The sequence below is a fragment of the Xenorhabdus sp. KK7.4 genome (genome assembly GCF_963876465.1).
In the GTDB taxonomy this organism is placed as follows: Bacteria; Pseudomonadota; Gammaproteobacteria; order Enterobacterales; family Enterobacteriaceae; genus Xenorhabdus; species Xenorhabdus stockiae.
The window spans coordinates 69,409-118,806 of sequence record NZ_CAWNQF010000063.1; the positions used below are offsets into that span (position 1 = coordinate 69,409).

The following is a 49,398-nucleotide window of genomic DNA, read 5'->3' on the forward strand; positions in this document are numbered from 1 at the left end:
CATAACCTGAAATATAGGATTATAATTTAAGCTCCGTTCCGGGCTGAGTTTTTCAACCACTAACTCAAAAGGTAGATCCTGATGTTCATAAGCATCCAGAATAGTGCGGCTATTTTGTTTTAACAACTCACTAAAAGTAGGATGACCGGATAAATCTGTCCGGATAGCCAGCGAATTGACGAAAAAACCGATTAACGGCTCAATATCATAATGTCTTCTTCCGGCAAGTCCTGTTCCAATAACGATATCTTTCTCATTACTGTAACGACTAAGTAATACCGCAAAAGCCGTTTCCAGAAACATAAATAACGTCACGTTATGCTTAGCACATAATCCCCTGATTGCTTGGGTCAGATGTGAGGAAATGCGCTGTGTATGAAAACGTCCTCCGATATTTTGTTTCCCTGTTCGTGGGTTATCCAGCGGTATACTATGAACAGGTGAGATTCCAGCCAATTGATTCTGCCAATATGTTAATTGTTTTTCTAACACATTGCCTTGCAACCAGCTCTGTTGCCATTGGACATAATCGGTGTACTGAATTTTTAGTGGTAATAACGGATTTGCCTTTCCCTGACAATAAGCTCTATATAACGTAAAAAACTCACTGAGAAATATTGAAGCGGACCAACCATCAAAGGCAATATGATGTACCGTATAAATAATAAGATAATCATCTTCTGCCAATTTTATTAACCGAAGGCGCAACATCAGGTCTGTGCTAAGGTCAAAGAGTTGATTTTCTTCTTCCTTACTAAACTGCTTTATCTGGTCGTTTTTCTCGGCCTCAGACAACGCAGATAAGTCATAATATGTAATCGGTATATCGTAATCAGCGGCAATAAATTGCCGCGGTTCGTTATTAATAATCTCAAAATAGGTGCGCAACACTTCATGGCGTTCAAGCAACGACTTAACTGTGTCTTCAAACGCCTTTATGTTAATGGCTTCCCGCATCCTGAAATCGAATATACAGTTATACTGAAGACTGCCACCAGCCAGTTGATCGATAAACCACAAACGTTGCTGAGAAAATGAAAGCGGATAATGCTCCGCTTTTTCAGTACGCTGAATATCCTGCAAAAAATGACTCGTCTGAGTCTGTTCTTCTGAATTCAGCTGGTTCAGAAAATCAATCAACTCTTGTTTATGTTGTTTCCACTTATTGAGCAATTCAGTGGGAATGCTGTCACAACTGGTTTCGTATTGTAACCGATTGTTAACAACAAATAGAGCAATCCCCTGCTCTAACGCTTCATCCACAATCTGCGCTGCATCTATCATATTTCACCTCTTAAATATTCCTGAGATGAATTTTGCTCTGCCTGAAAATGTTTTCTTTTTTCTTTGAGTAGATGAATGGTGATAATTTGCGATAATTGTTCAAGAGTCGGATGTTCAAACACACTTCTTAATGGTACTTCTATTCCTAAATCATTGCGTATCGAACTAATAAAACGAGTTGCCTGAAGTGAGTGCCCTCCTAGAGTGAAGAAATTGTCATAAATGCCGACCTGATTAACGTTAAGTAATTTTCTCCACAACTGACTGATTTTAATTTCCATTTCACTTCTTGGAGCGACATAGGTTTGCCGACGTAAATCATCTTCATTTGGGACTGGCAACGCTTTTTTATCCACTTTGTTATTTAACGAAAGTGGCATTCGTTCCAGAGGAATATAGAGACTGGGAACCATATACTCTGGCAATTGCTGTTTCAGGGTTGATTCCAGTAATTCTGAAAGTTCGCCATTAATGGCCGAGATTTGCGGATAATTCGCCAAATGTACCTGATTGTAGTCAGTACGCGCCAGCACAGGAGGTAATTCGCCACGGCTGAAAATAATATCCAGCAAATCAGGTTGCTGTTGTGACCATGTAACGCCACACTGATAACCGCATTGTTCAGCATATTGCAGTAAGGATTCGAGTTCCTGAATCTGTTTTAATGCTTGTGGAGAAAAGCCGCTGGCATTTTCCGGAGGTGTGATTACCTGATTGGCTGGCCAGTGGCGTAACCCTTCTGCCAACACAAACTCATCTTTAACTCTGGCATTAGGAATACCTGAAATACCAAATGTCTCTTCTGTTCCTGCCTGTAGTCTGTTTTTCAGGTTTTCCAAAGAATCAAAATTGTGCCAATTTATCGAACGTTCACAGAGAGATCCTGTATTTTCATCTCTTTTATGTAATATGACGTCATAGCGATAACGCATCATTTCATTGTTACCCACACCCCGCTTCACCAGAATATCAACCCGGCTGATTTCTGGGTGACGTTCCGGCAATTGGGCAAAATAAGTTGGGCTGAGTAAAAATTCTGGTTCCTGCTGTAAACGCCGCTGGATACGGTTTGCCAGCGAACCCACCTGAATACGTTGTCCATTGAGACGACTTTGTTCTATTGCTGTAGCGTGGGCGGTTAAGAGATCTAAGTTACGGATATCACCCAGCAGAATTCTTCCTCCTGTCGTCAATGCAGGTATTATTTGCTCAAACATTTTTTCCAGATACTGAACATTAGGGAAATACTGGACAACGGAGTTAATGACGACAGAATCAAATTCGCCGGCATGTAGTGTTCCTGAATTGAGTGCATCCCCTCTTCTGAGCTCCACATGTGACCAGCCACGCTGTTGCAGCATATGTTGGTGACGGTTTAAAACCTCAGACGATATATCGGTAGCGACTACTGATTCACACTGTTCAGCATAGCGGTACAACAATAATCCACTACCACAGCCAATTTCCAGTAAACGGTGAGGATTCAGGGAGTCAATCCGCTTCATTATGTCAGCTAACCATTCTTCCATTTGTGCAACGGCAATTGGCTGTTCAGTGTAACTGTTCATCCAGCCACCGAAATCACTTTCTGCTGTCACTCCCTCACTGATATCTTCTTTCTGGGTAGTCTCCATTGTGGGTTGACGGTATTGCTCATCAAAAATTTCTGTCCAGTTATTAACACTGTGTGCATTAAATTCAATGGCTTTTTCACCTAACCACTCTGTGCTTGGGCAAACATATGCAATGAGTTTTTTATCTTCATCCTGACCATAAGCGATCACAGCAGCACTACTTAAGGCGTTATGCTTACTCAAAACAGATTCTATTTCACCTAACTCTATACGATGGCTACGAATTTTAACCTGAGAGTCAATGCGACCGATAAAGTCCAATTGACCATCGTGTGTCCAGCGAACTAAATCGCCAGTACGATACAGTCTGTTTTCCTGCTCATTAGTTGAAGGCGAGCTGAATGGATCACGAATAAATTGTTTTTCTGTGATTTCCGGTGAGTTACGATAACCCCGTGCCAATTGAACACCACCGATATGCAACTCTCCGATAACTCCCATAGGAACCAGATTACCTTCTGGATCAAGAACCCGCATGACTACGTTAGGTAAAGGTTTTCCAATAGTAATACGTTCGTCAGTTAATAAAGCCGTAGTGACGATAGAGGTACATTCTGTCGGGCCATACACATTGAACAATTGTCTGTTCTGCGACCACTGAACAGCGATTTGCGGTAGCACGGCTTCACCGGCCAGAAGTAATGTTGAAACAGAATGCCATTTATCAAAATTAAGATGAGGAAGCAACGCAGGTGGCAAGACTGCATGAGTTATCTGATGTTTTTCAACAAGTTCATCCATCAATTCAGGGGAACGCCGCTGAGTTTCAGAAATAAGATACAGTGTTGAGCCATAGGCTAATGTCATAGACATTTCCAAAATCATGGCGTCAAAACTCCAGGAGGCAAACTGCAATACATGAATATTTGAGTTAACGTCAAATAAAACATCCTGTGAGAGAGCCAGATTCACCCACCCTTTATGCTCCAGCATAACGCCTTTCGGTTTGCCGGTTGAGCCAGAAGTATAAATGACATAAGCCAGATTATTTTCTGTCAGTGGATATGGACGCTCATTCTCGGTGATATTAACCCCAGGCATTTGTTGTAACTGCAATTGTATCGTATCAGTATCTAAACAAATGACTTTCTGCTGCGTGATAGGCAGTTTTTCTACCTCTTGCGTTTCAGTCAGGATAAATTCAACTTCACTGTGCTCTAGCATGTATTGGAGACGGGCTTTCGGATAGCCAGGGTCTAAAGGTACATAAGCCCCACCCGCTTTAAGAATCCCCAGCAGCGCTACAACCGCCTGTAATGATCTTGGTACACAAAGCGCAACCAGCGTATCCGGTTTAATACCCTGCTGAATCAAGTAATGTGCTAATTGATTGGACTGCTCATTTAACGACTGATAACTCAGGGAATCAGTACCAAAGATCAATGCATTCTTTTCAGGGTGTATTAATACCTGATCTTCGAAGAGTTCGTGGAAACATTTCCCGGTTGGATAAGGAACCTGTGGTTCACCCCACTCATGAAGTAAGGTGTTTCGTTCAGAGTCTGCCAGTAATGGAATATCATGGACTGATGGTTCGCTGTTACCGGTATGATGCTTCATCACATTAACAATGTTAGTCAGCAGCGTTTCGTAATTGACCAGTAGTCTGTCGAGAGTAGCGTGATTGAATAGGCTTGAATCGGCAATCCACTGTATGAATAGCTCACCTTCATATTTCTCTTCATATATGTGGACTTCCAAATCAAATCGGGTCGTCAACAATGAGTGTTCTTCTGTTTCAACGAGAATATCCTGTTCGAGCGTTGCATCTCGCTGGTTATTCTGTACTGCAAATATGATCTGGAAGATAGGATTATGGTTTAATTGTCTCTCTGGGCTGAGTTTTTCCACTACCATCTCAAAGGGCAGATCCTGATGTGCATAAGCGTCCAGAATAGTTCGGCTGTTCTGCTTTAAGAGTTCACTGAATGTAGGCTGGCCCGATAAATCTGTTCGGATCACCAGTGAATTGACAAAAAACCCAATTAACGACTCAACATCACGATGTCTTCTTCCTGCAACCGGCATCCCAACCAAAATATCTTTTTCGCTGCTGTAACGACTTAGCAACACAGCAAAAGCGGTTTCCAGAAACATAAATAACGTGACTTTATGTTTGGCACATAGAGTTCTTATTTCCTGAGTCAACGTCTTTGAAATTCGTTGTGGGTAAACGTTTCCTTCAAGATTTTGTTTTTCCGGACGTGGATTATCCAAAGGAAAACGATGAAGTGGAGAGATACCTGATAACTGGTTTTGCCAGTAATCTAATTGTTTATCGAGAATATCACCCTGTAACCACTCTCGCTGCCACTGGGCATAATCGGTATATTGAGCTTTTAATGGAGGAAGAGGATTACTTTCTCCCCGGCAATATGCCCGATATAAGGTAAGCAGTTCACTAAAGAATATCGCGATTGACCAACCATCACAGGCAATATGGTGGATTGTATAAAGAATGATATAGTCATCTTCTGCCAGTTTCAGTAACTGAATACGAAGCATCAGGTCAGTGCTGAGATTGACAGACTGTTTCCACTCTTCTTCACCCCGTTGTTTAACCTGACGTTCCTTCTCAGATTCTGAAAGTGAGGATAGATCATGCATTGTAATAGGCAAATCATAGGAAGTGGCGATAATCTGCCGTGGTTCGTCATTAATGACTTTGAAATAAGTACGTAATGACTCATGACGTTCAAGCAATGTAGCGATTGCAGCTTCAAAAGCATTGAAGTTAATCGATTCCCTCAATCGAAAATCACCTGAGCAATTATATTGCGGGCTGCCATTAGTGAATTGATCTATTAACCACAACCGTTGCTGAGCAAATGAGAGTGGATAGTGTTCAGCACGCTCATAACGCGGAATATCTGGCAGTCGGTGAGTATCCATATCGTCTTCTGAATCTATCTGATTCAGAAAATCAATCAATTCTTGTTTGTACTGTTTCCATTCTTCAAGTAATTCAGGAGGAATACTGTCACGATTCGTTTTATATTTTAGTTTGTTATCAATAACAAACAGAGTGATCCCTTGATTTAACGCTTCATTGATAATTTGTACTGCATTCTTCATATATCACCTTCCAATAGTTTCTCTGTTATTTCTTGTTCAGTGTGAAAATGCTTTCTCTTTTCTTTGAGGAGATGAATTGCAACTATCTGTGATAACTGCTCAAGTGTCGGATGTTCAAAGACACTGCTTAGTGGTATTTCAATATCAAGTTCATTGCGTATTGAACTGATAAGACGAGTTGCCTGAAGGGAATGGCCGCCCAGAATAAAAAAGTTGTCATGAATACCGAGCTGACTAATACCCAGCAGCTCTTCCCATAACTGGCCGATTTTTTTCTCTATTTCATTTCTTGGTGCAACATAATCTTGTTGGTGAAAATCACTGCTATTCGGCGCTGGCAACGCTTTTTTATCCACTTTGTTATTGAGTGTCAGTGGCATTTGTTCTAGAGGAATATAAAGGCTGGGAACCATATATTCGGGTAATTGTTTTTTTAGTGCAGATTCGAGTAATTTTGAAAGTTCAGCTTTAATCACTGAGTATTGGGAGATATCTTCGGTATCAAATTGCAAGCCTCTTTCTTCCAGCCAGCTGATAGTCGGGCAAACATAGGCAACCAGCCTTTTATCTTTACCTTCTCCACATGTAATAACTACAGCACTGCTTAAAGCTTCATGTCCACTCAGTGCGGTTTCAATTTCTCCTAACTCAATCCTGAATCCTCTTAGCTTGACCTGAGAGTCAATCCGACCGATAAATTCGATATTGCCATCAGATAACCAGCGGACTAAATCTCCCGTTCGGTATAAACGTTGAGGCTGGGATTCATCCGTTTGTTCATTGCAATATTTAATAAATTTGATTGCGTCCATTTCAGGTGCGTTCAAATAGCCCCGCGCCAGTTGAGCACCACCAATACATAATTCTCCCGCAACACCAATAGGCACCTGATTACCTGATGGATCAAGGATACGCATAAGAATATTCGGCAACGGTTTCCCGATTGTAATTTTCTCATCGGTTAATAAGCTTGAAATTACGATGGCTGTACACTCTGTCGGGCCATATACGTTAAACAGCCTCCTATTCTGTGACCAGTAAACAGAAAGTTGTGGAGGTACAGCTTCTCCCCCTAAAAGCAAGGTTGAAACAGAACACCATTTGTTAAAGTTCAGGTAAGGCAGTAAAGCAGGAGGTAATACAGCATGGGTGATTTGGTGTGTTTCAACGATTTCGTCCAGACATTCAGGAGAATGTTGCTGGGCTTCTGAGATTAAGTAAAGTGTTGCGCCATACGCCAGTGTCATAGATATTTCTAAGATCATGGCATCAAAGCTCCATGACGCGAACTGTAATCCCCGGCTATGCGTATCAACACCAAATAATTCCGCTTGTGACAGTGCCAGATTGACCCATCCTTTATGCTCCAACATAACGCCTTTCGGTTTTCCGGTAGAGCCGGATGTATAAATAACGTAAGCCAGATTATTTTCCGTCAGCGGGAATGGGCGTTCAGTAATATTGTCGATAGGCATTTGCTGCAATTGTGACTGTATTGCCTCGGTATCCAAACAGACAACTTTCTGCTGACTAATCGGGAGTTTTTCTATCAGACTCGTTTCTGTCAGAATGAATTCTGCTTCGCTGTGTTCCAGCATATATTGGAGACGGGATACCGGATAATCAGGATCTAACGGCACATATGCACCACCCGCTTTAATGACACCCAGTAGTGCAACTAATGCGCGTATTGAACGGGGAATACAGAGTGCAACTAATGTTTCTGGTTTAATCTTTTGTGCTATCAGATAGTGTGCCAGCTGGTTAGCCTGTTGGTTCAGTTCCTGATAACTCAATGAATCACTGCCAAAAACAATGGCGGTTTTTTCAGGATATCGGGCAGCTTGTTTCTCAAATAACTCATGAAAACAGCCACTATTCTGATTATATTCCTGTCTCCCATTCCATTGGGATAAAGTATGTATTTCAGCTTCAGCTAGCAGTGGAATATCATGAACGGAAGGTTCTTTATATATCAGATCTGAGCCGGTACGTGGTTTCACCACGCTGACAATATTAGTAAGCAGCGTTTCATAACTGGCAATCAATCTTTCAAGAGTAATATCGTTAAATAGACTACTGTCATAAACCCATAAAAGGGATAACCCGCCACCCTCTTCTTCATAAATATGAATTTCTAAATCAAACCGGGTTTTCAAAAGTAGACGTTCTTCGGTCTCAATATTATTATCCCGCACTAATGTCCCATCCCGCTGGGTATTTTCCAGCGTAAACGCAATTTGGAACACAGGGTTATAATTTAGATTCCTTCCCGGACTGATTTTCTCTACCAACATTTGAAATGGCAGATCCTGATGTTCATAAGCATCGATAATAGTGCGGCTATTTCGCTTTAATAATTCACTGAATGTAGGCTGGCCAGATAAATCGGTTCTGATCACCAGTGAGTTAACAAAAAAACCAATCAGAGGTTCAATGTCATGATGAGTTCTTCCTGCAAGTGGCGTTCCGACCAGAATATCTTTTTCATTACTGTAACGGCTCAATAAGACAGCAAAAGCAGTCTCCAGAAACATAAATAATGTGACTTCATGTTGGTGACATAACGCTTTGATCTCCTGTGCCAGAGCTTTTGAGATATGTTGTTCTTTAAGAAGCCCTTTGAAACCCTGTTGTGCTGGCCGTGGATTATCCAGTGGAAAACGGTGCAACGGAGGAATACCTGATAACTGGTTATTCCAGTAATCCAGTTGTTTTTCCAGAATATCCCCTTGCAGCCAGTTTCGTTGCCACTGAGCATAATCACTATATTGGATTTTTAGTTCTGGTAACGGGTTGGTCATTCCCTGAGAGTAAGCCTTATATAATGTGATAAGTTCATAGATAAAGATTTCTATTGACCAGCTATCACAAGCAATATGGTGAATGGTATAGAGAACGACATAATCATTTTCAGCTCGTTTTATTAGCCGAATACGTAACATTAGATCAGCACTAAGATTAAAAACCTGGTTATCCTCTTCTTTGCTGAATTGTTGAATATGGTGTTCTTTCTCATTTTCAGAGAGCATCGTCAAATCATGCTGAGTGATAGGTAAATCATAGGAAGTCACCAGAACCTGCCGTGGTTCGTTATCTATAACCTTAAAGCAGGTGCGTAATGCTTCATGACGTTCGAGTAATGTTTTTACCGCCGTCTTAAAGGCATTTACATTGAGTTTTTCCCGTAATCTCAGATAGCCGGGGCAGTTGTATTGAGGACTGCCATCAGTAAGTTGATCGATAAACCACAAGCGTTGCTGAGCAAATGAAAGTGGATAATGCTCAGCATTGCGATTTCGCTGAATATCCTGCAATTGATATGTTTGTGTTTCTTCTTTTGCATCGAGTTGTTGCAGGAAATCGATCAAATCTTGCCTATAGTATTTCCACTCATTTAATAATTCCTCCGGAATATTATCTCGGCTGGTTTCATATTGTAATCGGTTATCAGCCACAAACAGAGTAATTCCTTGATTTAAAGCCTCATCCACAATTTGAGCGGCATTCTTCATATGTCACCTTTTATATGAAATAATTTAAAACATATTTTATTAATCTTTTTATATAAAAGATTAATCCATCAAATGAGTTTGTTTTAATTATTTTTCTTCAGAAGGATAAATGACCTTATATTTTTAATATGATCTTTAACAAATATTATAAGGCTATTTTTCTTGCGGCTTTAAATGGAGCGAGGTTGTTACTTTTATGTTTTTAAGATTTGGATTGTTTTTTTGTATTTTTTTCATAGCACTCAATTAATAATAAGGATCGATTGATGTTCATCTTAACATACCATCATTAAAATCCATCAAATTTATTGTTTGACTTGGTTATCAAAAACAAAATGAAAGCATAATATTTTTTAATAGACAAACAATTATAAAACCTATATCAAATTTGATAATTAAAAATGGAAAACAAACCTCATCCATGAGGATTTTTATATATTCACTCTTTATTCACCCTAATATTAATCTTAATTTTCACCTTAATATTTTAGTGATAAAAATTACTGATTTGCTCTTTTTCCCGGCCTGACACAATAACATTCATGAACTTTTCATAATATCGAAGTAAGCTATCAATCGTTTTTTCGGAGTATAATTCCGTATTATAGGTAAATTCACATACGGTATTTTGAGATTTTTTGAAAAAAATCATTCCAAGTGACTTGAAAGGCGTTGGGGTAAATTGTACGGGTTCTATGCCTAGATTAGTGAATAATTTGTCATCATGATCATCTATGTTCATGTAATTAAATACCACATTAAACAGTGCATCTCTCATTTTTTCACCAATTGAATCAATGAGTAAGGTCACATGAACATCTGAGTTTTTCATTGCCTCGTAAACAAATTGCCTGACCTGCTGAATAATATCATCTAAGCTCATCTCTTTATTGATAGAGGACTTCACTAATAGCCCATTTAAAAATAAGCCTATAGCTTGCTGGCTTTCATGAGTGGTACGATCAAATATCGGTGAAGTTGTCACCGTTTGTGATACGCCTGAATGCATAAATATACATGCATGGAACAGAGCCATAAATAACATATAAGGTGTGGTATTGTTCAACTCACAATACTTTGCTACTGCTTGAGTGACAGAATCAGTAATATTGATATAGCGAATGTTAAAGAGGCCTTTTGAGGTTGCATTATGACTAAAGTCAGGGAAAAAACCATGTTTCTCGCTAATACTCGAAAATTGCTGATTCCAGAAATCAAGTTGTCTTTGATACTCAGCTGATTTATTACGTCTTTGTAAATCATAGATATAATCTGAATATTGAGTTCCAGCAGGTGGAAGTGTGATTTTTCCTCCCTGTAAATAAGCTGTATATAATTGAAAAAGTTCTTTCACAAAAACATTTATTGACCATCCATCAAAAATCATATGGTTAATATCAAATAGTAAACCTGTATTTTTTTCTGAAATAGGTAATAAGAATGCTCTAATTAATGGTTTATTAAAAATATCAAAAGGTAATTTATGTTCTTCTTGCCAAAAACGGCTAATTTCCTTGAGTATCTGTTCTTTTTCTATCCCATCTGGTCGCAATTTGACAACCTGTAAATTAACCGTCATATCGTTATCCGGTTTTACGAATATTTGTTCATTTTCCTGATAAAATTTTAATTGCAAAATCTCATGCCGTTTTACAAGTATATTCAGACATTTTTCCAGAGCATAGTGATCAGGTACTCCATTGATAAGTAAGACAATAGGAATATGAAAACACGTTTCTAATCTTCCTACCTGCCTTAAAGGGAAAAGCATTTTTTGGCCATAAGAGAGCGGTATTTTTCCATCTGGAAATTTTTGTATCGATTCAGAAACAGGTATTTCAGGCTTTTCAGTCTTTTTAATTACATCAGCAACCTGCGCGACGGTTGGATTTGTGAATAATTGATACAGACTGAAATGACTATTCAGCCTACTTTTAATAGATGCAATAATCTTAGTCGCTAAAAGTGAGTGCCCTCCCAGCGCAAAAAAATTATCATAAATACCTATCTGATTAATTTCAAATTGGTTTTGCCATAATAAGCATAGTTCCCTTTCAACTTCATTTCTTGGTGCAACATAATTTTTCTGGCGCAATGTACGGTTATCTGGCTCTGGCAGAGATTTTTTATCTACTTTGTTATTTGGCGTGAGTGGCATTTGCTCCAGCAAGATATAAATATGGGGAACCATATAATCAGGCAGATGCTGGCTCAGAAAAGATTCAAGTAACCCTGAAAGTTCACTACCAACCGCATCAAATTCAGTACCTCTTTCAGCAATCCATTTACTATTTGGACAAACGTATGCAATCAGCCTCTTATCTTCATTGTCCGCACCGTAAGCGATGACAGCAGCACTGCTTAAGGCGTCATGTCTACTCAATATATTTTCAATTTCACCTAATTCGATGCGATAACCACGAATTTTCACCAGTGAATCAATACGCCCGATAAACTCCAATTGCCCGTCTGATGTCCAACGGACTAAATCACCGGTCCGATAAAGTCTATTTTCTGTATCCGAATTTGCGCATGATGAACTGAATGGATCGCGGATAAATTGCTTTTCTGTCATTTCCGGTGAATTCCGGTAACCTCTTGCCAGTTGAACGCCGCCGATATGTAGCTCCCCAATAGCGCTAATTGGCAGCAGATTACCTTCTGGATCAAGAATGCGGACAATTACGTTAGGTAATGGCTTTCCAATCGTCACTTTGTCATCGTGCAATAATCCTGCGGTTATCATGGAGGAAGTTTCTGTAGCCCCATACGCATTAAACAGTTTTCTACCCGGTTTCCAGCGGATAGCAATTTGTGGAGGAACAGCTTCTCCCCCCAATAGCAAATTGGTGGCAGACTTCCATTTATTGAAATTCAAATGAGGTAATAGCGCCTGTGGTAACATCGCGTGGGTAATCTGATATCTTTCAGCCTCCTCATCCAACAATTCAGGGTTACACTGCTGTGTTTCTGAGAGCAAACACAACGCTGCGCCACAAGAAAAAGCCATTGCCATTTCTGTGGTCATCGCAACAAAACTACAGGAAGCAAACTGCAATACCCGACTGTTTGTATCAATCCCAAATAAGGCCGCCTGCGAGAGTGCCAGATTCACCCAGCCTTTATGTTTTACCATCACACCTTTCGGCTTGCCGGTAGAGCCTGAAGTATAAATCACATAGGCCAGATGATCTTCTGTCAAAGGGGCTGTGTACTCGGTGATATTTTCGGTTGATTGGTTTTTCAGATGTCCTTGTATGTCCTGCCTATCCAGATAAATCACTTTTTGCTGGCTGACAGGTAATTTTTCTACCAGATGGGTTTCCGTCAGGATGAATGCAACTTTGCTATGTTCCAACATGTACTGAAGGCGGGCTTGCGGATAAGCGGGATCTAACGGTACATACGCGCCGCCCGCTTTAAGAATACCTAAGAGTGCAACTATCCCCTGCAATGATCTTGATACACAAAGCGCAACCAATGTATCGGGTTTAATACCCAGCTCTGTCAAATAGTGCGCCAGTTGGTTAGCTTGTTCATTGACAGCCCGGTAACTGAGAGAATTCTTACCAAAAATCAGTGCGGTACTTTCAGGCGTTCTGGCAGCTTGTTCTTCAAACAATTGGTGGAAACAGCACTTTGCTTGATAATGCTTCTGTGGCCCATTCCATTCATGCAGCAAAGTGTGTTTTTCCACCTCCGATAAAAATGGAATATTAAAAACAGACGGTTCCTGATTTGTCAGGCTAGTATTATCATTCTTTATCAATACGTTAACGATATTAGTAAGTAGAGTTTCGTAATTGGCGATTAATCTTCTGATTGTGACATTTTCAAATAAATCAGTGTTATAACTCCATAAAAGAGAGAGTTCTTTCTTATCTTTTTCATAAAACTGAATGTCTAAATCAAGCCGGGTTTTCAGTTGAAGATACTTTCCGCTCTTAATGTGATGACTCTGTTCCTGTGTGAGATTTTGTTGATGAGTATTGACTGACGTGAAAGCAATTTGAAAAGCTGAGTGGTAATTAATATCCTGATGAGCATATGCATCCAAAATAGTATGGTTATTTTGTTTTAACAATTCACTGAAGGTAGGATTAGTAGATAAATCTGTCCTGATAATCAGTGAATTAACGAAATAACCAATTAAAGAATCAATATCATAAAGCTTTTTTCTTGTGGTAAGTGTTCCAATAAGAATGTCTTTTTCATTACTGTAATGACTGAGTAATACTGCAAAAGCAGTTTCCAAAAATGTAAATAAAGTGACTTCATGCCGAGTGCATAATTTTTTTATTTTATATGTAAGATTATTTGAAACATGTTGGTGATATGTATTTTTTTCGAATTGTTGTTTTTCTGAACGCGGATTACCCAATGAAACCGGAAGTAAAGAGGCAGATTTAATTAATTGATTTATAGGTGAATTATAATTATCAGGAAGGGTGGTTTCTGGTGATTCCTTTCCATTTGAATAAAGTCCGGACAGTAAATCAATCAATTGTTTCTTGTTATTTTTCCACTCGCTCAATAATTCTGATGAAATATTGTCACGGCTGGTTTCATATTGTAATTTACCATTCACAACAAACAGCTTAATACCATTTTCTAAAGCTTCATTGACGATTTCAATTGCAGTTTTCATAGTTCACCTATAACCATTTTTAGTATTCCCGATTAGAAATGGAAAATTTTCACTACAAGATATAATTAAATCACACCTCCTAAATAGAAAAGGATCTCACCTTCACATGATCAATTAAAAGTCAGAGTATAATTAGAGAGTCATTTTAAGAATTAAAAAAAGAGCCTTGAATGTTCGTTCAAGGCTCTTTTTTTAATTTATGGGTATTTATGTTTATAGTGCGCGTAATATTGCATCAACACTTGCTTTTGCGTCACCAAATAACATTTGTGTATTCTCTTTAAAGAACAGTGGATTTTGTACGCCGGCATAGCCGGTATTCATCGAGCGCTTGAAAACAATCGCATTTTGCGCTTTCCAGACTTCCAATACAGGCATTCCCGCAATCGGGCTGTTTGGATCTTCCTGTGCAGCCGGATTAACTGTGTCATTGGCCCCAATAACCAGAACGGTATCTGTTTCAGCAAAATCATCATTGATTTCGTCCATTTCTAAAACGATATCATAAGGTACTTTGGCTTCTGCCAGTAATACATTCATATGACCCGGCAAACGCCCCGCCACTGGATGAATACCAAAACGAACATTGATTCCTTTTTCTCTCAATTTTGCTGTGATGTCATGTACCGGATATTGTGCCTGAGCAACAGCCATACCATATCCTGGGGTAATAATGACTGAAGTGGAATTCTTCAATAGCTCAGCGACCTCTTCTGCGGTTGTTTCGCGATATTCCCCCATTTCCTGATCATCGCCCGTTGAGACGCCATCACTACCAAAACCCCCAGCGATAACGCTGATAAAGGAACGGTTCATCGCTTTACACATAATATAAGAAAGGATTGCCCCTGATGAACCGACTAAAGCACCTGTTACTATCAACAGGTCATTACTCAGCATAAAACCAGCGGCGGCGGCGGCCCAGCCTGAATATGAGTTCAGCATGGAAATCACAACCGGCATATCTGCGCCACCAATGGATGCCACCAGATGCCAGCCAAATGCTAAAGCAATCGCAGTCATGGCTAGCATGACAAAAACCTGTAAACCTCCACTCTCCGTTTTGATAAAGATAACCATTAGTACAAAAGAGACTATTAAAGCGGCCAGATTAAGTTTATGCCGATGAGGCAGCATTAATGGCTTTGAGGAAATTTTCCCGCGTAATTTACCAAATGCCACAACTGAACCAGTGAAGGTTATTGCACCAATAAAGATCCCAAGGAAAACTTCTGTCAGATGAATGTTTTCCATAATGGCATCAGCAAAAATATCATGAGCAATAAAACTGTTAAAACCGACCAGAACAGCCGCCAGACCAACAAAACTATGTAAGATGGCAACTAATTCGGGCATTTCCGTCATCTCTACTTTCTTAGCAAGACGAATACCAATAACTGCACCAATAATCATCGCCAGAATAAGCCAGCCCACTTTCCCTGTATCAGGCCCCAAGATAGTCGCTATCAGGGCGATCGCCATTCCGATAATGCCAAAGATATTGCCTCGTCTCGAACTTTCATGACGTGAAAGACCGGCGAGACTGAAAATAAATAAGATAGCAGCAACAATGTATGCCGCAGTGACTACTCCGTTCGACATAAGTTACCCCTTATCCTTTCCGAAACATTTTCAGCATACGTTGCGTAACAGTGAAGCCACCAAAGATATTGATACTGGCAATCAGCACTGCAATGAAAGAAAAGAAACTGACCCAGCCACCTTCACCTATTTGCAACACGGCTCCGACAACGATGATCCCAGAGATAGCATTGGTAACTGACATAAGTGGAGTATGTAATGAATGACTGACATTCCAGACAACGTAGTATCCAACCACGCAAGATAGAGCAAATACGGTAAAGTGGGATAAAAACTCTTTTGGCGCAACATTTGCCAGCCAGCCAAAAAGAATAATTCCCAGCGCCAGTAATCCATATTTCAGCCACGGAGATTTAGGCTTTTCAACAGGTTTATCTTCTTTCCTGACGGGTTCAGGTTTGGGTGGTTGCACTGAGACCTGAATTGGTGGCGCTGGCCATGTGATCTCGCCTTCTTTAATAACGGTAACGCCACGGATAACGACATCGTCGAAGTCAATAGCAATCTCACCATTTTTCTCTTTGCACAGCAATTTCATCAGATTAACGAGATTGGTACTGTACAGTTGTGATGACTGAGTAGGTAAACGGCTGGGTAAATCAGTATAACCAATGATCTTGACGCCATTATCTGTCACAACAAGTTTGTCGGCTTCTGTCAGTTCACAGTTTCCGCCATTTTGTGCAGCCAGATCGACAATGACACTGCCCGGTTTCATCGATTCAACCATTTCTCTGGTAATCAGTTTGGGTGCTGGCTTACCCGGAATTAACGCTGTTGTAACGATAATATCCACTTCTTTTGCCTGAGCAGAAAAAAGTTCCATCTCCGCCTTGATAAAGGCTTCTGACATTACTTTTGCATAACCGTCTCCACTACCGGCTTCTTCTTTAAAGTTTAATTCAAGAAATTCAGCGCCCATGCTTTGCACTTGTTCCTTAACCTCAGGACGAGTATCGAAAGCACGAACCACAGCACCAAGACTACCTGCTGCTCCAATGGCTGCAAGGCCCGCTACACCAGCACCAATAATCATAACCTTAGCGGGGGCTACTTTACCGGCAGCTGTAATTTGCCCAGTGAAAAAACGGCCAAACTCATGAGCGGCTTCAACAATGGCGCGATAACCAGCAATATTTGCCATTGAGCTCAAAGCATCCAGTGACTGAGCGCGGGAAATTCTCGGAACTGAATCCATTGCCAGAACGGTAATATTGCGCTCTGATAACTTATCCATTAATTGAGGGTTCTGTGCTGGCCAGATAAAACTGAGCAGAGTAGCGCCTTCCTTCATTAAGGAAATTTCGCTCTCTTCCGGCGCGTTGATTTTAAAAATAATATCTGATTGCCAGACTTCATTATTTTCTGCAATCACAGCCCCTGCTTTTTGATAAGCATTGTCATCGAAACTGGCGAGATGCCCTGCTCCTGACTCAACGACTACATTAAATCCCAATTTCAGTAATTGCTCTACAGTTGACGGCGTAGCAGCAACCCGAGCCTCATTGGGGTATCGTTCTTTTGGTACACCAATATGCATAATGTTTCCTTCTCTGAGAATGAAATATTGCTGATTATTACCTGCTGAAGCCAATTTAACGATTCGATTGTTGTTATTACTACTATCAGTAAAACCTATCAATGAGATTTATCAACAAAGCATTCAGTGATAACAAGTGAAATAATATCACAATGAAAACACATCATTGTTGATAATAGTTTTTGTAGAAAGCAAAACAACCCTTAATGTAAGCCATGATGCTTTTTATATAAATCGCTATTTTTATTAAAATTATTAGCGACATCTACCAAAAATAGGTAAGCAGTTATTTAGATAGAATAAATTTTTGCGACAATTAACATTATTACATGCAATAATTGCAAGCTATGTGATAAAGAACAATGTTCAGCACGTTATAAATATTTTAATGCGCAAGGCGAAAGGATTTTTTATGAAGCTGAAAACCACGATCATCGCAACAGCGATCTTCTCCTTAACGACAATTACCACGGCAAATGCAGCGAAAGAATTAACACCAGAGAAAGCTGCTGAGATTAAACCCTTTGAACGAATTACAGTAACCGGGCGTTTTAATGCGATCTATGAAGCAGCCGATGCTGTTTCCCGTCAGGCTGATAAAAAAGGCGCTGACAGTTTCTATATTCAAAGTCTGGATGATTTTAATGGAAGCGGTAATTTACGTGTTGTTGCTGATCTATATCATAAGGATGCAGAAAAAGTAGATAAGACGACTCAATATCGTATTTATCGAGGAATTAAAGAACTGCCTAAAACTGAAGCTATTATTCTGGAACCTTTCGATACAGTAACCGTGAGTGGTTATTTCCCGACTGACCCTGATCTGAAAGAAGCTCTCGCCAAAGCAGCTAAAAAGAAAAATGCTGCATCCTTCTTTATTGCCCGTGATATTGCACCAAACAATGGAGGTAATCAGGTCGTCACTGCTTATGTCTATAAAGAAGATGCACCAAAACGTCAGGTTCAGTCTAACAAAGCGGTGATCCCGGCTGATTCTGAAGCTGGACGTCAGGCTTTAGAACAAGGCGGAGAAGCTGCTGAAAAAGTAGAAATCCCGGGTGTCGCTTCATCAACATCAACCAGTAATATCGTTGGTCGTTTTTTTGAAACCCAGTCATCAAAAGGTGGGCGTTACACTGTAACTCTACCGAACGGAACCAAAATAGAAGAACTGAATAAAGCCTCTGCCGCCCAAATGGTACCTTTTGACTCCATTACTTTCTCCGGTTATTACACAACTGCGCCTGAAGTATCTTATCAGGTCGCTAAGCGTGCCGCAGAAAAAGGGGCAAAATATTACCATGTCACTCGTGAGTGGCAGTCTAATGGTGGAAACGTTACCATTAGCGCAGATCTGTTTAAATAACAAACTCACCGAAGAAGTATGCATTAACAATGTATACTTCTTTTATTCTTCCTCCTCTGTTGCTATCACATCTATATATCTACTTATCTACTTTTTGTAATATCTATAAAATTCATTACCTGACTTTTAGTTAAACAATTTCCTAAAATGTTTATCGCTTGTTTATTAAAAGTAAAATAAATTCTATCTTATTAATAATGTTTATAATATGAACATTAACCTCCCTTCTGAAATAGTATCCCAGCCACCTTAGAAATTGTCTCTGTTGACCGTACCATTTCCTTACCACTGCGATATGACTGACAATCCGATGAATATCAAACGGCGGAAAACTATTTTTTGTTTATTTCATTAGGAAATGAAGATTTTTATGCATAAATTTTATGTTTTTTTGCATAATTTTCCATTGCATACAGCCCTTTCACTCCGTAAAATCCTCCTGTTTTTAGATTTAACCACTGAATATTTCTGCATTCCATCGCATGGATGCAATAAATGTCCAATATGTGTTCGATATTCAGAATAAGTGTTCTGGCTAATCGTGTTGATTTTATCTGACTTTTAGGAACGTATCTTTGGAAAAAAAATTAGGCCTCACTTCTCTGACCGCATTAGTTTTCAGTTCAATGGTTGGAGCGGGTGTATTCAGCTTGCCACAAAATATGGCAAACGCAGGAAGCCCCGCTGCTTTAATGATAGGTTGGGGGATCACAGGCATAGGCATTCTCTTTTTAGCCATTTCTTTACTTTTATTATCTCGTTTGCGTCCTGATTTGGATGGCGGAATTTTTACCTATGCCAGAGAAGGTTTTGGCGAATTAGTCGGGTTCTGTTCTGCATGGGGATATTGGTTTTGCGCAATCATTGCTAATGTTTCTTACTTAGTCATTGTCTTTGCGGCATTAAGCTTTTTTACTGACACTGAACATTCCATAATTTTGGGCGATGGGAATACCTGGCAAGCGTTGATCGGCGAATCTGTTTTACTTTGGTTTGTTCACGGGCTTGTACTCAGAGGCGTACAAACAGCGGCTGGCGTCAATAAATTAGCAACAATGGCCAAGCTGTTACCTTTAGGGATATTCATTATTCTGGCCATCATGGCCTTTAAAATGGATGTATTTACATTTGATTTTACTGGCATTGAGATGGGAGTTCCTGTCTGGGAACAAGTCAAAAATACCATGCTGATAACCCTATGGGTTTTTATTGGTGTTGAAGGTGCGGTTGTCGTTTCAGGTAGAGCTAAAAGGCGTAAAGATATTGGAATTGCAACCCTACTGGCTGTGATTTCAGCATTAGGCGTTTATGTGCTGGTTACCCTGCTCTCCCTGGGTCTGGTCACCAGACCGGAATTGGCTGCAATACGTAATCCTTCTATGGCAAACCTGATGGTAGGATTAATTGGCTCAGCAGGCCAGTTCATTATTGTTGCGGGTTTAATTGTTTCTGTCTGTGGTGCTTACCTGAGCTGGACAATCATGGCGGCAGAAGTACCTTTCATTGCTTCTTTACATAACTCATTTCCTAAAATATTTAGCAAGCAAAATGACAAAAAAGCACCAGCATCTTCATTGTGGATCACAAATGGTGCTGTTCAGGTTGCTCTGGTTTTAATCTGGTTAAGCGGAAGTGATTACAATACCTTGCTTTCTATCGCATCAGAAATGGTGCTCGTGCCTTACTTTTTAGTCGGTGCATTTTTAGCAAAAGTTGCTTTTGAGCGTAGTAACCGTATCTTACTATTTATTGCTACTGGTGCCTGCATGTATGGATTATGGCTGCTTTATGCCTCTGGCTTGATGCATTTGCTGCTTTCGGTCATCTTATATGCTCCAGGATTACTTGTTTTTCTATATGCACGCAAGCAAATGGATGATAGTAATAAACTAAATAAATTAGAGAAATCTGCAATTGCTGTTCTATTATTGACTACAATTCCTTCTACATGGTTATTGATGCACTAATACTTACAGTATATTTCCTAAGCTGCATCCTTTGTTAAAGATAGGGAGAGAACAACTTCTCTCCCCCTCCAGTAACCCTCAAAGTTTCTCTTCTTGCTTTTCCTCTACTTCATTTTCAAAAAATTAACCTTGTTTAGCTTTTTTGTACTCGATATTGATGAGTGTTGTTTTAGATTTCTTTTAAAAGTATGTTGTAACTAATATCGTGATTAGTTGGAGGTAAAATAATCTATTCATAAGTATTTATTCAGTTTTGTTGTTACGCTCTTTTTTAAAGTATTCATCATACAAATCATGTCATACCAGTTATTATTAACAGCTAGTTAACTTGAGTTGGCTTGAAGTCTTGCTTTTTTGAAAAAAAATAGCTTAAGTGACTGACTAATACTAAATATCAGGAATTAATACTGATTTTGCGACTTGCGTCACAAATAAATAATATTTAGTTAAATATATAGGAAAAATATAAAACCACAAAAATAAGCACTTTTATCTTCATATTTATTTTCTGAAATCTCCTGAAATTAATAGTTAATCTTATAAGACAGAATAAAAATACATTCACGATTGAAAAATATTCTATTTTCTGAATTACAATTCTATTTATGGAAAGTTGGCGGAGTAATGTTTCGAATATTGTGCTTTGTCGAGTTATTATTTTGATCTTTGGTAATTGATCGCTACTATATGCTTTGCAATATCTGTCGGATAAAGAATTTTGGTATCTTCTTGTACCATCTTTCAGATATCAACTTAGACTACTCATTTGCTGTATTATATTTGTACGGCTTTAATGTTAATTAAATCAGCTATATCCCTGTTGTATTCATACACCAGGGATGGGATATATTAAAAATGAAAACCAAGTTAATTATTTCATCCTTATTCATTTCTTCTGTATTTATGCCTTTAGCACATGCCGAAGATGGACAAATCCAATTTAAAGGAGTAATAACTGCTGATGCATGCAAAATTGACTCCAATTCTCAAAATCAAACTGTAAATATGGGAACAGTCAGTACACAAGCATTAAGCGATGTGAATAGAACTGCTGCAGCAACACGTTTTAGTATCAAATTAGTTGATTGCCCGAAAACAATTACCCATGCAAAGGTTAAGTTCGATGGCCCAACTAATGAAGTAAATAAGAATCTTTTGGCTTTAAGTAATGTGGAAGGAGCAGCTAACGGTGTTGCTATCGGCATTTATGAAGATGACAATAACACTCCAATTCCTATTGCAACATCTTCAAAATTAAAAGAATTTAAAGGTAACTCAACTGAGTTGGATTTTGTTGCAAAATATGTTGCAACTAAATCCAAAGTTACTCCAGGCATCGGTAATGCAGTAGCTAGCTTTACTATCGACTATAACTAAAAATATATAATAAAATATTTAATTAAGAACTATTACCATTCACTATAACCAGTGAATGGTAATAACAACTCAATTACATTAATTAATATATAACCATAATAAATAATATTATCGGAGTATCTATTTTGAAATACTTTCGTATTTTGATTTTTATTATCATCTGCACTTTCAGCATTAATACTTCTTTTGCCGGTGTCGTTATCGGTGGCACTCGTGTTGTTTATAACGGTGATAGAAAAGAGGCTTCAATTTCTATCAATAATCCGGAAACAGATATTTCTTATCTTATTCAATCCTGGATTCAGGGAGAGAATGATGAGACTAAGACACCTTTTATTGTTACTCCCCCACTTTTTAAATTAACCGCCGGAAATGAGACAGTATTACGTATTGTAAAAACCGGTGATAATTTACCAACTGACAGAGAATCTCTATTCTGGCTAAATGTTAAATCTATTCCGGCAACAGTAAAATCTGAAGAAAATCAGTTACAAATCACTGTAAGATCACGCTTTAAGTTATTTTACCGTCCCACTCAACTGGCAGAAGACGCTTCCATTGCCTATAAGGCACTGAAATTCAAGGTTGAAGGCAACATACTGACAGCCGAGAACCCTACACCATACTATATTTCTTTTGCTTATCTTGGCATTGGGAATGCTTCAAAAAACCATGAGATCCAGACAGCCGGTATGCTCCCTCCTTTTGGTCAGCAGATCTGGGATATTCCTATTAAAAATATCAAGCATGTTTCCTGGAAAACCATTAATGATTTTGGCGGAATAACACCAGAAGAAAAACATATTTTTTGAGTATAACTTTCATACAATCTATCAGGACTAGAAAATGATTATGGATAACAGCCGCCATTGTCTTCAATACAATATTTCTGATAATTTGGTGTTATTTTTCAAACAAATAAAAGCACTCTTATGTATATTGGCAACAATATGGCTTTTATTTTCCGATAAGGTTTACGGAGAAGACTATTTCAATATCAATGCACTGGAAACACTTTCCGGATTTCCCGAAGATATTGATTTGTCAATTTTTATGCAGGATGACCAACAGCCGCCGGGACGCTATTGGGTCGATACTTATCTCAACAGGGAAAAAGTAGATACCGGTAATGTTGAGTTTGTTCTGGTGAATAATAAGTTATCTCCCAGAATTACCCTAAAGCAGCTAAAAGAGATGGGAGTCAATGTCGATTTATTCCCGGCTTTAGCGGCTTTATCACCAGAGACGGAAATCACAGACCTTAGTCAATATATTGATTCTGCATCATCTTCTTTCGATTTTAACAAACAGCGTCTGGATATCAGCATTCCTCAAGCTGCTCTGCATAACAAAGTAAGAGATTATGTGCCTCCTCATTTATGGCAGCAGGGGTTAACTTCCTTACAAGTTAATTATAGTTATAGTGGTTCTACAAATTGGCTGGATGGTCAATCAGGTTCAAACAGTCATAATTTTCTTAATCTCAGAAGTGGTGCAAACTGGGATGCCTGGCGTTTACGAAATTACGCGACTTACAGTAGCCAGAACAATAAATGGCGAAGCCTGAATACTTATTTACAACGTGATATTCATTCTCTGAAAAGCCAATTGACTTTGGGTGATAGTTATACCCCCTCACCTATTTTTGACGGTTTTCAGTTTCGCGGTATGCAACTGGTTTCAGATGATAATATGCTGCCTGATAGTCTGAGAGGTTTCGCACCAACAATACGGGGAATTGCACAAAGTAATGCTCAGGTGACAATTAAGCAAAATGGTTACATTATCTACGAAACCTATGTTCCTCCCGGACCTTTCATCATCAATGACCTGTACCCAACAACTGCCAGTGGCGATTTAGAAGTTATCGTTAAAGAAGCCGACGGAAAAGAACATCGTTCTGTGCAACCTTTTTCGACTGTACCTGTGATGCTGCGGGAAAAGAGTCTGCGTCATTCTTTGGCATTCGGAAAATACCGTTCGTCTGCTCAACACAGTAAAACACCTTATTTCGTACAAGGTACAGCCAGTTACGGGCTTTCCAATAATGTCACGCTATACGGTGGAACAATTTTCTCAAAAAATTACCAGTCCGTTGCTTTAGGAACCGGTTACAGTCTCTATGATTGGGGTTCATTTTCTTTTGATGTGACGCATGCTAAATCAGAATTAACCTCAGATATTCGTGCTTCCGGGCAATCATATCGGTTTCAATATGCAAAAGATCTTACCCTGACTGGCACCAGTTTAACGATAGCCGGTTATCGTTATTCGACTCACGATTTCTATGATTTCAAAGAAGTTAATGAATTTGATATTACCAGCAATAATCGCTACAACACCAACAAACGCAGTAAACTGCAAATGCATATCAACCAGTCTTTGGGTGATTTAGGCGGTGTTTATTTATCTGCTTTTCAGCAGGATTACTGGTCGCAGAAAGGCTATGAAAGGAATATCAGTGCCGGTTACAGCAACAGTTACAATTCTGTCAATTACACACTGAATTACTCCTATAATAGTTTGCCGGGAACGAATCATAAAGATCAGATTATCTCGTTCAGCCTACAAATCCCTCTTGATCGCTGGCTAAAAAATAGCTGGGCCAGCTATAACCTGACTAATAATAAAAAAGGAGAAACATCTCATCAGGTCAGCTTAAGTGGAACAGCGCTGGAAGATAACAATCTGGCTTACAGTATTCAGCAAAATTACGATAACCGTAACACAGGTATTGGTGGAAACCTCACTACAGAATATAAAGGTGCTTATGGTCAGGTTGGCGTTGGTTATAACTATAACAGACAATCCAAGCAGTTAAATTACAGCCTCAATGGTGGAATCGTCGCACATCCCTACGGTATTACTTTCTCTCAATCATTGGGAGATACATTGGTGCTAGTCCGAGCCAATGGCGCTAAAGGCATTAAAGTCCAGAATCAGACTGGGATTGCAACTGACCGGAGAGGTTATGCGATTGTTCCTTATGCCAGTAGCTATCGCAAAAATCGGATCTCTTTAGATACCTATTCAATGGGAGACAATGTTGATATCGATATCAGCACACAAACTATTGTTCCTACTCAAGGTGCTCTGACACTGGCCGATTTCCAGACACGCATTGGTTATCGCGTTTTGCTGAATCTTTCTCACAAAGGAAAAGAAGTTCCATTTGGGGCAACAGCCACATTAGTTCAACAAAATGAGTCAGATGAACCCAGCAGCACTATTGTCAGTAATGATGGGCAGGCCTATATGAGTGGTATTCCTGAAACTGGTCAGATATGGGTGAAATGGGGTTATAAAGATACTCAGGAATGCCGGGTTAATTATCAGCTCCCCGAAACAATACCAGAATCCGGCCTGTACATGTTAGATGCCACCTGTGAATAACAACTATTGATCATATGTTTGATATTTTTACATATTATGGAAATGAAGTTATGGTTAAGGGCTTAAAATTATTAGTGGCGAGTATATTTATCGTCGGCACGATGAGCAGTTTTGCCAGTCAGGCCAATTATCGGGGTTATGATTGCGGGTATTATAATTTTACTCCCGGTGAAACACAGGTTTCTTTTGGTTCCAGCATAGTTTTACCAAAAGATTATCCTATGGGAACAGTTATTAAAGAAATTACCCTCGAGCAGATATATAACACAGGCTATGTCGCTTATTGTAACGGGCTAGTTTCAACATCATGGGGTACACCGAGTTTTCGCCGGATACACTATAACTATGATGCAATTTATGACTCTGGTGTGCCTGGTATTGGCATCCGTATTAATAATTGGCCAAATGAGCCATATGGTCATGATTGGCTCCCTAGAACATCAAATAACCCAACAACCTGTTCTCCACCCTATGGGGAATCTAGGGGTTATACCTATTATTGTGGTCGCACATGGGGTTATCTGACAGTACAGCTTGTTAAAATTGCACCAAATACAGGCACGGGAAGGATTGGAGGTGGCGTTCTGACCAGTGCAATATTAGGGAATAATTGGCTTATTCATACTTTTTATTTAGATAACACTGAGATTATTACTCCAACCCCAAGTTGTTCCCTTACACATAAAACAACCCTCGTTAATATGGGAAAAGTCAGGACAAGTGAATTTCGCGGTATTAATAGCACTACTCAGAAAAAAGACTTTCACTTAGAGCTGGATTGCGATACCAATGCGCGAACCAATATGAAACTAGATGGACGCCCAGCAAGCAATGGCTCCTATAATATTTGGGCATTAGATCGTGATAGTAGCAACGCCACAGCAAGAGGCGTAGGTTTACAGATTCTGTTTCTCAATAAATTAATATCAATGGGTGAAACAATTGTCATTCAGCCCAGCAATGAGGTAAGACATTTTTCTCTTCCGATGCAAGCCCGTTATATTCAGACTGAACCACGGGTAACACCGGGTAAAGCCAATGCAACAGCGACGATTACACTGACTTATCAGTAAATAATATTACTGTTTTATTACTTTTCAGATGGTTGCATGAATTAGCATGCAACCATTTTTATACCCATTCGCGAATAAATGAATTTGGTGTTCATCAGGATCAAGAATGGCAAAAATAAATACAGGGGCTGTAGATCTTAATTATTAAAATTCTACAGCCCCTAAACTACTACACAGCAATATTCTCCATCGCCTGCACAATACGCTTATCAGATATCGGATAGGCTGTACCCAGCTGTTGAGCAAACAGGCTGATACGCAGTTCTTCAATCATCCAGCGGATTTCTTTTACTTCCGGTAACTGTTTTTGCTGAACAGAAAGCTTAGCCAACCATTGCTGCCATTGTTGCTGAATATATTCAATCCGGCTCATATGCGCCCTATCCCTGTTTATATCAATTGCCAGTTTTTCCAACCGGCGTTCAATACCATTCAGGTAACGCAGTACATCTGCCAGACGTTTCCAACCATGGGCGGTGACGAAGCCTCTAAAGACCAGACCGGAGATTTGCTCTTTGATATCAGATAGTGCCAATGCCAGAGAAATATCTACCCGCCCTTTCAGGCGCTTATTAATGGCGAATACCGTTGTCAGGATCAGCTCGACCTGTTTGGCAATGTCGACCACTGCATCATTCAAATCAGCCCGGACTTTATCCTGCAAATCTGAAAATGCCTGTTCATTCCATGCCGGGCCGCCATTTTCTGCAATTAATTTGTCCACACCGCAGGAAATACAATCATCAATCAAATCCAGAACTTTTCCATATGGATTGAAATATAGCCCCAACTTGGATTTATTCGGCAGTTTTTCATGCAGGTATTTAATCGGTGATGGAATATTCAGCAACAGTAACCGACGCGTTCCTTCCCACATGGCATTAAGCTGTTCAGATTCAGTTTCAAACAATTTAATACCGATACTGTCTTTTTCATCCACCAGCGCCGGGAATGCTTTAACCGAATAGCCACCTCGTTTCTGCTCATAGCGTTCAGGTAATTCGCCAAAACTCCAGATATGCAGCCCGCTTTGTTCAATACCATCATCCGCTACGGCTGAAAGTGTTTCCTGTACTTTATCTTTCAGTTTCAGCTTCAGTGCCGAAAGATCTTTCCCTTCCGCCAGCGCTTTGTTTTTCTCTCCAATAACACGGAAAGTCATTTTCAAATGATCTGGAACCTGCTCTAATTGCCAGTCATCACGTGACAATGTCACTCCTGTCATGCGACGAAATTCTTTTTCAAGACTTTCCAGCAATGTTGCCTGTGGCTGAGTTACCCGCTCCAGAAATGCCTCTGCGTAGTTAGGTGCCGGTACGAAATTACGGCGGATCGGCTTCGGTAACGATTTAATTAATGCCACGACCAATTCATGACGAATTCCCGGTATTTGCCAGTCAAATCCCTCATCTCTGACCTGATTTAATACTGGCAATGGAATATGCACCGTGACTCCATCAGCATCTGTCCCCGGTTCAAACTGGTAAGTTAAACGAAATTTTAAATTATCCTGATACCAGTAATTGGGGTAATCCAGCGCACTGACTTTATTAGCATCCCCTTTAATCAACATGCTCTTTTCAAAATTGAGCAATTCCGGTTGATCTTTGCTTACTGTTTTCCACCAGCGGTCAAAATGGCGGGATGAAACTACGTCCTTGCCAATCCGCTGATCATAGAAGCTGAATAATGTCTCATCATCCACCAAAATATCCCGACGGCGGGATTTGTGTTCCAGCTCTTCGACTTCTTCACGTAATTTGAGATTAGCCCGGAAGAATGAATGGCGGGTTTGCCAGTCCCCTTCCACCAGCGCATGGCGGATAAATAATTCGCGGCACAGCATCGGGTCAATCTGACTGTAATTGACCAAACGACCCATCACTATCGGCAATCCATATAAGGTGACTTTCTCTGATGCCATTACCGCACCCTGAGATTTTTGCCAGTGTGGTTCACTGTAATGACGCTTGATCAGATGCGATGCCAGAGGCTCTATCCATTCTGGTTCAATGCGGGCGGCAATGCGTCCCCAGAGGCGGCTGGTTTCCACCAGCTCCGCCACCATTCCCCATTTAGGCGGTTTTTTAAATAATCCCGACCCTGGAAAGATGGAAAAACGGGCGTTACGGGCACCAGTATATTCCTGCTTCTCGACATCTTTCTGACCGATATGGGATAAAAGCCCGGTCAGTAACGCAACATGAATACTGCGGTAATCCGCTTCCTGGCTGTTAACCGGAATACCGATCTCTTTGACTACCTGTCTCAATTGCGTGTATACATCCTGCCACTCTCTGACACGCAGATAATTCAGATAATCCTGACGACAAAGTTTGCGGAACTGAGAACTGGATAGTTCTTTTTGCTGTTCTGTCAGAAAATCCCACAATTTCAGGAAAGCGATAAAATCCGAATCTTTATCAGCAAAACGGCGATGTTTTTCATCCGAAGCCTGCTGTTTTTCCAGCGGCCTTTCCCGAGGATCCTGAATAGATAATGCCGCTGTAATTACCATGACTTCACGCACACAACCATGTGTTCGGGCTTCCAGAACCATACGGGCCAAACGGGGATCGATCGGTAACTGCGCCAACTGCCGCCCCATTTGCGTCAGCCGGTAAGTGCCATCGATTGAAGACTCTGTATCGATAGCACCCAGCTCTTCCAATAGTCGGACACCATCCTGAATGTTACGTTTATCCGGCGCTTCAACAAACGGGAACGCACTGACATCCCCCAATCCAATCGAAGTCATCTGCAAAATAACGGATGCCAGATTGGTGCGCAGAATTTCAGGGTCAGTAAATTCAGGGCGGGATAAATAATCGTCTTCAGAATAGAGTCGAATACAGATCCCGTCAGAAACACGGCCACAACGACCTTTTCGTTGATTGGCTGATGCCTGAGAAATTGGCTCTATCGGCAAACGCTGAACTTTGGTTCGATAACTATATCGGCTGATACGCGCATAGCCAGTATCGATAACATATTTAATGCCCGGTACAGTCAATGAAGTTTCAGCCACGTTAGTGGCTAAAATAATCCGGCGCCCGACGTGCGACTGGAAGATCCGGTTTTGCTCGTTATTGGAGAGACGCGCAAACAGAGGCAAAATTTCGGTATGCTTAAAATTCTGTTTACTAAGGGCATCAGCGGTATCACGGATTTCACGCTCTCCGCTCATAAATACCAGAATATCACCGGCACTTTCGCGGCCTAATTCTTCTACCGCATCAATGATAGCTTCTAACTGATCCCTATCGTTGTCATTATCGTCTCCTGCTATTGACCGATAACGAACTTCCACCGGATAAGTACGACCTGAAACTTCAATAATAGGCGCATTACTGAAATGACGGGAAAACCTTTCAGGATCAATGGTTGCCGAGGTAATAATCACTTTCAGATCGGGACGCTTCGGCAATAACTGACGCAGATATCCCATAATAAAATCGATGTTCAGGCTACGTTCATGGGCTTCATCGATAATCAGTGTATCGTATTGTAATAACAATCTATCCTGCTGCAATTCCGCCAGCAAAATACCGTCAGTCATTAATTTGACCAGTGTATTCTCACTCACCTGATCATTAAAACGAACCTTATAACCGACGGCTGAACCCAGCGATGTTTCCAGTTCATCGGCAATACGGCTGGCCACTGAACGAGCCGCTAAACGGCGGGGTTGGGTATGTCCGATAAGCCCTTTAACACCCCTGCCAAGTTCAAGACATATTTTAGGGATCTGGGTTGTTTTACCAGAGCCTGTTTCACCAGCAATAATAACAACCTGGTTATCCCTGATAGCTTTATAGATATCATCTTTTTTCTGACTAACGGGCAGGTTTTCAGGGTATTTAATCGTAGGGCATGCCGTTTGACGATTAATAACTTTTTGTTTTGCGGTAGTAATATCCGCAGCAATAGATTGTGCTACAGCCTGCAAAGAAGCCTGGTTTTTTATTTTTGCAGCTCCCTGCAAACGTTTTCTTAAACGGAACTGGTCACGCAACGGCGTGTACTCAAGTTCAGCGTATAATTCAGCAATCGTCGCTGTTAAAGGTAATTCCACTGTGATAAATCCTTGTGACGTTCTTAATTGAGTAGTGCCGTTTTTCTGAAACGCACTTTATTGTCAAAATTTCCTTTACTATCAAGGCATTCTAGTAAATTGAGTTATAGGATAGGGTTTTAATACTGGGCTATCAGAAGTGTAACATATCTTGAGTATTTCAATGTACTGCATATAAACGCATTTATTTCCCTCATCTTTCAGGTTAAAACCGATGACTCAAACTGATGTTCAATAATTTTGAATACAAACCTCGAAATATTGCGCTATTTACTGAATGACTATCCCATTAAAATGCCTGACCTATAGAAACCGTTGACAATGTATTAGTTACAGTAACAAATTAAGGAATTAAAAATGAGTAACTTACTGGTTCTGAAATCCAGCATTATGGCGCAAAATTCACAAAGCAATAAAATGGCGGATAATTTTATTGAGCAATGGTCCACCAGCCATGCAGATAGTCACATCACCATCCGTAATTTAGCTGAAGAACCAGTTCCGGTGCTGGATGGGGAACTATTAGGTGCTATACGTCCAAGTGGTGCGGAACTGACAGAGCGTCAAAAAACGGCGATGGCACTATCTGATGAATTGATCGCCGAATTAAAGGCTCATGATGTTATTGTAATCACAGCACCAATGTACAATTTCTCTATTCCTACCCAATTAAAAAACTACTTTGATTTGATTGCTCGTGCTGGTATTACTTTCCGCTATACTGAATCAGGCCCAGAAGGCTTGTTGAAAGGAAAACGTGTTATTGTGCTAACCACCCGTGGTGGAATTTATCAGCAAACACCAAAAGATTTGATCACTCCGCACTTACAGATTTTCTTGGAGTTTATTGGTATTACTGATGTTAAATTCGTCTTTGCAGAAGGGATTGCGTTAGGCGAAGAACTGGCACATCAGGCACATCAAAACTCTCACAATGCAATAATTGAAATTATAGAAAAAATAAAGCAGGAACAATCTGAAGAAATCGCAGCCTGATTCTGTTGTTACTAACGGTGCGTGCCAGCCTAAAAATGGCACGCTTTATTTCTTCAACCAGTTACCATTAATACCGCGTACATATTCCCCTTCTCCTGCACGACTAACCAGCTTTTCACCCGCTATTCTCGCCACTTGATCGGTAGTTATATTATTTTGCACCGCAATCTCCGCATACCTTTTTTCCCGTTCACTATTGATTTGCTTAACTACGGAAAGTGCATCCTCAGTATTCCTGACTGGAGCCAGATATCCGCTGAATGTTTCACCTACCAGACCTTGTTGTTTTGCTTCATCCAGCGTCATACTCATTGCAAAAGAGCTAAACAGCAAGCTTAACCAAAGTATCACTCCTGTTTTTTTCATATTCTCACTCCTTAGAATAAGTCAGAGTTATTTTTGAGCATATCTTCAATCTGCCGATCGACTTTAATATGAATTTCATGCTCAATTTTCACATTCATATTAATATTGATGGGCTTATCCGGTGTTGCAACTTCCAGCCTGATACACCCAACCAAACCTACGCAGATTAACGCCATGCCACCAATGACCATCGTTAATCTGAACCCACGCTTTGTTATCATTTATTATTACTCCCGGTTAAAAACACCAAACTATTCCAGTTCAGCGATAATTCTACGGTACAGAGCAAAGTATTAAAACACAGTAATCTCTTAGGGAATTCGGAATTCATTGGATATAGAACTTTTTACCTATAATTTCCACTTGCTTTTTTCCATGCAGATTGCTAAAAACTTAAACATTATGAAAATTAAATCAATCTTCATTCTGGCCATGCCAGCTCAACAAACTACCACCACCGAAACCACTAGGTTGTTCGGGGGGTAGTCTCGACAGAATTTTAAAAAACCCTCTGAGCGACTCGCCAGAGGGTTTTTTCATACCTGCCTTATGCGTTTCGCTCAGAGTTTCATAACAGGAGAAGCTATGAAAACTCATCGTGAGATTGCACAACAACTTGATTTGTTTCATTCAGAACCCCAAGGGCCGGGAATGATTTTCTGGCATCCGAACGGCTGGCGGCTATTTCAGAATATTCAACAGCATATGCGGAAAATTTACCAACAGCATGGCTTTCAGGAAGTCCGTACACCTCAGTTTTTGAAAAAAGAGTTATGGCAAACTTCCGGTCATCTTGCTATGTACGAAGAAGATATGTTTTTCGGCGGTGGTCAGGACTGCATGTCGGATTATGCTTTAAAACCAATGTCCTGCCCGGCGCATATTTTACTGTTTAAACGTGGTGTACATAGTTACAAAGAACTCCCCATAAAACTGTTCGAATTTGGTTTAGTCCATCGTAATGAACCCTCTGGCGCTTTGAATGGCTGCCTGAGATTGCGCCAATTTACTCAGGACGATGCCCATGTCTTTTGTGCGTGGTCACAAATTCAGGTAGAGGTAATTAATTTTCTGAATAGAGCTAAGCTTGTGTACAGCCAGTATGGTTATCATCAACTTTTGGTCAGAATTTCTACTCGGCCAGAGTCTGCTCTCGGCGATAAACTTTTATGGCAGAAAGCTGAACAAATATTAATTGATGTATGCCAGGAACAATCTGTTGATTTCGAAATACAAATCGGTGAAGGCGCATTTTATGGTCCCAAAATCGAACTTGCTCTTAAGGATAATATAGGGCGTGAGTGGCAGTGCGGAACAATACAGCTGGATTTTAACCTCCCGGAACGCTTTGATATTGCTTATACAAATTCGTCCGGCGAGAAAGAACGCCCGGTGATTTTACATCAGGTCATATATGGCTCAATAGAGCGCTGGATCGGTGTGTTACTGGAAAGCACTCAGGGCGCCCTGCCAGAGTGGGTACATCCATTACCGGTTGCAATCGCAACAGTGAGTGAAGCAGCTATTGATTATGCTAACGCACTGGTTTATTCACTCAACTCTGCGGATTTGCCTGTATTAGCTGATCATAGTAATAGCTCTGTTGCTCATAAAATCAGGCGATTTCATCAGTTGAAGATCCCCAATATTCTGATTGTCGGAGAGCAGGAAATGAAAACAAATCAGGTTGCTCTGCGTCGGGGGAAAGTTATCTCTAGTGTGGGGAAAGAGCAGCTGGTTGAGCAGTTAATGGTTTACAGGAAAGCGTGATAACTTGAAAAGTTGGCCATTTTTAAATCAATGACCAACTTTTTTAAAATTATCAGTGTTAACTAAATCAATCATATTAATGATTGTCGCTATTGTCAGTATCATCTCCCATATTAGTTCCAACAATAAGCTGTGTAATATACCAGTGGTTTTCACTCTGATTTTGTCTCAAAAAATATTGGTTTCCGTCAATAGAAAATGGCACCATATATTGGTAACCCGAGTCCCATTTATTTTCACCTTCAATTTGAGCTTCAGGTACTCCTCCACTCTTTATATAACTGATAAACCAATAGTTATCATAAAATCTTTGTCCTGCGTAATAATGTGTGCCACCAATATAATACGCAAATTCTGGATAATAATAATATTCCCAAGTATTAGACATGCTTTGCTCACCTACTGTCCCATCTTTATTCAATTCATAAGCAAAAGCCTTCAGGCTAGGGTCTTTTGTGTGTATATATATATATTCCTTATCTTCCATTGAAAAAAAGAATGTAGCTCCATAGAAACAATCCCAGCTTTTTTCCTCTGTTGGAGTTCGTGCCATTTTCCCATCAGGAAGAATTTTTTGTATAATATAAGGATATTGACCATTATCATTAATATCTTTACTGTGAAGATAAATAAATTGGTCTTTACCAGATCTATATGCAAATCCTACATCATAAATACAATCCCAATGGCCATGATCTACAATTATTTTATGCCCTTTTTCATCCAGCTTTGCAATTATCCAATAGGATTTATAGTCATTTTGGGATGGGTTAATAAAGTCATTAGCTAACCCAAAAACATATTGTTCGTCTCCGAGGGTAAAAGGAAATAATAAATCATAAAAATTAACCCACTTCTGGCCAGTAGAAACTTGCTCTCCCTGTAATCCACCTGCAAGCAGCTTGTGTACAGTCACTAAGTGATCACATTGACGCTGACGAAAAAGATACGTATGAGCACCAATGGCATAAACAAAGATCGTTCTAATGTATTGTCCATCACTGGGAGGTGAAGCCTCACAATCCAGATTAGCTTGAAAATTGATGTTTATAATTGTTGGTTCTGCTTTACTGCCATCCATTACACCAGTAAGAGTGACTGTTTCACCTGCTGCATTTGTGTCATAAAGTTCAAAGTTTGCATTTCCTTTTGAATCCGTTTCTATAGAAGTATCCTGAGTAATTTTATTCTGTTCAAATGACGCAGCTCCAGTAATACTTAAGTTTAATTTTCGATTATCGAGGTGAACCACTGGACCGGTTCCTGTCAGAATAGCCTGAACCTTATTACTCTGTATACCATCAGCCATTGCATAATCACTAATGACATTAAAATTAAGCGCATAGTGTGCTGTAGCTTCAAAGTGGTAAGGTTGATGACCAATCGGGTTACTATTCTCTTGAAAAGAGACTGTTAATTTTCCATCACCGCCTATATCTGGGCCCACTATAAAAACAGAGGTTTCCCCAGAGCCATCTGTACAACCAAGTAATTTTTTTTGACCTGTGTCCTGACCGTTAACCACAAAACTACCTAGTGTGCATTCAAAAATTAAGTTTAATTCAGGCATTGCTATTGATGATTCATAAGCCAGGATTTTAATTTTAATCGCAGGCCTTCCTTGGAAAAGTTTAATTGATGGAAAAAAATTAATTGAAATTTTCATATTATTTTACTCAAAGTGTAAGGGGGTCGACAAAAACCATAGTTTTATAAATTTGTTCTATAGAAATACCCTTGACATTAATAGTAAAACTACTCCGCACTGCTTTAGATGATGTCAGCTTATAGACTAATACCTTATTTTTATCAGGATTAGATATTTCCGAAATATTACCACCACCATTAATTTTAATATCCGCACTCTCGAATTCCACTATAATGTCAGTGATTTTATTTGATGATATCTTAATAAGAAGAAAACACTGGCATATGCCATCAGCAACACCATAAGAGCTATAGGTGTAAGTTAGCGCCTCAGCTGAAGATAGCATCCAAGTTGAAAAATCCAAAGGAACTTTATATGCAATAACAGGATCTTCATAATTAAGACTTAGCACACTATTTTTAGAGATATCATCACTATAGATATGAAGATAGCCGACCCCTTTATCATTTATATTATCTAACATAGTGTTATTTTCACCATCGCCATCACCAAAATAAGCATTCGTTAATCGTGCGTGAATGGGCTTACTATTTGAATCCGTATATATAACTGCTGTTAAAAAAGGTTTTATATCTGCATGTTCACTATCAATAGAACCAATATTTTTGGTTGTTTGCACTTTAATATTCACAGAATCTAAATCATTAAAAATAAAAACACTCGTATAATCAGACTCTATACCCTTACCAGTGTCAGCAAATTTAGCAATAACAGATTTAACTTCCAAAAAATTAATTCCATCTATCTTGAATGTGTAATCCACATAACCATTTTTTATATCATCGTTAAATAATGTGAGTTTGCCAGAATTTAGCTCCTTCACTTGTTCACCAAAATCTCCCAAAAATCTAGCAGAAATAATTATAGAATCATAATTAACTAAACCTTTAAATTTAGCCCGAACTCTTACTCCTCCTTCTAGATTAATATCACGTAAATACAACTTTGATTTTTTAGCATCAAGGAAAAAAACTTCATTATCAGATGAAGCCATATGGCCACCCCCTATAATTTTTACACTCGCTGTTTTAGAGTAAAGATGTTGGGTATGTAAATTTGTTACTGTATACTTAGCTTCATATAATCCAGATATATCTATTTTATTTACATCAAACAATAAAATATAAAAATCACGTTCTGGCTCTCCTGGTGTTATATTATGGGTAATACTTTTCACTTTGACCTTAGTGTTATTTTTTAAGTAAATTTCTCCATCTATTTTATCTAATACCTCTACGCCTTGATATTTATTCACTGTCATCATGACATAATTAGTATGCATTGCTATAATTTCAGGAACATTAATTATTCCATCTGAATTTTTTTGAGGAAATTCGGGTGGTGATAAAGTATCTTTATTGTTCATAATCCACCTCTATGAAGATTATTTCAAAATATAACAATATAACCTGACCAAATCCCGCCATAAGTCACATCGCTATCATCATCATGACCAATTTGATAATCAAAGAAAATCTCTCCATCACTATATGGAAATGCCAGGTTATTTTTTAAGAATGCATAAGGTATATTAAATTTTAATGTTGCTGTTTTACCACCTCTTTTATCTGGTTGATAGGGCATATTATCTGTAAAAACATGTTTTACCGTTCTGGTGCTTGAATTAATATATAAAGTTAAAAAAACTTTTGAACCCAATTTAACCTTAGAACCATCGCTATTATCATTAGTGCCTATAATTCTGACAAACAAACCTGCATCATCTGGATTTTTGGCATGACCAGATGTATTTTTGTTAATTATAGCTCCCCCCTGCTTTATTATTTCATCAAAGCTAGAATAAACCTGACAAGGCTCGTACATTCTGTGAATATCTGTCCACGGTTTATTTGGTCTTCCTCTATAAGTAACATCTGCATGGCTGGATTTAGCTATTACATTTCCACTTGATTTAATTAATAAATAGGATAATTTTGATAGCTCATCTTTATTTAAAATAAAATAGGGTAACTCCATTAAACATGGGTCATGTTGATTTATATTAAGTATCCTAGAATAGTATTTATATTCATCATTAACAAAAAACAACAAAAAATCGCCAAGTTCATAATCATCACACGGGGATATATCTACCCAAAATTTACTTTCTCCATTTGACGTTAAATTATCGCCAATGGCCGTAACAACTATTAGGGGTTGCCGGTAAATTTTAACATTATCAACAATTATAAATATAGGTTCTTTCGCAAATTTAAAGTCAGTTGAGTTTGGTATGATAGAAGACAATTGAATAACTAGCGATAGAGATTTTTTCGGAAAAATATAAAACTCCAATACTCCTTTCTCATCTGAGTTTACGAAAAACCCCTGATAATTAATAAATTCATTAATGTCTATTTTTGTTACTTTATCCTTATGATAAATATCAACTTCTTCCAACTGATTAATAATGTTAGATTTTATAAATACAGGTACTCCTGACAATACTCCGCCACCTTCATCTCTTATAACTGTATGAATTTTAGTTAATATAGAACCGACTTGAGAAACATTAAATGATGTCGGAATAGCTAAGAAACTATTATCAACATTTAGTCTCAATGAATCAGGGTCGATTTTTTTTGCGGTATATTGTAATATATTGGATTGAAAACCATTTAACGATGTTTTAACTCGGAAAGAAATTTCTTCATTTTCCAATAGTGTATTGGATACAGTTAGAGTGACCGTTGCGGTAGCCTTTTTTTTATTAATATCTACGACCAGAGGAATATTATCGAGTGGAACAGTAATATTTTCATTTTCATAAAATGAAATTGTAGAATTATCATCTATATTTTCATTAGATGACAGGGTTACTGTAAATAAAAAACTTTGCCCTATTATTAAATCACCCGTTTCAGGTAAAGAAAATCCCATTTTTCCAGTCATATTTTTATTTTCCTTTTTATTATAAATATGATATTTAAGAGCGCTGTTATAATCAGCGCTCATTTCTAATATTTTTAATGACTACTTTACTCACCAGGAACTGGAATTGTTTCAATGCTCGAATTCCATATGGCACCATATTCTAATTTATCACCTTGATAAAACTGATAATCAAAATATACATAGCCATTCCCGTGTATATTAACTATATCATCATAGGGAACATGAAAAAAGATAGAATTTTTATTATCAGGTTCAGGACCACCAATGTCAGCCAGCTTAATTTGTTGAGCATACGGTTTTTGAAAGCTGTTTCCATCTGAATTAATATACATTGTCAGAGTAATATCTGATATATCTAATGGAACAGCTTTTGTGCCTTCTGGCAGATTAATAAATTTAGAATCAGATCTTGCAATCTCAATAAATATTCCACGGTGTGTATATCCAGGATATTTCATTATGGCGCCATAATTAATATAGTTACCCAGGCCTGGTTGTAAAATATTATCTGGTCCAACACCAAGGCTGGTATGAACTATACAAGGATTAAATTTTCTTTTAACGCCTGGATCTGGCTCATAAGGAGTGCCGCCTATATAATTTAATGTTAATACTTCAGAATATAATACGTCTCCACCAGTTTTAACCGCAATATAAGAAAATTGAGAAGATTCATTTTCTTTAAAAATAGAATAAGGAAGGTAAATAGGATTATTTATCTGCTCAGCGGACACGGAGTGACCTGTATAATCACCATTAACAAAAAATAATATTCTGTCAGTAATATCTTTCTGATCGTAACTACTTACCGTTGTGGAAAAATCTTTCATTCCCGGTGAAGATAAATTCCCTATAGTAAATCCGTCGATAGTTGGATAGCCTATAGAATCCATATAGCCCGGATCCTTATAATTGACAACATAAATTATTTGTTTGGCTGGAACATCAGCTACATCATTTAAAATAATAGTCCTGAGAGTAAGAATCTCTATTTCTGACAGTTTAGGATAGAGATAAAACTTAACTTCTCCTTTTTTATCTGAAGTCAATATTAAGCCTTCATTGTGTCCTATTTTTTCAGGAGTAATATCAGTTTGTTTATCAGCTTGCTTAAACTTAAAATCGTTCATTTTATGTAAAACAGTTGATGTAATAAATACAGGTGTATAAGTCAGTAATTTCCCAGATATACTTTTCAAAGTTGCAGTTATCGGCGTGGAATTATTTGTTTCTGATACCGGACCTGTCTCTGGCAACACTGTTTTTAAAAACGGATTTAGAATAGAAAGTGATAATGAGTTTTTATCAATTTCATTAGCTGTACCTTGAAATAGTACAGATGAAAAAGCAACTCCACCAGACGTTGCCGTAGTATCTACATTAAATTTAATTTCTGAATTATCGGTTGTACCCTCAAGTACTGTAAACCCTAACTTTGCACTAGCATGTTTAAATGTAGAATCGTAGCCAAGATTAGCAGAAGGTTGATCAAATTGTATATTGGGAGTTTTATTACTGATAGTTATATTTGCCGCCAAACTAATAGGTTTATCTGAACTTAATGTCACAGTAAAACTAACATGCTGGCCTATCACTAAATCAGCATTCTTATTAATTGAAATATCCATTGGTTTTTTTATATCAACTATAGCTGTTTTCGCTTTATCTGAAAATGATTTAGAGTGAAAATTAACTCCACCAGCAGTAGCATTAGTATCTACTTCAAATGAAATGTTTGGATTATTTATTGCGTTCGGAAGAATTTTAAATCCGAACGTTGCAGTTGCTGTATGGTTGCCCGGCTCGTAACTAAGATCAACAGAATCATGGTCGAATTTTATATTTTCACTATGACCTTCCTTGATTGTTACTTTTTTTTTAATTACAATATTTTCACTTGAACTTAGTGTTACAATAAAGGTTATATGCTGCCCTATAATTAAGTCACTACTTTTTATTCCTGAAATTATTAGCGTGTTATTTGCAGCCATTGTTTAATTACCTCATTTTTAATGAATAATCATGAAGGGAAAATACATTCTTTAATGTAAACCACTAACATCTAACTCAATCCACATTAAAGGTATAACAACCCAAAAACCAATGAAAAAAAGTTATCTAATGATAACTTTTTTTCATTGGTAAATTTTATGTTATGTTATGTGGAATATTATACCTGTATATAGCATAAAACAATCCCCTTTGACTTATTATCAAAGGTGTTTTTGTCAAAATCATAAATTCTAAACTCACCATTAGTAGAAGGATCGCTACTCTCTACTACAATCGTATCTCCCTCTATTTTCGTAATATCCCTAAAAACACCCCAATTATATAAATTACCAAATTCATTATACAAACTATAAATGTTAGCAGAATCAGAGACGTCCTTATCTAAAAACAGCTTAGGTATTTTATTAGCAACTGAGCCAGTGTTACAATGGATATCGCCAGTTACATTTTTATATCCATCAGCAGGCAGTTCCAGCATTTTAATGGCAGACATTTTGTATTCATAGAGTTGAATTTCTCCTGTTTGTTTTGTTATTTTAACTGTTATTGTGGCTGAACCTGGGGCAATAAATTCTATAGGCCCACTTCCAGTACCAAATGATAACATATTTGTGCCAAAGATAGGTGAATTAACATCAGATATACCGTAAGTGATTTTATTTCCATCTTTATTAAAGGTGCCAGAGCTTTCAGATTTTCTTAATTCCCCTCTCAAAGAACTAAAAATATTATTTGGATGACGTTTGTCATCTTTATTATCAAAATACTTGTTTTCATCTGTATATTTATCATAAACATACAATACCGCAGGTAGAGCCATAGGTGTGAACTCCACTTCGTTATTTGTTTCTACCTGTGGAGCATCAGATATTTTTAGTGACACCTTCACGTTTTTAACACCAACCAAACTTTTTAGCCTGCCATACAAATATCCATCCTGATCTGTTGTAAATTTATCCTTGTTGGTAGGCGAATAAGCTTCCGGTTGAGGGAATCTTTCTTTTGGAATTTTTTCATGATCGTGCATCCACTGTACACCTTGGATAACTTGATAAGAAATGATTTTTTTCTTATCATTTTTATTAATGATCTTTGCCTTGTAATGAAATTCTTCCTGGCCATTACCCATCAATATTTTTTTGGAACCAATTAATTCAACACTAGCAATTTCGTATTCTGGCGGAACTATATTCATCATAGCTGAGCATGTCGGCGAAGGAGGATTTCTGCCTTCAATATTCATACACGCTTTCACCTGCACAGCCTCATGGCTAGTAATTTCTGCTGTCAGGGTACCGCTATTGGGATTTACTTGTTGTGGGATACTCGGTAATGGGGTTCCCTGTCGAGTAGATAGCTCGACATAAGATGGTGCATCGCTACCATCTTTAAGTTGTGGCTTAGTCCAAAAAAATTTAATTCCCTGCCCTTTATATACGGTATTATCTTTTTCACGCCAGACGGTTGCTGTAAGAGAGTATTGATCCTGTCTGCCCTTAACAGGTGAAGATTCTATAGAAATTTCCGGCCAGATAAAATTAATAGATCCCTTTGATTCTCCTTGCCCATGATGAGCAACCGAAGCAATGATGGCAACATCAGTATTAGAAACCTCTGTGGAACTGGTTAATGTTGTCTTTGCTATTCCATTTCTATCGGTTTCTGACTGGGAGTGTGTAAATCGAAGATTAGAACTACCTTTAACTGACCAATTTACTATTTTTCCTGCCACTCCTTTACTATTCTCATCGCTCACTGTTGCCTTACAGGTATAGGTTTCGCTAACTAATACCGGCCTTTCACCACTAGTCGCTTCGCATACGACATCAATATTATCCTTTTCAGACTTAATTGATACCGGATCAGCGGTAACGGCAGCCTGATTTTTAATAGACAGTGAAACCTTTACACCACTAAGTGGTTTCGAGCTATCTAATGTAGCAATTAACTCTCCAGAGTCGTTTGTATCCGTTGCTTGTGTGGTTAACTCAACTGATTGCCCTTTATCATCGATTGCTTTCCAGACTACGTCATCAATCGACTGCTTAATTCGCGGGTTACCCTGACGATCAACAACCGTAGCGCTGAAAGTATAAAATTGCCCATCACCGACAATTAAAGGACCTTTGGGACTTACTGTCAGATCACCACTTATATGGTTATCCTTTTCAGACTTAATTGATACCGGATCAGCGGTAACGGTAGCCTGGTTTTTAATAGACAGTGAAACTTTTACACCACTCAGTGGTTTCGAGCTATCTAATGTAGCAATTAATTCTCCAGAATCATTTGTGCTATCTGCTTCTGTGGTTAACTTAACTGATTGCCCTTTATCATCGATTGCTTTCCATATTACATCTTTAATCGACTGCTTAATTAGCGGGTTACCCTGACGATCAACAACTGTAGCACTGAATGTATAAAATTTTTCATCACCGACAATTAAAGGACTTTCAGGATTTACTGTCAGACCATCACGAATATGATATGGGCTAAAACTTACAGAACCTATTGGTTGCTTTGTTGCTCCATCCAATTGTATGTAGACTTCAACTTTGTCATGTGGCTTTTCGCTGAATAAGATATTAGGTATTAATTGCTCTTTTTCATCTGTTAATATTGTAAGCTCGCCATTTTCATTCGTTTTTGCCTGTTTATTATTCCATTCAAAACGTAAACCAGATTCATTACCTAAGGCTGGATCCGTGCTCCAAGTCACCTTATCAATTGTCGCATTCTTGACAAATTCTCCAGCAGGTAAACCTTGATAAGTAATAATAGGATTACTAAATGTATAGCCATTTTTTGCACTATCTGTCGTTTCTGGAGATTCAGGAGGAATAATATTTACTTTTCCATCCACTAAAAATTTCAAAACCCTTATAGGTACTTGAATAACTTTCTTTCTGTTCTGATTATCTGTAAATACGATATCAAGCATATAATCACTTTTATGCGTTTCCTGATAAGTGGGCAACGTGACGACAATACTCTTTCCTGAATCAGAAGAAAGCTTTCCTTTGTTATTTTTAAATTCTTTATCTGTCACGAACCAGCCAATGTGTTTAATATTCGCATGAGATCGGATAGGTGCATTAATAGGTATCTCTTGCTGACCATATCCAATAATGGTATCTATTTTTAAAAATTCATCCTGTTCTCTTTTTTTATGATCTAAAATAATATTATTGTTTCTTTCTACCAAATCGTAACGGCTACCCATTAATGTCCGCATTGAGGCAACATTATCGGGTGATAATTGAGTATCCAGCGGAATCCCAAATTTATAATTTAGGTTTGCCAGAAACTGGGTTTCAGTATGACCTTTCTCACCCTGTCGATAATCAACACCGATAGTAACCAGTGGGATCGGAGTATACGTCAGGCCTAACTTAGCTTGACTGGGATTTTTCTGTTTCGTCTCGCTGTTAAATAAAGTGACATTATCCCCAAAATATTGCTCATAGGTCAGCTTCATTCCCAAATTAGGGTAAGCTGACAAGAAAAATTCACTATTGACATCATAACCCGTGGCAGGGCGCTCATAATAATCTTCAAAGTTCCTAGATTCTTGCCAATCACTTAAACGATGATAAACGTTAGCGGAAAATTTAGTATAATCACTCCAAATCTCCCCTCCCAGTCCGAGTCGTTGATTTCTCCCAGTAACATCATGATCATAAAAAGTATTTAATCCATACATCCAGTCATTATCAAAATAGCGGCCACCTAAACCTAGATTAACCGTATTTCTACTATCTTTATTACGATAACCCAACTGAGAAAAAAGAAACCAATCAACTTTGTTATCATAAATTGGCAGTAAGATATCAATAGAGTTATTCTTTAGTCTCCATTCTCGGTCTAATCCAAAGTTAATTTTGACCGCACCAAATTGTGATAACCATTTTTGAGCTTTAGAAGATACGGTACTGTTAAGTTTACCCAAAGCAAAGTACTCTGCTTGTTCGGTAAGCTCTGAATAAGAAGAAGATAAAACATGATTTACTGTTTGAATATTATTAAAAAGTAAATTTGGTATATCAGTTTCTAAGGTGTCATTATTTTTTTGTGCATGAGTATAAAACTCCTCATGTTTTATGCTCTCTTCCACAGATGCATTACTGAGCGTAGAAGGCATAAGTAACGTATAAAATAGCACAAAAAAAACGATGATCTTACTTGCGTATGATTGCATGTATAAACACCTCAGAAATTTTTATACCAACTTATCAGTTGAGACTTTCACTTAATCGTTAATAACATCCACGTATTACCATTAATTAATATTAGTAAGAAAATTTAAATTAGCATCATTTAACGTAAGAATATCTATCACATAATCAGCATGTCATTCTGCTTTTTCCTAAAATTAATTAAGTAAACTGCCTTATTGCTCGAGTATATCAAGTGAATGGTCTCGATCTGAAAAAGCAATATTTTTCTCTAACCATTCCTCCAAACTGCTGCCAAATCGCAGACTGCGCCATAGCTGAAAAATATTCTCTTCATGCCGGTAGCTCAGCCTGACTTCACGCTTTTTATCCACGACGGGATTAACACCGTTTATCTCTGAGTGCATGACCAAAATACCCAAATTATCCAGTGTTACATTTGCTTTGGAATGGTTGATTTCCAAATAACGTAGCCAATCCATTGCTAAACCAGCCGTTAAATCATTTTTTCCTATTGAATCAACCGTATCTTTATCAAGTCTTAATGTCAGGCCGCCATCGTTAGCGATCCAGCCCTGCTTAATAAGCCACTGTTTATCATTTAATAACAGCGGTAATTCACCACTGATTTTTCCTGACATGGCAAGTTGCTTCACTTTCAATACATAAAATAATTTACTCACATTCAGCTGATTAAAACTCAGTACCGCAGGCTGTTTTTGTGGGAGCTGTAATTTATCTAATTTGAGACCACCATCCAGCATATCAATATTCACATTGGATAATGTTAGTGGCTGAATCTCAGTCGGGGGATAAAAACCCTGCAAATCGGCAGAAACATTATTCATCTCGAATAGGCTATTGATTGTTTTAACCCGTAACTGAACAGGCGATGTAACGCCTAATTGCCAGGTCTGTTCCTGTAAACGCCACGGTAATACAAAATCCAGCCCGTCAATACTTCCATCTTTCAGCCAGATTCCTGCATTTTTGACTACCCAGTGCCCACCAGCACGTAAACCTTGCCCTTTTGCGGCAGAAAATGCTGCCTGCGCATAGATATTGCCGCTACGCACGGTAATCCCCAGATCAGCAGGGATGAGAGTCTGGAATGCCAGCAATGACTGCCTTGGCCAACGCGCCTCTCCTCTTAGCCTGACGCCATCCCAACGACCATAAACTGGAATCGGCCCTATTCCCTTAGCCTGCAATTTACCATTTAACATAAAATTATCAGGTGACTGACCGGTTACTATTGCCCTGAAATTAACTGGCGGTAAAAAGCCACCGGAACGAAAATCAGTTCGCAAGGCAGAAAGTTGCAGTTCTCCCGCTAATTCTGGCTGGGTTATAGAACGATCCCATATCAACGGTTTTATCAGCTGCAAACGTGGAGCTTTCATTTTTACAAGGCCATAATTAATAGTATCAAACCCTGTATTGAGTTCACTTATCGCTATCTGTGACTGATTCCAGTTTCCTTTACCCGATATATCCCATTTAGCCTGCAACGGCGGTAAATCACCGTTCCCCCAATACCGCCAGTTCCAGTTTCCATGATCGGGAATAAAATTTTCGGCCATTCCATCAAAATGGAGCCTGAAAGTTCCCCAATAGCTCTCTTTTGCAGTTACTATTGCCTGTAAACGGCCCGTAAAACCATGACGGGTCAGGTAGGTTCCAGCCAAAGGTAATCTGGCTTCTTTGATAGTAAAATTTTCGCTGACTTTTCCCCAGACACGGAACAGAGATCCCGGTTTGAATGTTATCTTCGGATCAGCTAATGAGCCTGTTATGACTGTCGGCAATGACATTGTCATGATCATTTGCCCGCTATTCATTTGCCCTGTCAGTTGGAGAGGAATATGTGTATTTGTTATGCTTACCTTTGTCGGTTGCATGGAAAGAACCACATTGCCCTTGCCAAATTCACCCTGTGTGATCAGATTCACTTTTCCGCTTATCTGGCTACCATTAAAGCCTTTCTTCCAGTCTCCGAGAGTAAAATTCACTCCCCCGGATAATGGCTGCCCTGCTCCCAACCATTGCCATTTACCGTGCTGGATAACAAATTGAGACTGATTGAACGACCACGGTAATTCAGCCCATATCTGCGGCTTACTCTTGTTGTTTTTGTCTAATTGGCTGGGTTCCTTAGTGATAGTGAATTTTCCATTCTGCTCTTTCCATTCCAGTAACATCAACAAAGGCTCAGGAAACTGCCCGACAGACAACTGCCCCGTTATTCTGCCCTGTTCCGGCAACTTGTTGATATCCAATGGCAATGAAAAACCACCATTCAGGCTAATAGTCTGGTGGGGTAATTTTGCAAAAAATTGGTGAACGTTCAGGTATTTTTTATCTGTAATATCAGCCGATAATTTTAACTGACTCCCCTGATAAGAGAGCGTTTGCTGGTGAGAAGATGAATCAAACTGAAGCTTTCCGGCAAATTCCTGCCACGGAGAAAGAGCAACGTGGTCAATAACTAATTTAATTGCAGGAATGGAAGATAAGATCTCATCAACGGATACGGAAGCTGGCTGCTTTTGCGTTATCGGTATTTGTGGCAAGCATTCACTCTGGCTATAAACATTAGCAATATGAATATTCCAATACTTGCCTTCTACCCGCTGCTTTGGCAAATATCCGGCAGATAAACCAGATAACTTTATGAGTTCACATTTTTGTACCTGCACGGTTAGGCTATCAAACTGTAATCTGTTATTTGTCCATTTGGGCTGAGTCAAAGAAAGCTTCATTCCCTGTGGTAACCAATGGCTGGCAACCAATGGTAACCAGTGAGAAAGAGTGAACCATCCTGTCAACACTAATAACACCAGTAGTATTACCATGACTGCGAACGCTTTTAATATCCTGATCATTTATTGTCGAACTCTTCTTTTTCAGTCTGAATATAACTTCCTGTTATGATAATCTCATGGAAAACTATGAGTCGATTTATTATACCGATGAATTTCAAGTTGCATCACCATGGCAAGGACGAAAACATAGCCCAAAAACTATATGCCTAATGTATTTCAAGCCAGATAGTAGTGGCAAGAGAACAAATTTGCTTAGTCATCAAGGAGGAGGCTTGAAAAACAACAGGTATACTCTATGAACTGGAAAGCTCAATAAGTAGCTCGAATGAAATTAAGCACCACACAGTCAATAAAGTACCGGAGATAAAGTTATGAAAGTTGCCGTTTACAGTACAAAGCAATACGATCGTAAACATTTTGAATTACTCAACCAAAAATTTGGCCTTGATTATCATATCGAGTTCTTTGATTTTCCCCTTAGCCCGCAAACCGCTAAAAATGCTGTTGGAGCTGATGCTGTCTGTATTTTCGTCAATGATGATGGCGGACGTGAAGTCCTGCAAGAACTGGCAGAAATGAACATCAAAATTCTGGCATTACGTTGTGCCGGTTTTAATAATGTTGATTTAGATGCAGCTAAAGAACTCGGCATTCAGGTTGTTCGCGTACCGGCCTATTCACCGGAATCCGTTGCTGAACATACAGTCGGGTTAATGCTATGCCTGAACAGACGTATCCATCGTGCTTATCAGCGTACCCGCGATGCCAACTTCTCCCTTGAAGGCCTGACTGGGTTCAACATGTATAACCGTACCGCAGGTATTATCGGTACCGGGAAAATTGGCCTTGCTACCTTAAAAATACTGAAAGGTTTCGGTATGCACTTATTAGCACATGACCCTTACCCAAATAAGGAAGCATTAGAACTTGGTGTGAAATATGTGGATTTGGATACTCTGTATGCCGAATCTGATGTGATCTCACTACATTGTCCAATGACTCCGGAAAACCATCACTTACTGGATGAAATTGCGTTCAGTAAAATGAAAGATGGTGTAATGATCATCAACACCAGCCGGGGCGCATTGATTGATTCTGTTGCTGCAATCAACGCATTGAAACAACAGAAAATTGGCGCATTAGGTATGGATGTATATGAGAACGAACGCGATTTATTTTTTGAAGATAAATCAAATGACGTTATTCAAGATGATATCTTTCGCCGTTTATCCTCCTGCCATAATGTCTTATTCACAGGCCATCAGGCATTTTTGACAGAAGAAGCATTAACCAGTATCAGTGAAACAACGTTACAAAGTATCCAACAATTAACTTCTGGTGAACCCTGCCCGAATCTCGTTGGATGAAGTAATAAACATCAGGAGATAAAATGAACAGAGCGATTCCGTTAGCGGTCGCCACCTTGTTACTTACAGCATGTCAATCCACAGGGGTAAGTGCCACAGGAAATGTAACTGCCAAAGATTTGCAGCACCATAAATTTGCGTTAGTCAGCGTTAATGGTGAGAATGTATCCAATAAAGAAGATACAAAGCTGTCCATCACATTTGGTAAAAACATGTTTGTTTCCGGAACAATGTGTAACAACTTTATGGGGGTAGGTGAATTAAAGGATAATGTTTTAATCGTCAACAATTTGACTAAATCCGACATATTCTGTGTTAATGATAAGCTCAACAAATGGGATCGGGTTATTATTGATATCCTGACCCACGGTGCAACAGTGAGTTTACAAAACAGGCAATTAACACTGAAAAATAACAGAAACAAGCTGGTTTATACTTTGAGAAAGCCTGCTCAATAATGCGATAAGCTAAAGTTATTTTATTCTTTGTCATCGATATTATAGATTTCAAGATACGTCGAAGAAAAAAGGAAACGTATTTTTTTCCAGTCAAAGACTGGCCTCTTATTCATTCCCGGAAGCATAGATAACCGCATGTTTATAAAACGGTAACCGGTGCAGCCAACAAAGAGGCAACTTGAAAGACGAAGAATTACAGTTAAAAAAATAAGTATCCCCCGGCATAGCCGGGGGTTTTTCATATGCGCCTATAAGGCTCTCTTACCTGCCGCGCCCTAACAGGCGCATCGCAATCTGACATTTGCATTCTAGTGA

25 protein-coding genes (1 of these 25 only partly in view) are annotated in these 49,398 nt (G+C 38.9%); 10 read left to right on the forward strand and 15 right to left on the reverse strand.

Annotation, left to right across the window (positions count from 1 at the left end):
* The 6 genes from AACS90_RS06350 to pntA all read right to left on the reverse strand — a co-directional run.
* A protein-coding gene (locus AACS90_RS06350; protein ID WP_099122168.1) for a non-ribosomal peptide synthetase crosses the window boundary here: on the reverse strand, positions 1–1,284 show its 5' portion. The gene continues 4,731 nt to the left of window position 1, outside the view; only the first 1,284 of its 6,015 coding nucleotides appear in the window; its start codon is at positions 1,282–1,284; its stop codon lies off the left edge, out of view.
* Positions 1,281–5,993, reverse strand: a complete 4,713-nt coding sequence (locus AACS90_RS06355) for a non-ribosomal peptide synthetase (protein WP_241538252.1) — start codon at positions 5,991–5,993, stop codon at positions 1,281–1,283. The genes AACS90_RS06350 and AACS90_RS06355 overlap by 4 nt, the downstream gene beginning before the upstream one ends.
* Positions 5,990–9,508 carry a non-ribosomal peptide synthetase gene (locus AACS90_RS06360; RefSeq protein ID WP_099122169.1) on the reverse strand — a complete coding sequence of 1,173 codons (3,519 nt, stop codon included), beginning with the start codon at positions 9,506–9,508 and terminating at the stop codon, positions 5,990–5,992. Before AACS90_RS06360 ends, AACS90_RS06355 begins: the two co-directional genes overlap by 4 nt.
* A gap of 487 nt (positions 9,509–9,995) precedes the next feature.
* Positions 9,996–14,156, reverse strand: coding sequence for a non-ribosomal peptide synthetase (locus tag AACS90_RS06365; RefSeq protein WP_099122170.1), 4,161 nt, complete (start codon positions 14,154–14,156; stop codon positions 9,996–9,998).
* A gap of 213 nt (positions 14,157–14,369) precedes the next feature.
* Positions 14,370–15,758 (reverse strand): Re/Si-specific NAD(P)(+) transhydrogenase subunit beta, encoded by a 1,389-nt coding sequence (pntB, locus tag AACS90_RS06370; RefSeq protein WP_099122171.1) that lies wholly within the window; start codon positions 15,756–15,758, stop codon positions 14,370–14,372.
* 10 nt (positions 15,759–15,768) lie between these two features.
* Entirely contained in the window at positions 15,769–17,298 is a 1,530-nt protein-coding gene (pntA, locus tag AACS90_RS06375) for a Re/Si-specific NAD(P)(+) transhydrogenase subunit alpha (protein WP_099122172.1), read from the reverse strand.
* A gap of 412 nt (positions 17,299–17,710) precedes the next feature.
* On the opposite strand from pntA, the gene ydgH reads away from it, so the two are divergent.
* From ydgH to AACS90_RS06405, 6 genes are all read left to right on the forward strand, one after another.
* The gene (gene ydgH, locus AACS90_RS06380) at positions 17,711–18,664 is read left to right on the forward strand and encodes a DUF1471 family protein YdgH (RefSeq protein ID WP_099122173.1); all 954 of its coding nucleotides are present in this window, start codon (positions 17,711–17,713) and stop codon (positions 18,662–18,664) included.
* 575 nt (positions 18,665–19,239) lie between these two features.
* A complete protein-coding gene (locus AACS90_RS06385) occupies positions 19,240–20,631 on the forward strand; it encodes a basic amino acid/polyamine antiporter (protein WP_099122174.1) in 1,392 nt (463 codons plus the stop codon).
* An 855-nt stretch (positions 20,632–21,486) separates the two neighbouring features.
* The gene (locus AACS90_RS06390; protein WP_099122175.1) at positions 21,487–22,008 is read left to right on the forward strand and encodes a fimbrial protein; all 522 of its coding nucleotides are present in this window, start codon (positions 21,487–21,489) and stop codon (positions 22,006–22,008) included.
* A 125-nt stretch (positions 22,009–22,133) separates the two neighbouring features.
* A complete protein-coding gene (locus tag AACS90_RS06395) occupies positions 22,134–22,820 on the forward strand; it encodes a fimbrial biogenesis chaperone (protein WP_241538253.1) in 687 nt (228 codons plus the stop codon).
* Positions 22,821–22,854: 34 nt separating this feature from the next.
* A complete protein-coding gene (locus tag AACS90_RS06400) occupies positions 22,855–25,401 on the forward strand; it encodes a fimbria/pilus outer membrane usher protein (RefSeq protein ID WP_241538254.1) in 2,547 nt (848 codons plus the stop codon).
* A gap of 50 nt (positions 25,402–25,451) precedes the next feature.
* Positions 25,452–26,474, forward strand: coding sequence for a fimbrial protein (locus AACS90_RS06405; RefSeq protein ID WP_193757212.1), 1,023 nt, complete (start codon positions 25,452–25,454; stop codon positions 26,472–26,474).
* Positions 26,475–26,643: 169 nt separating this feature from the next.
* Here AACS90_RS06405 and hrpA read toward each other — a convergent pair whose 3' ends face one another.
* Positions 26,644–30,549, reverse strand: a complete 3,906-nt coding sequence (gene hrpA / locus AACS90_RS06410) for an ATP-dependent RNA helicase HrpA (protein ID WP_099122178.1) — start codon at positions 30,547–30,549, stop codon at positions 26,644–26,646.
* Between the two features lie 357 nt (positions 30,550–30,906).
* Here hrpA and AACS90_RS06415 point away from each other — a divergent pair, with 357 nt between their 5' ends.
* The gene (locus AACS90_RS06415) at positions 30,907–31,545 is read left to right on the forward strand and encodes an FMN-dependent NADH-azoreductase (protein WP_099122179.1); all 639 of its coding nucleotides are present in this window, start codon (positions 30,907–30,909) and stop codon (positions 31,543–31,545) included.
* Positions 31,546–31,590: 45 nt separating this feature from the next.
* On the opposite strand, the gene AACS90_RS06420 is transcribed toward AACS90_RS06415, so the two are convergent.
* Complete coding sequence (locus tag AACS90_RS06420; RefSeq protein WP_099122180.1) at positions 31,591–31,911, reverse strand: YdbL family protein; 321 nt, start codon at positions 31,909–31,911, stop codon at positions 31,591–31,593.
* 11 nt (positions 31,912–31,922) lie between these two features.
* Positions 31,923–32,102, reverse strand: a complete 180-nt coding sequence (locus AACS90_RS06425; protein ID WP_228863208.1) for a YnbE family lipoprotein — start codon at positions 32,100–32,102, stop codon at positions 31,923–31,925.
* A gap of 394 nt (positions 32,103–32,496) precedes the next feature.
* On the opposite strand from AACS90_RS06425, the gene thrS reads away from it, so the two are divergent.
* Complete coding sequence (gene thrS, locus AACS90_RS06430; RefSeq protein ID WP_099122182.1) at positions 32,497–33,681, forward strand: threonine--tRNA ligase; 1,185 nt, start codon at positions 32,497–32,499, stop codon at positions 33,679–33,681.
* Between the two features lie 76 nt (positions 33,682–33,757).
* On the opposite strand, the gene AACS90_RS06435 is transcribed toward thrS, so the two are convergent.
* The 6 genes from AACS90_RS06435 to AACS90_RS06460 form a co-directional block, all read right to left on the reverse strand.
* Positions 33,758–35,347 (reverse strand): Ig-like domain-containing protein, encoded by a 1,590-nt coding sequence (locus AACS90_RS06435; protein WP_099122183.1) that lies wholly within the window; start codon positions 35,345–35,347, stop codon positions 33,758–33,760.
* 10 nt (positions 35,348–35,357) lie between these two features.
* On the reverse strand, positions 35,358–36,716 hold the full coding sequence (locus tag AACS90_RS06440) for a hypothetical protein (RefSeq protein ID WP_099122184.1): 1,359 nt from the start codon (positions 36,714–36,716) through the stop codon (positions 35,358–35,360).
* A 23-nt stretch (positions 36,717–36,739) separates the two neighbouring features.
* Positions 36,740–38,242, reverse strand: coding sequence for a hypothetical protein (locus AACS90_RS06445; RefSeq protein WP_153043668.1), 1,503 nt, complete (start codon positions 38,240–38,242; stop codon positions 36,740–36,742).
* A gap of 86 nt (positions 38,243–38,328) precedes the next feature.
* Positions 38,329–40,236, reverse strand: a complete 1,908-nt coding sequence (locus AACS90_RS06450) for a hypothetical protein (protein ID WP_099122186.1) — start codon at positions 40,234–40,236, stop codon at positions 38,329–38,331.
* A 179-nt stretch (positions 40,237–40,415) separates the two neighbouring features.
* Positions 40,416–44,456 carry an inverse autotransporter beta domain-containing protein gene (locus tag AACS90_RS06455; protein ID WP_099122187.1) on the reverse strand — a complete coding sequence of 1,347 codons (4,041 nt, stop codon included), beginning with the start codon at positions 44,454–44,456 and terminating at the stop codon, positions 40,416–40,418.
* A gap of 192 nt (positions 44,457–44,648) precedes the next feature.
* The gene (locus AACS90_RS06460) at positions 44,649–47,318 is read right to left on the reverse strand and encodes a YdbH family protein (protein WP_099122188.1); all 2,670 of its coding nucleotides are present in this window, start codon (positions 47,316–47,318) and stop codon (positions 44,649–44,651) included.
* A gap of 311 nt (positions 47,319–47,629) precedes the next feature.
* On the opposite strand from AACS90_RS06460, the gene AACS90_RS06465 reads away from it, so the two are divergent.
* Both AACS90_RS06465 and AACS90_RS06470 read left to right on the forward strand, forming a co-directional pair.
* Positions 47,630–48,625, forward strand: a complete 996-nt coding sequence (locus tag AACS90_RS06465) for a 2-hydroxyacid dehydrogenase (protein ID WP_099122189.1) — start codon at positions 47,630–47,632, stop codon at positions 48,623–48,625.
* Positions 48,626–48,648: 23 nt separating this feature from the next.
* On the forward strand, positions 48,649–49,083 hold the full coding sequence (locus tag AACS90_RS06470; protein ID WP_099122190.1) for an META domain-containing protein: 435 nt from the start codon (positions 48,649–48,651) through the stop codon (positions 49,081–49,083).
* Positions 49,084–49,398: the final 315 nt, after the last annotated feature.

Bases quoted from the DNA above. Each gene is read 5' to 3' on its own strand.
- AACS90_RS06355 (WP_241538252.1), bottom strand. From the start codon at position 5,993: ATGAAGAATGCAGTACAAATTATCAATGAAGCGTTAAATCAAGGGATC.
- AACS90_RS06360 (WP_099122169.1), bottom strand. From the start codon at position 9,508: ATGAAGAATGCCGCTCAAATTGTGGATGAGGCTTTAAATCAAGGAATT.
- AACS90_RS06365 (WP_099122170.1), bottom strand. From the start codon at position 14,156: ATGAAAACTGCAATTGAAATCGTCAATGAAGCTTTAGAAAATGGTATT.
- pntB (WP_099122171.1), bottom strand. From the start codon at position 15,758: ATGTCGAACGGAGTAGTCACTGCGGCATACATTGTTGCTGCTATCTTA.
- pntA (WP_099122172.1), bottom strand. From the start codon at position 17,298: ATGCATATTGGTGTACCAAAAGAACGATACCCCAATGAGGCTCGGGTT.
- ydgH (WP_099122173.1), top strand. From the start codon at position 17,711: ATGAAGCTGAAAACCACGATCATCGCAACAGCGATCTTCTCCTTAACG.
- AACS90_RS06390 (WP_099122175.1), top strand. From the start codon at position 21,487: ATGAAAACCAAGTTAATTATTTCATCCTTATTCATTTCTTCTGTATTT.
- AACS90_RS06400 (WP_241538254.1), top strand. From the start codon at position 22,855: ATGATTATGGATAACAGCCGCCATTGTCTTCAATACAATATTTCTGAT.
- AACS90_RS06405 (WP_193757212.1), top strand. From the start codon at position 25,452: ATGGTTAAGGGCTTAAAATTATTAGTGGCGAGTATATTTATCGTCGGC.
- AACS90_RS06415 (WP_099122179.1), top strand. From the start codon at position 30,907: ATGAGTAACTTACTGGTTCTGAAATCCAGCATTATGGCGCAAAATTCA.
- AACS90_RS06420 (WP_099122180.1), bottom strand. From the start codon at position 31,911: ATGAAAAAAACAGGAGTGATACTTTGGTTAAGCTTGCTGTTTAGCTCT.
- AACS90_RS06425 (WP_228863208.1), bottom strand. From the start codon at position 32,102: ATGGTCATTGGTGGCATGGCGTTAATCTGCGTAGGTTTGGTTGGGTGT.
- thrS (WP_099122182.1), top strand. From the start codon at position 32,497: ATGAAAACTCATCGTGAGATTGCACAACAACTTGATTTGTTTCATTCA.
- AACS90_RS06435 (WP_099122183.1), bottom strand. From the start codon at position 35,347: ATGAAAATTTCAATTAATTTTTTTCCATCAATTAAACTTTTCCAAGGA.
- AACS90_RS06440 (WP_099122184.1), bottom strand. From the start codon at position 36,716: ATGAACAATAAAGATACTTTATCACCACCCGAATTTCCTCAAAAAAAT.
- AACS90_RS06445 (WP_153043668.1), bottom strand. From the start codon at position 38,242: ATGACTGGAAAAATGGGATTTTCTTTACCTGAAACGGGTGATTTAATA.
- AACS90_RS06450 (WP_099122186.1), bottom strand. From the start codon at position 40,236: ATGGCTGCAAATAACACGCTAATAATTTCAGGAATAAAAAGTAGTGAC.
- AACS90_RS06455 (WP_099122187.1), bottom strand. From the start codon at position 44,456: ATGCAATCATACGCAAGTAAGATCATCGTTTTTTTTGTGCTATTTTAT.
- AACS90_RS06460 (WP_099122188.1), bottom strand. From the start codon at position 47,318: ATGATCAGGATATTAAAAGCGTTCGCAGTCATGGTAATACTACTGGTG.
- AACS90_RS06465 (WP_099122189.1), top strand. From the start codon at position 47,630: ATGAAAGTTGCCGTTTACAGTACAAAGCAATACGATCGTAAACATTTT.
- AACS90_RS06470 (WP_099122190.1), top strand. From the start codon at position 48,649: ATGAACAGAGCGATTCCGTTAGCGGTCGCCACCTTGTTACTTACAGCA.